The organism is Campylobacter sp. (genome assembly GCF_052170435.1).
In the GTDB taxonomy this organism is placed as follows: domain Bacteria; phylum Campylobacterota; class Campylobacteria; order Campylobacterales; family Campylobacteraceae; genus Campylobacter_A.
This window is the reverse complement of record NZ_JBQNAN010000011.1, coordinates 1-57,671: the sequence shown is the minus strand read 5'-3', so window position 1 is coordinate 57,671 and position 57,671 is coordinate 1. Positions and strand designations below refer to the sequence as shown.

General features: G+C 47.6%; 55 protein-coding genes (1 of these 55 running past the window's edge). 14 read left to right on the top strand and 41 right to left on the bottom strand.

Annotated elements, in window-relative coordinates; genetic code table 11:
- Window positions 1-256: the start of a 3-deoxy-8-phosphooctulonate synthase gene (gene kdsA / locus ACTTJF_RS06065; protein WP_442551198.1), read on the bottom strand. 551 nt of this gene lie to the left of the window's left edge; only the first 256 of its 807 coding nucleotides appear in the window; the start codon lies at window positions 254-256; the stop codon falls past the left edge of the window.
- Window positions 256-1,185 carry a DMT family transporter gene (locus tag ACTTJF_RS06060; protein WP_442551197.1) on the bottom strand — a complete coding sequence of 310 codons (930 nt, stop codon included), beginning with the start codon at window positions 1,183-1,185 and terminating at the stop codon, window positions 256-258. Before ACTTJF_RS06060 ends, kdsA begins: the two co-directional genes overlap by 1 nt.
- Window positions 1,186-1,287: 102 nt before the next feature.
- Here ACTTJF_RS06060 and der point away from each other — a divergent pair, with 102 nt between their 5' ends.
- The 6 genes from der to ACTTJF_RS06030 all read left to right on the top strand — a co-directional run bounded on the left by der (window position 1,288) and on the right by ACTTJF_RS06030 (window position 8,713).
- Complete coding sequence (gene der, locus ACTTJF_RS06055; RefSeq protein WP_442551196.1) at window positions 1,288-2,691, top strand: ribosome biogenesis GTPase Der; 1,404 nt, start codon at window positions 1,288-1,290, stop codon at window positions 2,689-2,691.
- Window positions 2,684-3,199, top strand: a complete 516-nt coding sequence (locus ACTTJF_RS06050) for a shikimate kinase (protein ID WP_442551195.1) — start codon at window positions 2,684-2,686, stop codon at window positions 3,197-3,199. The genes der and ACTTJF_RS06050 overlap by 8 nt, the downstream gene beginning before the upstream one ends.
- A 448-nt stretch (window positions 3,200-3,647) precedes the next feature.
- Window positions 3,648-4,613 (top strand): tryptophan--tRNA ligase, encoded by a 966-nt coding sequence (gene trpS / locus ACTTJF_RS06045; protein ID WP_442551194.1) that lies wholly within the window; start codon window positions 3,648-3,650, stop codon window positions 4,611-4,613.
- A gap of 15 nt (window positions 4,614-4,628) precedes the next feature.
- The gene (locus ACTTJF_RS06040; RefSeq protein ID WP_442551193.1) at window positions 4,629-5,069 is read left to right on the top strand and encodes a copper resistance protein CopD; all 441 of its coding nucleotides are present in this window, start codon (window positions 4,629-4,631) and stop codon (window positions 5,067-5,069) included.
- 9 nt (window positions 5,070-5,078) lie between these two features.
- Complete coding sequence (gene serS / locus ACTTJF_RS06035; RefSeq protein WP_442551192.1) at window positions 5,079-6,323, top strand: serine--tRNA ligase; 1,245 nt, start codon at window positions 5,079-5,081, stop codon at window positions 6,321-6,323.
- Window positions 6,323-8,713, top strand: coding sequence for a tetratricopeptide repeat protein (locus ACTTJF_RS06030; protein ID WP_442551191.1), 2,391 nt, complete (start codon window positions 6,323-6,325; stop codon window positions 8,711-8,713). Before serS ends, ACTTJF_RS06030 begins: the two co-directional genes overlap by 1 nt.
- A gap of 215 nt (window positions 8,714-8,928) precedes the next feature.
- On the opposite strand, the gene ACTTJF_RS06025 is transcribed toward ACTTJF_RS06030, so the two are convergent.
- The 28 genes from ACTTJF_RS06025 to ACTTJF_RS05890 all read right to left on the bottom strand — a co-directional run bounded on the left by ACTTJF_RS06025 (window position 8,929) and on the right by ACTTJF_RS05890 (window position 38,200).
- Window positions 8,929-9,627, bottom strand: coding sequence for a vWA domain-containing protein (locus ACTTJF_RS06025; RefSeq protein WP_122861985.1), 699 nt, complete (start codon window positions 9,625-9,627; stop codon window positions 8,929-8,931).
- Window positions 9,628-9,849: 222 nt separating this feature from the next.
- Window positions 9,850-11,367 (bottom strand): 2-isopropylmalate synthase, encoded by a 1,518-nt coding sequence (locus ACTTJF_RS06020; RefSeq protein ID WP_442551190.1) that lies wholly within the window; start codon window positions 11,365-11,367, stop codon window positions 9,850-9,852.
- Between the two features lie 123 nt (window positions 11,368-11,490).
- The gene (gene pssA / locus ACTTJF_RS06015; protein WP_442551189.1) at window positions 11,491-12,270 is read right to left on the bottom strand and encodes a CDP-diacylglycerol--serine O-phosphatidyltransferase; all 780 of its coding nucleotides are present in this window, start codon (window positions 12,268-12,270) and stop codon (window positions 11,491-11,493) included.
- Entirely contained in the window at window positions 12,251-12,895 is a 645-nt protein-coding gene (locus tag ACTTJF_RS06010; RefSeq protein ID WP_442551188.1) for a phosphatidylserine decarboxylase, read from the bottom strand. The genes pssA and ACTTJF_RS06010 overlap by 20 nt, the downstream gene beginning before the upstream one ends.
- A gap of 4 nt (window positions 12,896-12,899) precedes the next feature.
- Window positions 12,900-14,825 carry an ATP-dependent zinc metalloprotease FtsH gene (gene ftsH, locus ACTTJF_RS06005; protein WP_442551187.1) on the bottom strand — a complete coding sequence of 642 codons (1,926 nt, stop codon included), beginning with the start codon at window positions 14,823-14,825 and terminating at the stop codon, window positions 12,900-12,902.
- 18 nt (window positions 14,826-14,843) lie between these two features.
- Window positions 14,844-15,674 (bottom strand): 50S ribosomal protein L11 methyltransferase, encoded by an 831-nt coding sequence (locus tag ACTTJF_RS06000; protein ID WP_442551186.1) that lies wholly within the window; start codon window positions 15,672-15,674, stop codon window positions 14,844-14,846.
- 13 nt (window positions 15,675-15,687) lie between these two features.
- Window positions 15,688-16,053 (bottom strand): chemotaxis response regulator CheY, encoded by a 366-nt coding sequence (locus ACTTJF_RS05995; RefSeq protein ID WP_039888294.1) that lies wholly within the window; start codon window positions 16,051-16,053, stop codon window positions 15,688-15,690.
- A 66-nt stretch (window positions 16,054-16,119) separates the two neighbouring features.
- Entirely contained in the window at window positions 16,120-16,830 is a 711-nt protein-coding gene (hisA, locus tag ACTTJF_RS05990; protein ID WP_442551200.1) for a 1-(5-phosphoribosyl)-5-[(5-phosphoribosylamino)methylideneamino]imidazole-4-carboxamide isomerase, read from the bottom strand.
- Window positions 16,830-17,441: an imidazole glycerol phosphate synthase subunit HisH gene (gene hisH / locus ACTTJF_RS05985; protein ID WP_442551185.1), complete on the bottom strand. Its 612-nt coding sequence runs from the start codon at window positions 17,439-17,441 to the stop codon at window positions 16,830-16,832. Before hisH ends, hisA begins: the two co-directional genes overlap by 1 nt.
- The gene (locus ACTTJF_RS05980) at window positions 17,438-18,334 is read right to left on the bottom strand and encodes a PDC sensor domain-containing protein (protein ID WP_442551184.1); all 897 of its coding nucleotides are present in this window, start codon (window positions 18,332-18,334) and stop codon (window positions 17,438-17,440) included. The genes hisH and ACTTJF_RS05980 overlap by 4 nt, the downstream gene beginning before the upstream one ends.
- A 2-nt stretch (window positions 18,335-18,336) precedes the next feature.
- Window positions 18,337-20,115, bottom strand: coding sequence for a UDP-N-acetylglucosamine 4,6-dehydratase (configuration-retaining) (gene pglF / locus ACTTJF_RS05975; RefSeq protein ID WP_298055473.1), 1,779 nt, complete (start codon window positions 20,113-20,115; stop codon window positions 18,337-18,339).
- The gene (pglE, locus tag ACTTJF_RS05970; protein ID WP_442551183.1) at window positions 20,116-21,204 is read right to left on the bottom strand and encodes a UDP-N-acetylbacillosamine transaminase; all 1,089 of its coding nucleotides are present in this window, start codon (window positions 21,202-21,204) and stop codon (window positions 20,116-20,118) included.
- Window positions 21,205-21,447: 243 nt separating this feature from the next.
- Window positions 21,448-22,053, bottom strand: coding sequence for a UDP-N-acetylbacillosamine N-acetyltransferase (gene pglD, locus ACTTJF_RS05965; protein ID WP_442551182.1), 606 nt, complete (start codon window positions 22,051-22,053; stop codon window positions 21,448-21,450).
- Window positions 22,040-22,645: an undecaprenyl phosphate N,N'-diacetylbacillosamine 1-phosphate transferase gene (gene pglC, locus ACTTJF_RS05960; protein WP_442551181.1), complete on the bottom strand. Its 606-nt coding sequence runs from the start codon at window positions 22,643-22,645 to the stop codon at window positions 22,040-22,042. The genes pglD and pglC overlap by 14 nt, the downstream gene beginning before the upstream one ends.
- Window positions 22,638-23,765: a N,N'-diacetylbacillosaminyl-diphospho-undecaprenol alpha-1,3-N-acetylgalactosaminyltransferase gene (gene pglA / locus ACTTJF_RS05955; protein ID WP_442551180.1), complete on the bottom strand. Its 1,128-nt coding sequence runs from the start codon at window positions 23,763-23,765 to the stop codon at window positions 22,638-22,640. The genes pglC and pglA overlap by 8 nt, the downstream gene beginning before the upstream one ends.
- A gap of 30 nt (window positions 23,766-23,795) precedes the next feature.
- Window positions 23,796-26,156, bottom strand: coding sequence for an STT3 domain-containing protein (locus ACTTJF_RS05950; RefSeq protein WP_442551179.1), 2,361 nt, complete (start codon window positions 26,154-26,156; stop codon window positions 23,796-23,798).
- A complete protein-coding gene (pglJ, locus tag ACTTJF_RS05945) occupies window positions 26,146-27,273 on the bottom strand; it encodes an N-acetylgalactosamine-N,N'-diacetylbacillosaminyl-diphospho-undecaprenol 4-alpha-N-acetylgalactosaminyltransferase (protein WP_442551178.1) in 1,128 nt (375 codons plus the stop codon). Before pglJ ends, ACTTJF_RS05950 begins: the two co-directional genes overlap by 11 nt.
- Window positions 27,270-28,244, bottom strand: coding sequence for a glycosyltransferase family 2 protein (locus tag ACTTJF_RS05940; protein ID WP_442551177.1), 975 nt, complete (start codon window positions 28,242-28,244; stop codon window positions 27,270-27,272). The genes pglJ and ACTTJF_RS05940 overlap by 4 nt, the downstream gene beginning before the upstream one ends.
- Window position 28,245: 1 nt before the next feature.
- Complete coding sequence (locus tag ACTTJF_RS05935) at window positions 28,246-29,310, bottom strand: glycosyltransferase (RefSeq protein ID WP_376822450.1); 1,065 nt, start codon at window positions 29,308-29,310, stop codon at window positions 28,246-28,248.
- Between the two features lie 93 nt (window positions 29,311-29,403).
- Window positions 29,404-30,159 carry a glycosyltransferase family 25 protein gene (locus ACTTJF_RS05930; protein WP_442551176.1) on the bottom strand — a complete coding sequence of 252 codons (756 nt, stop codon included), beginning with the start codon at window positions 30,157-30,159 and terminating at the stop codon, window positions 29,404-29,406.
- On the bottom strand, window positions 30,156-31,670 hold the full coding sequence (locus tag ACTTJF_RS05925; RefSeq protein WP_442551175.1) for an MATE family efflux transporter: 1,515 nt from the start codon (window positions 31,668-31,670) through the stop codon (window positions 30,156-30,158). Before ACTTJF_RS05925 ends, ACTTJF_RS05930 begins: the two co-directional genes overlap by 4 nt.
- The gene (tviB, locus tag ACTTJF_RS05920; protein ID WP_442551174.1) at window positions 31,670-32,902 is read right to left on the bottom strand and encodes a Vi polysaccharide biosynthesis UDP-N-acetylglucosamine C-6 dehydrogenase TviB; all 1,233 of its coding nucleotides are present in this window, start codon (window positions 32,900-32,902) and stop codon (window positions 31,670-31,672) included. Before tviB ends, ACTTJF_RS05925 begins: the two co-directional genes overlap by 1 nt.
- Window positions 32,903-32,915: 13 nt before the next feature.
- Window positions 32,916-33,344, bottom strand: coding sequence for an ecotin family protein (locus ACTTJF_RS05915; protein ID WP_442551173.1), 429 nt, complete (start codon window positions 33,342-33,344; stop codon window positions 32,916-32,918).
- Entirely contained in the window at window positions 33,341-34,663 is a 1,323-nt protein-coding gene (locus tag ACTTJF_RS05910; protein WP_442551199.1) for a UDP-glucose dehydrogenase family protein, read from the bottom strand. Before ACTTJF_RS05910 ends, ACTTJF_RS05915 begins: the two co-directional genes overlap by 4 nt.
- Window positions 34,660-35,646 carry a UDP-glucose 4-epimerase GalE gene (gene galE / locus ACTTJF_RS05905; RefSeq protein ID WP_442551172.1) on the bottom strand — a complete coding sequence of 329 codons (987 nt, stop codon included), beginning with the start codon at window positions 35,644-35,646 and terminating at the stop codon, window positions 34,660-34,662. Before galE ends, ACTTJF_RS05910 begins: the two co-directional genes overlap by 4 nt.
- Before the next feature lie 48 nt (window positions 35,647-35,694).
- Window positions 35,695-35,922, bottom strand: coding sequence for an excalibur calcium-binding domain-containing protein (locus tag ACTTJF_RS05900; RefSeq protein WP_442551171.1), 228 nt, complete (start codon window positions 35,920-35,922; stop codon window positions 35,695-35,697).
- Between the two features lie 311 nt (window positions 35,923-36,233).
- A complete protein-coding gene (locus ACTTJF_RS05895; RefSeq protein WP_442551170.1) occupies window positions 36,234-37,145 on the bottom strand; it encodes a DNA ligase in 912 nt (303 codons plus the stop codon).
- Window positions 37,142-38,200: an NAD-dependent epimerase gene (locus ACTTJF_RS05890; protein ID WP_442551169.1), complete on the bottom strand. Its 1,059-nt coding sequence runs from the start codon at window positions 38,198-38,200 to the stop codon at window positions 37,142-37,144. The genes ACTTJF_RS05895 and ACTTJF_RS05890 overlap by 4 nt, the downstream gene beginning before the upstream one ends.
- A gap of 220 nt (window positions 38,201-38,420) precedes the next feature.
- Here ACTTJF_RS05890 and ACTTJF_RS05885 point away from each other — a divergent pair, with 220 nt between their 5' ends.
- The gene (locus ACTTJF_RS05885; RefSeq protein WP_442551168.1) at window positions 38,421-39,743 is read left to right on the top strand and encodes a DUF1565 domain-containing protein; all 1,323 of its coding nucleotides are present in this window, start codon (window positions 38,421-38,423) and stop codon (window positions 39,741-39,743) included.
- Window positions 39,744-40,031: 288 nt separating this feature from the next.
- Here ACTTJF_RS05885 and ACTTJF_RS05880 read toward each other — a convergent pair whose 3' ends face one another.
- Window positions 40,032-40,949 (bottom strand): 3'-5' exonuclease, encoded by a 918-nt coding sequence (locus tag ACTTJF_RS05880; RefSeq protein ID WP_442551167.1) that lies wholly within the window; start codon window positions 40,947-40,949, stop codon window positions 40,032-40,034.
- Between the two features lie 63 nt (window positions 40,950-41,012).
- Here ACTTJF_RS05880 and waaC point away from each other — a divergent pair, with 63 nt between their 5' ends.
- Genes waaC through rfaQ form a run of 4 tightly spaced genes read left to right on the top strand, consistent with a single transcriptional unit; the run spans window position 41,013 to window position 44,737 of the window.
- Window positions 41,013-41,999 carry a lipopolysaccharide heptosyltransferase I gene (waaC, locus tag ACTTJF_RS05875; protein ID WP_442551166.1) on the top strand — a complete coding sequence of 329 codons (987 nt, stop codon included), beginning with the start codon at window positions 41,013-41,015 and terminating at the stop codon, window positions 41,997-41,999.
- Entirely contained in the window at window positions 41,992-42,885 is an 894-nt protein-coding gene (locus ACTTJF_RS05870) for a lipid A biosynthesis lauroyl acyltransferase (protein WP_442551165.1), read from the top strand. Before waaC ends, ACTTJF_RS05870 begins: the two co-directional genes overlap by 8 nt.
- Window positions 42,879-43,652, top strand: a complete 774-nt coding sequence (locus tag ACTTJF_RS05865; RefSeq protein WP_442551164.1) for a glycosyltransferase family 2 protein — start codon at window positions 42,879-42,881, stop codon at window positions 43,650-43,652. The genes ACTTJF_RS05870 and ACTTJF_RS05865 overlap by 7 nt, the downstream gene beginning before the upstream one ends.
- Window positions 43,649-44,737: a putative lipopolysaccharide heptosyltransferase III gene (rfaQ, locus tag ACTTJF_RS05860; protein WP_442551163.1), complete on the top strand. Its 1,089-nt coding sequence runs from the start codon at window positions 43,649-43,651 to the stop codon at window positions 44,735-44,737. The genes ACTTJF_RS05865 and rfaQ overlap by 4 nt, the downstream gene beginning before the upstream one ends.
- A gap of 198 nt (window positions 44,738-44,935) precedes the next feature.
- Here rfaQ and ACTTJF_RS05855 read toward each other — a convergent pair whose 3' ends face one another.
- The 4 genes from ACTTJF_RS05855 to ACTTJF_RS05840 form a co-directional block, all read right to left on the bottom strand.
- Window positions 44,936-45,373, bottom strand: a complete 438-nt coding sequence (locus ACTTJF_RS05855) for a hypothetical protein (RefSeq protein WP_442551162.1) — start codon at window positions 45,371-45,373, stop codon at window positions 44,936-44,938.
- Between the two features lie 47 nt (window positions 45,374-45,420).
- Window positions 45,421-46,179 carry a hypothetical protein gene (locus ACTTJF_RS05850; protein ID WP_442551161.1) on the bottom strand — a complete coding sequence of 253 codons (759 nt, stop codon included), beginning with the start codon at window positions 46,177-46,179 and terminating at the stop codon, window positions 45,421-45,423.
- A 149-nt stretch (window positions 46,180-46,328) separates the two neighbouring features.
- Complete coding sequence (locus tag ACTTJF_RS05845) at window positions 46,329-47,087, bottom strand: polysaccharide deacetylase family protein (protein ID WP_442551160.1); 759 nt, start codon at window positions 47,085-47,087, stop codon at window positions 46,329-46,331.
- Window positions 47,077-48,414 carry a hypothetical protein gene (locus ACTTJF_RS05840; protein ID WP_442551158.1) on the bottom strand — a complete coding sequence of 446 codons (1,338 nt, stop codon included), beginning with the start codon at window positions 48,412-48,414 and terminating at the stop codon, window positions 47,077-47,079. The genes ACTTJF_RS05845 and ACTTJF_RS05840 overlap by 11 nt, the downstream gene beginning before the upstream one ends.
- 162 nt (window positions 48,415-48,576) lie before the next feature.
- Between ACTTJF_RS05840 and ACTTJF_RS05835 the strand changes: the two genes are divergently transcribed.
- On the top strand, window positions 48,577-49,863 hold the full coding sequence (locus ACTTJF_RS05835; protein ID WP_442551157.1) for a glycosyltransferase family 9 protein: 1,287 nt from the start codon (window positions 48,577-48,579) through the stop codon (window positions 49,861-49,863).
- Here the strand turns inward: ACTTJF_RS05835 and ACTTJF_RS05830 are convergent.
- Genes ACTTJF_RS05830 through ACTTJF_RS05815 form a run of 4 tightly spaced genes read right to left on the bottom strand, consistent with a single transcriptional unit; the run spans window position 49,811 to window position 54,036 of the window.
- The gene (locus ACTTJF_RS05830; RefSeq protein ID WP_442551156.1) at window positions 49,811-50,998 is read right to left on the bottom strand and encodes a glycosyltransferase family 4 protein; all 1,188 of its coding nucleotides are present in this window, start codon (window positions 50,996-50,998) and stop codon (window positions 49,811-49,813) included. The two genes, ACTTJF_RS05835 and ACTTJF_RS05830, sit on opposite strands and share 53 nt — an antisense overlap.
- Window positions 50,995-52,068 carry a glycosyltransferase family 9 protein gene (locus tag ACTTJF_RS05825; protein WP_442551155.1) on the bottom strand — a complete coding sequence of 358 codons (1,074 nt, stop codon included), beginning with the start codon at window positions 52,066-52,068 and terminating at the stop codon, window positions 50,995-50,997. Before ACTTJF_RS05825 ends, ACTTJF_RS05830 begins: the two co-directional genes overlap by 4 nt.
- Entirely contained in the window at window positions 52,055-53,107 is a 1,053-nt protein-coding gene (locus ACTTJF_RS05820; RefSeq protein ID WP_442551154.1) for a glycosyltransferase family 4 protein, read from the bottom strand. The genes ACTTJF_RS05825 and ACTTJF_RS05820 overlap by 14 nt, the downstream gene beginning before the upstream one ends.
- Complete coding sequence (locus ACTTJF_RS05815) at window positions 53,104-54,036, bottom strand: glycosyltransferase family 9 protein (protein WP_442551153.1); 933 nt, start codon at window positions 54,034-54,036, stop codon at window positions 53,104-53,106. Before ACTTJF_RS05815 ends, ACTTJF_RS05820 begins: the two co-directional genes overlap by 4 nt.
- Window positions 54,037-54,169: 133 nt before the next feature.
- Between ACTTJF_RS05815 and ACTTJF_RS05810 the strand changes: the two genes are divergently transcribed.
- Window positions 54,170-55,201, top strand: a complete 1,032-nt coding sequence (locus ACTTJF_RS05810; RefSeq protein WP_442551152.1) for a glycosyltransferase family 4 protein — start codon at window positions 54,170-54,172, stop codon at window positions 55,199-55,201.
- Window positions 55,185-56,366: a glycosyltransferase family 9 protein gene (locus tag ACTTJF_RS05805; protein WP_442551151.1), complete on the top strand. Its 1,182-nt coding sequence runs from the start codon at window positions 55,185-55,187 to the stop codon at window positions 56,364-56,366. Before ACTTJF_RS05810 ends, ACTTJF_RS05805 begins: the two co-directional genes overlap by 17 nt.
- Before the next feature lie 248 nt (window positions 56,367-56,614).
- Here the strand turns inward: ACTTJF_RS05805 and ACTTJF_RS05800 are convergent, their stop codons facing one another.
- Together ACTTJF_RS05800 and ACTTJF_RS05795 are read right to left on the bottom strand one after the other, a co-directional pair.
- A complete protein-coding gene (locus ACTTJF_RS05800; protein WP_002951954.1) occupies window positions 56,615-56,923 on the bottom strand; it encodes a YolD-like family protein in 309 nt (102 codons plus the stop codon).
- Window positions 56,916-57,671, bottom strand: a 756-nt coding sequence (locus tag ACTTJF_RS05795; protein ID WP_442551150.1) for a DinB/UmuC family translesion DNA polymerase, incomplete at its 5' end; no start/stop codon positions are given. The genes ACTTJF_RS05800 and ACTTJF_RS05795, both read right to left, overlap by 8 nt.

The following is a 57,671-nucleotide window of genomic DNA, read 5'->3' as shown; positions in this document are numbered from 1 at the left end:
GTGCAGCCTGATAACTCTCGTGGATATCGGTTAAAATTTTAAAGCCGAATTCCTTTTTGACCTTGGCTAAAATTTCGCACCCTTTTTTAAGTCCGGGTCCGCGAAACGAGCTTATACTCGTGCGATTTGCCTTGTCAAAGCTTGATTTGAAATAAAAATCTATCCGCTTATCTTCGTTAAATTTAACTAGCCTTTTTGCCACGTCAAAAACGAGTTGTTCGCTCTCGATGACGCAAGGCCCTGCTATTAGTATCATCATCTCTCCCTTGCTACGATTATTCCGCTGATAACGACCAGCATTATACCAAAAAACGCCGCCGCATTAGGTAGCGTATCGCCCATAAAAAAGCCCACTACCAGCGAAAATACGACGTCCATATAGCTTATCGCGGCGACCGAGCCCGCCTTTTTGCTCGCCGCATACGCTTTCGTCATATAAAACTGGAAAAAATAGCCCGCAAGCCCCATTAGTACGATTAGGATTACACCTTTAAAATTCGGCACTACAAAAGGCGAAAGCAAGAAGTCTAAAGGCTCAAATTTGACCCACTCCGCAACGCCCATCAAAAGCATCGGCAAAGCCGTCCCCCACGCCATAAAGCTAAGCACGATGACGCTCGTGTCGTAGCTTTTTCGCAGGGTTCTGACGCTTAGCATCGCAAGCGCAGCCCCAACGCCGCTGCTAAGCCCCAGCCAGTCGGTTTTGTTGATACCTAAATTTGGCTGGATGATAAAAAGTATGCCGATAAAGCCTAGAAATATCGCGCCCCAGCCCTTTTTGCTAAGCGCTTCTTTTAAGAAAATCGCCGCAAAAATCGCCGTGAAAATGGGGCTGGTTTTTTGAAAAGTATAAGCCGCGCCTAAATTTATGTGAGCGATGTTGTAAAAAAGTGCAAAAAGCGCGATCGTACCGATAAATCCGCGAAACATCAGCACAAAAAGCTGCCCGCCTTTTTGATGCGTCGGCGGCCTTTTGTAAATCGCGTAAAGCACGATAGCAAGCCCCACGGCATTTCTAAAAAACACGACCTCGATACTGGGCATCTGCTCGCTCAAAACCTTCGCAAAGCCTCCGACGGCGGCAAAAAACATACACGCGATGATCATATAATAAGCGCCCAAATGGTGCAAAACGTATCTACGAAACAAAATTTTTCCTTTAAATTTAGGCGTATTGTAATGCAAAACGGCTTAAATTTATAAACAATGTAAGCAAAAAATTTGTATAATCGGGATTTTAAGCGGCGAAGTCGGCCGCAAATTTAACGGGATTTTTAAGGGAAAATTTTGCAAAAGATAATTTTAGTCGGCAAGCCAAACGTTGGCAAAAGCTCGCTCTTTAACCGCCTAGCCGGCAGACGTATAGCCATCACCAGCGACGTTAGCGGTACGACGCGAGATACGAACAAAACGATTATAGAAATTTACGACAGAAGCTGCGTTTTGATCGACAGCGGCGGACTAGACGATAGTAGCGAGCTCTTTAAAAACGTCAAGGCAAAAACCCTAGCCGAAGCTAGAAGCTCGGACGCCATCATCTTTATGGTCGACGGCAAAATGATGCCTAGCGACGAGGATAAAGCCCTATACTACGCGCTTTTAAAGCTAAATTTACCGACCGCGCTCGTAATCAACAAAATAGACAGCAAAAAAGACGAGCTGCGAAGCTACGAATTTGCAAATTTCGGCGCAAAAACGAGCTTTGCTATTTCAGTCAGCCACAACGCGGGCATCGACGAACTAGCGGACTGGATCTATAAACAGCTAAAAGACGAGATCCGCCCCGACACGGGCGAGGATCTAGACGAGTTTTTAGAAAATTTCGGCGACGACGGCGAGGTGGTTAGGGAGATATCGGCTCGCGAGGATTATGAACGCAAAAATATCCAAGTAGGCATCATCGGACGCGTAAACGTCGGCAAAAGCTCGCTTCTAAACGCGCTAGTAAAAGAATCTCGCGCGGTCGTGAGCGACATAGCCGGCACGACGATAGATCCGGTAAACGAGACTTTCGTCTATGAGGATAGGGTTTTTGAGTTCGTCGATACGGCGGGTATCAGAAAACGCGGCAAGATAGAAGGCATCGAAAGATACGCGCTAAACCGCACCCAGTCCGCGCTCGAGCTCGCCGACATCGCGCTTTTGGTGCTTGATAGCTCCGAGCCGCTAACCGAGCTTGACGAGCGTATCGCGGGCCTAGCGGCTAAATTTGAGCTTGGCGTCATAATCGTGCTAAACAAATGGGACAAAAGCGAGGAAGATTTTGATAAATTTAGCCGCGAGATCAGGGATAAATTTAAATTTCTAGCCTACGCGCCGATCATCAGCGTTTCGGCTCTGGGCGGCAAAAGAGTGCATAAAATTTACCCGCTTATTTTAGAAGTTTATAAAAACTACACGCAAAAAATCCAAACCGCAAGGCTAAACGAAGCTATCGAAGAGGCGGTAAAAGCGCACCCGATACCGCGCGAAAAGGGCAAAAGCGTGAAAATTTACTACGCGGTGCAGTTTGGTTTCGCACCGCCGAAAATCGCGCTCGTGATGAATCGTCCGCGCGCCCTGCACTTTAGCTACAAACGCTACCTAACGAACAAACTGCGCGAGAAATTCGAGCTATCAGGCACTCCAATCGTGCTGATACCTAAAAATCGTAGCGGCTCGGACGAGGAAAACGAGGGAAAAAGTGAGTAAAAATTTAGTTTTCATCGGCTTTATGGGCGTTGGCAAAGGTACGGTAGCAAGGCATATCGCGAAAAAAACGGGCAAGCTGTTTTTAGACACCGACGAGCTGATCGAAAGCGAGCAAAATTTAAAAGTCCGAGAAATTTTCGAGACTAAGGGCGAGGAGTATTTTAGAAAATGCGAGGCAAAACTCGCTAAAAAGCTAGCCAAAAACGTAAAATCCTCGGTGATAGCCGCGGGCGGGGGCTTTGCAAAGGTTAAAGGCCTTAAAAAAATCGGAAAAATCATCTATCTAAAATCAAGTTTCGAAGCGATTTTAAAGCGAATCGACGAGAGCGGCGAAGCGCAGATGCACTACGCCAAACGCCCGCTTTTAAAGGATTTAAATGCGGCTAAAAAGCTTTTTGACGAGAGAAAAAAGATGTATAAAAGCGTCGCCGATCTCATAATCGACGTCGAAGGCAAAGGGCTAGAGCAAGTCGCGAAAGAGATTTTAGAAAAAATAAAAAAGGATTAAGTAAAATTTGGGTTGAAATTTGAGCGTAAATTTGGGCTTCAAATTTAAAGCGGTAGCGTTCGTCCGCGTCGGCATGAAATAATTTTGACGCAGTTTGTATAGCTGAAATTTAAACGGTAAACGTCGAATTTTTAAGCGAGTTAAAAATTCGAGTCTAAATTTGACGAATTGCAAAATTTAGCGCAAAAAAGACAGATAAAATTTTTAAATTTGCAGATTGTAAAATTTAATAAGCGGCAATATTGTCAAATAGCCGTGCAAATTTTATAAAAACAAAAATAAGGCGCGATATTTTTTCGCTAGACGCGGCAGATTTTGCTTTGCGAATGAGGCGCACTTTTCGTGCGTCGCAGTGAAGCGAAGCAAAATCTAACTTCTGCTTGCAGCTACGGGCGAAGCAGAGTAGAAAGTAAAGCGGAAAAAGATAAGCCGCAAAAAAGGATAAAATTTGAGAGTACTAACAGGTTTGCAACCAAGCGGCAAACTACACCTAGGCAACTACTTCGCCTCGATCAAACAAATGGTTGAGGCGCAGGGGCAAAACGAGATGTTTATGTTTATCGCAAACTACCACGCCATGACCTCGGTCGCCGACGCGGGGAAGCTAAAACAAAACACCTATGAGGCGGCAAGCGCGTTTTTGTCGCTAGGTATCGATCCGCAAAAGAGCGTATTTTGGGTGCAAAGCGACGTCAAAGAGGTTTTAGAACTCTACTGGATACTGAGCCAATACACGCCTATGGGCCTGCTCGAGCGCGCGCACAGCTACAAGGACAAGGTCGCAAAGGGCTTAACCTCGCATCACGGGCTTTTTAGCTATCCGGTTTTGATGGCGGCCGATATCCTGCTATACGGCGCGCAGGTCGTGCCCGTGGGCAAGGATCAGATCCAGCACGTCGAGATCGCGCGCGACATCGCGATCAAATTTAATAACGAGCACGGCGACATCTTCGTCCTGCCGGAATACAAAGTCGATGAAAGCGTCGCTACCGTGCCAGGCACAGACGGCGCAAAAATGAGCAAAAGCTACGGAAACACGATAGATATTTTCGCCGGCGCAAAAGAGCTAAAAAAGCAAATTTCAAGCATCGTGACGACCTCGGAGCCGCTTGAAGCGCCTAAGCAGTGGCAAAACTGCAACGTCTATAATATCGCTAAATTATTCCTGGACGAGGACGGACAAAAATCCCTGCAAGCGCGGTACGAGCGAGGCGGCGAAGGACACGGACACTTTAAGATGTATCTAAACGAGCTAGTTTGGGACTATTTTGCGGACGCGAGAGAGAAATTTGATTATTATCTAAATCACGCGGGCGAAGTGGATGAAATTTTAAACGAAGGCGCGAAAAAAGCGCAAGCCGTAGCAGCGCCGATAATGGAAAAAATACGCGCCGCAACGGGCATATACAAATAAATTTAAAGGAAAAAAGTGCAAGCAATCTACCCTTACGCGCAGCTTATTCACCTGATCTGCGCTATCATTTTCGTCGGATTTTTATTTTTCGACGTGATTATTTTTTCAAGAGCCAAGGCCAAACTGCCCGCAGAAATAGCGCAAAAAGCGCAGCAGGCTATCTCAAGCGTCGCGATAAAGATTATGCCGCTTTGCCTGCTGATTTTGATTTTAACCGGCGGCATGATGATGAGTAGTTGGGTCGGCTCGAAGGCGGGCGGATATTTCGCGTCAAATTTACAAACCGCCTTGATGATAAAGGTTATTTTGGTGATGCTGATATTTGCAGCCGTAGCGACCAATCTCACGTGTAAATTTATACTAAAGCGCCCTAGCCCGCTAGGCAACATTCATCCGTTTGCATTTGCGGCGGCTGCGGTCATCGTAATACTTGCTAAAGTTATGTTTATGGTTTAAGGAGAGGACATGATAAATTTAAAACTACTCGACACTCGCTACGACGAGTTCGTAAAAAAACTACAAGGAAAAAACGTAAAGCCCGAGGTTTTAAACGAGCTTTTGACGACGTTTAACGAGCTAAAAGCAAAGCGTCAAGCGCTAGAAAATTTCCAAGCGATCCAAAACGCTAAGAGCAAGGAGCTAGGCATAAAGGCTAGAAACGGCGAGAACACCGACGAGCTAAAAAACGAGCTAAATTTAAACAAAGCCGCGATGGGCGACGCCGCCGATATCGTGCGCTCATACGAGGAAAAGCTAGAAAACATCGCAAGCTGCGTGCCTAATATCACCGACGACGACGTGCCGTTTGGCGCCGATGAAGAAAGCAACGTCTGCGTAAAAACGGTACTAGAGCCGACCAAATTTGACTTCGCGCCAAAGGAACACTACGAGCTTGGCGAGAGCTTAGGCTGGCTTGATTTCGAGCGCGGAGTTAAGCTTTCAGGCTCGCGTTTTTGCGTGCTAAAGGGCATGGGAGCGCGCCTGTCAAGGGCTCTAGTTAACTATATGATCGACTTTAACAACGCGCGCGGCTTCGAGCTAGTTAACGTACCGTTTTTGGTAAACGCAAATACGCTTTACGGCACCGGACAACTGCCTAAATTTGAAGACGATCTATACAAAGCTCAGGGCGAGGATTTGTATCTGATCCCTACTAGCGAAGTGCCGGTGACGAATCTTTACAACGACGAAATTTTACCCGTAGAGAGCTTACCGATAAAGATGACTTGCTACTCAGCGTGCTTCCGCAAAGAAGCGGGCTCCGCCGGACGCGACACGCGCGGCATGATACGCCAACATCAGTTTGAAAAGGTCGAGCTCGTAGCTATCACGACTCCCGAGCAAAGCGCGCAGATGCTAGACGAGATGGTAGCGTGCGCCAGCGACTTGCTAACGAGCCTTGGGCTGCCGCACCGCCATATGTTGCTTTGTAGCGGAGATCTGGGCTTTAGCGCGGCAAAGACGATAGACCTCGAGGTCTGGCTGCCTGGACAAAACAAATACCGCGAGATAAGCTCGGTATCAAATACCCGCGACTTCCAAGCTCGCAGAGCTAAAATCCGCTACAAAGACGGCAAGAAAAACGCTCTGGTAAACACCCTAAACGGCTCGAGCCTAGCCGTAGGCAGAACGCTCATAGCGATAATGGAAAACTACCAAAAAGCAGACGGCAGCATCGATATCCCGGAAGTTCTTAAAAGGTATATTTAGTGGCGAAAAACGACGACGAAAACGTAGTAATCCTCGAAGAGGCCGATTTTGATCAAGACGAAGAAACGGAATCGCTAGACGAGCAAGAAGACGGCGACGGCGACGGTCTGGTCTCGCTTGACGAGCTAGAGCCCGTAGCCGTCGAACAGCCCGTAGACGAGCAAGAAGAGGCCAAAAAAAGCAAGGAAAAGCTTTTTATCTTCGGCGGAGCGGCGGGTGCGTTCGTCATTATACTGGCCATAGTTTTGTTTTTCGTTTTTAGAGGCGAGAAAAAGCCGCCGATAGACGAAAAACAGATCGTAAAAGATATCGAGGAGCACTACGAGTCGCAAAAATTCGGCAGCTCAAAGATCGACGACATGATCGCTAAGGCAAATTTGCTCTACGAAAAGGGCAATAAATTTGAAGCGCTGAAAATCTACGAAAACATCGCCGTTTACAACCAAAGCCTCTCAAACTACAATCTAGGCGTCTCGCAGATGAGGCAAGGTAAATTTGAAGACGCGTTAGAGAGCTTTAAAAAAGCGATCGCTAACGACGAAAACGTCGCCGTTAGCGCCATAAACGCCGCAGTTAGCTCACTGGAGCTAAAAAACGAGCAAAATTTCGACTACTATATAAATCTCGCAAACTCGTTTTTGTACAAGGAAGCGGGCACTCCGCTATATAACTACTACTACGCGCTCATAAACTACTATAAAGGCCAATACGTCGAAGCTCTAGCGGCTCTCTCGCACGCCGAAAACGGCTACTACAAAGACCGATACGACTACCTCGCGGCTAAAATTTTAAGCTTTATCGGCGACGATACCGAGGCGATAAAAAAGCTCGAAGCGCAAAAAGAGTTTAACGCAGATCTGGCGCTTGGCATGCTTTACGCAAGGCTCGGCCAGTATGAAAGAGCTAGAAATAGGCTAAATTTAGTGCTAAAAAGAGACGGCGACTCAAATAAAATCAACGCAATGATAGCCATCATAAACCTAAAAGACGGCAAATTTGAGGCTGCGACCGACGAACTAAAAGCCGTATTCCACGAGGATCCGTTGTTTTTAAACGCGAATTTCCCGATCAAAACGATACTAAAACCCGAGCTTTTTGACGTAAATTTAGCTCAGGCGCACTTTAGAAACGACCTGTTTTTTGATAAAACCAAACGATATGAGACGCTGTTTTACTTCGCGCCTTATAAGGTTTTTGACCCGAACCAAACGATAAACTACATAAGAAAAGGCGGCGTGAGCCTGTTTTTGGACGACGCAAGCGCGGCTGGCAACTACCTAAACGCTAGCGGCGCGCTCTCAAAGGTAAATTTAGAGCTCTCATCAGCCATCGCAAACGCCCTAAACTACAAGCTAAAGCAGGCCAACGCGCAGTTTGCCTCGCTCATCTCGCTATATCCCGAGCACTCGGTTTTACACTACGACCTAGCTCTTAGCTACGCGCAGCTGGGCAACTTTAGCATGGCAGCAAAGCACTTTATCACGAGCTATCACCTAGACCCGACGAACCACCTAGCAGGCGTGCTGGGCGCTATCGCAAACGATATAAATGCCGTAGATAACACCAAACTACTACAAGAAATTTCAGAAAATCTCGACCACGACTCTAGCTCGAAAGACGCGCCGGTTAGCCAAGCTCTAATGGCCCTCATCGCAAACAATAGCGGCGCTCTCATGCGCTGGCTAGAGCAAGAAAAGGAAGAGACCGCGCTAAATTTGTCCTTTGACGCGATAATCGCAAAGATGACCGACAAGGGCGCAGAGTTTGCTAAAAAGACGCAAATTTTAAAGGCAAAGTTGCCTGATGATATAGTGGCGAACATTCTTGATTTTATCGCAAACTACAAGGATGAAGGCATCAAAAAATACGTCGAGCAGATTCAAATTTACTTCCACGACAAACGGCTAAACGACGCGGCGTTTTATCACGGCGCAAACATCATCAAAGAGCAATACATCAAGCTTTTGCAAATCTCGGGCCTACTAAACTACGAACGCCAGAAGATAAAAGCGCTACTAAAACAAGGCGCTAATAACGCCGACTTGCTCCAGACGCTAGCTTACATCGACATTTTTACGAACGATTTTGAGGAGAGCTATCAGATCTACAACCGCATAATCGACGAATTTAAGATAAACGACGCGGGCACGCTGTTTCTAGCAGCCGTAGCCGCCATCGGCTCAAATCACCCGCAAAACGCAACCGCGCTTTTGGAGCTATCTAAACTCACCGATCCAAACGCGATGGAAAGCCGAGTGGCGCTCGGGCACCTATACCAAGAGATCGACAATATCGAAGCCGCGACGATACAATACGGGCTGATAAAAGATCCGAATTTTAAGAGTAAATTCGTGGATTTTATGATTGATTACGAGAAGTTGAAAAAGTAGTTTTATGCGGGCGATACGGCGATAAATCCGTCGCAAATTCGCCCGAATAATTTTTATAGATTTACAGAAACGGCTTTGTCAAATTTGACGAAAGCAAAAACAACTCGCCTCGTCAAATTTAACGCCCTACTTCGCCCTGCTCTATAACTCACGGCTTAAAAAACAACCGCAAATTTAACCAAAGCACGGCAACAAGCCGCGCTTCAACTCAAATTTTACTTATCCTCAAGCACCTTTTCGCGCCACTTCGAGCTTGATTTTTTATCCATCGCCATATCTTTGGACATCTCGGCAGCAGCCTCAAAGTTTTTCTGTACGCCCTCGCTGCTGTTTTTGTATTTCACCGCGTTCGTGCCCTTTATACCTAGACTCTGCGCCTCGCTAACGGCGTCGATATTCGCTCCCAAAAATATAAACTCCCAGTCGTATTTTTCCTGCTTATCGCTTATCATTTTTTTGATCTGCGCCTTTGAGTACTCTTTGCTCGAGTTTTCTTGCCCATCGGTGATGATCACGAAAAGCACGGCTCTGTTTTTAGCGTAGATGTCCTCGACTTTTGAGATTTTGTTTATCGTATCGCCGACTGCGTCTAGTAGCGCGGTATTGCCGCCCGCGACATAGTCCTTGTTCGTTAGCTTCTCGACCTTTTTGATATCTGTTCTATCGTGCAATGTCCTGAAATTTGTATCAAAGAGTACCGTAGTTACCTTTGCGTCCACGCCCGCTTCTTTTTGCTTGTCGATCATCGAGTTAAAGCCGCCGATAGTATCGCTCTCAAGCCCGCTCATGGAGCCCGATTTATCGAGGATCAGCACCATCTCAAGCTGCTTTGGCGTAGATTTTTGCGGCGCTTCCTCGCTTTTAGCAAACGCAAACGCCCCGATAATCATCAACAAAAACGCGATTTTTTTCATATTTTCTCCTTTGAAAAATTTGGCTTGATTATATCAAATTTTAAAGACGCGGCGGTAAATGCGAGGAGGTTTAAATTTGAGTTTTGTATTTTTGTTTGCCCAAAACCCGGTCAAATTTACTTCAAAAATTACGGCCGAATTTAAAAGGCTAAATTTAGAAATTTAAGGCCCAAATCCGAGCCTTAAATTTGCTAAGCGGCGCGCGGTCAAACCGCTCAAATTTTACTTTGTAGCGGTGATTTTTACATAGCTGTTTAGCGCGCCCACATACGCTCTAGCGCTCGCCGTCATCGTATCGATATCAAGTCCGTGACCGATGATGGTTTTACCGTCAAATTCGACCTTTACAACGACGTTTGCCAGCGCGTCCTTGCCCTGCGAAACGGCGCTAACCTTATAATCCTTGAGCACGCCGTGGATGCCGCTTAGGCGGTCGATGACCTTAAATATCGCATCCACCGTACCGTTACCTAGCGCCGCATCGCTCTTGATCTCGTCGGCGTGACGAAGCGTGATCGCCGCGCTGCTTAGGCCTTTGTTGCAGCTGCTTTGCGTAAGCGTCAAGAACTCGAAAACCTCAGGGATCTTGATGATCTCGCTAGTTACCAGCGCGCGCAAATCGTCGTCAAAGATCTCTTTTTTCTTATCCGCTAGCGCCTTAAATTTCTCAAACGCCTCGTTTAGCGCGCTATCTTCGAGCTCAAAGCCAAGGCTGATTAATTTATCTTTAAAGGCGTGGCGGCCCGAGTGTTTGCCAAGCACTAGCGAGTTTTTATCCAACCCGATGCTTTCGGCGCTGATTATTTCGTAGGTTTCTTTGTGTTTTAGCACGCCGTCTTGGTGGATGCCGCTTTCGTGAGCGAAGGCGTTTTTACCGACGATGGCTTTGTTTGGCTGAGGCTCGATACCGATGATGCCCGCTAGCAGGCGCGAGCTAGGATAAATTTCTTTATAAACTATGTCCGTATAAAGCGGCGCAAATACATCGCTACGCGTCTTTATCGCCATCACGATCTCTTCAAGCGCGGCATTTCCCGCACGCTCGCCGATACCGTTTAGCGTGCACTCGACCTGCCTGGCGCCCGCTTTTATCGCGGCTAGCGAGTTTGCCGTAGCTAGGCCTAGGTCGTTGTGATTATGCACGGAAACGACTGCGCGAGCGTTTATAAATTTAACCATTTCTCCTATACGAGCGGTAATCTCCTCGGGATATAGGTAGCCCACCGTGTCTGGGATGTTGATGGTTTTTGCTCCGGCGTTTATAGCGGCGTCGCAAATTTCTTTTAAAAAGCTCATCTCGCTTCTGCACGCGTCCTCGCAGCTAAACTCAACGTCCTCGCAGAAAGTTTTAGCGTATTCCACAGCTCGCACGGCGCGCCTAATCACTTCGTCGGGAGACATTTTTAGCTTAAACTCCATATGAATCGGGCTTGTGGCGATAAAGGTGTGGATGCGCCTATTTTTTGCCGGAGCTATAGCCTCGCCCGCAGCCTTTATATCGCCGTCCACGGCACGGGCGAGCGAACAGATAGAGGCGTTTGAGGCTTGCTTAGCGATCTGATGTATCGCGTCAAAATCGCCCCTACTAGCCGCAGCAAAACCAACCTCCATGACGTCCACGTTTAGGCGTTCTAACTGGCGTGCGATGCGGATTTTCTCCTCGGTATTCATCGAGGCCCCGGGGCTTTGCTCGCCGTCTCGTAAAGTCGTATCAAATATTATTATTTTATCATTGTTCATTTTTTATCCTTTTTGGGGTTTTTGTTTGTGTAGTTAAATTTTTATTATTAGGGTGTGAGAGAGTCGCTGCTTAGCGCAGCAGCAGAAGTAGAGAGAAAAATGCGTTAAATTTGACGTTGCCGTTCATTCGCTCTCCTTTTGGTTTTTTTTGTTTTTACATCTCATAAAAACGTATCTGATTATACCGTAAGAAACATAAACGCTCATTAAAGCCGTAACCGCCTCGATCGGGTAGATATAAATAACCGAAAACGCGACCGTAAGGCCGACTAATATGCGTAAAAAATGGGCTTTTTTTAGATCGATTTTTTTAAAGCTAGGGTAGCGGATGTTGCTTACCATCAAAACGGAAAGCAAAATTTGCAAAAACAGCAAAAACCACTCGGCGCTTCTAGTAAAATCATACTCCAAGCTCAGCCCGACCCAAAATGCCGACACGATGGCAGCCGTAGGTATAGGAAGGCCAATAAAAACAGACGGCTCGTAGGTGCCGGTCATTACGTTAAACCGAGCAAGTCTAATAGCACCAAAAACTACAAACAGTGCAGCGACTAGCGAACCCAAACGCCCAAAGCTGTGTCCGACCGTAAAGTAAAAAAGCATCGCGGGCGCGACGCCGAAAGCTATAATATCGGCAAGACTGTCAAACTCCACGCCGAATTTTGACGTAGTTTTAGTTAGCCTAGCCACGCGTCCATCAAGTCCGTCCAGAAAAAGAGACAAAACTATGTAAATAATAGCCTTAAAAAAATAGCCGTTAGCCTCCTCGACTAGTCCTGCGCTAGCCGCGATATAGCCGCGCACGGAGACGATGATACTAATGATACCCAAAAACGCCGAAGCCGCCGTGAATAAATTCGGCAAAATGTACATTAACTGAAGTTTATGCTGATTGTCTTGCATCTTTTTCCTCGTAGCTAAAAAACCCTAAAATGCCCGCGCTTGCCACTTTTTCGTCAACGCTAACGCTTATTCTCGTATTTGCGGGCAGTATCAAAACCACCTCGCCGCTACCTAAAAAACCAAATCGCCTGCCCGCTTTTAGTCGGCTAAAATTTTCAAAAGAAATGCCTTTGCTAAGAGGCCCCGCGATGACGCGGATCGCAATTTTATTATTTGAGTTTTTACAGACGAACAAGGCTCGCTCGTTTAAATTTTTAGAAGCTTCCATAGCATTACACAAAAACAAGCCGTGCCTCCGCCTGACTTCCAAAAGCTCCATATCGCAAGGAGCCCTGAGCGCGCCCGCGTCAAATACGCCTTTGCGGATAGTTATGGCTACGCACTGCGTATTGAAATAGTAAATTTTATCTATACTTTCTATCTTGCCGTCGACCGGGCTAAGTACGGCATACGCATCGTCGCTACCTAGCGCTCGCTCTGGGTTTCTAAACCAAAATACGCAAAGCGCAAACAGCGCGAAAAATAAAATTTGACATACGCCCAAAACCAGCGCAAGCAAAAGCAAAAGCCCTAAAACAAAAACGTATTTGTAGCCCTGTTTTGCGATTAGCCCGACGTTTTGCATATCTTTACGCTTGTTCCTCTTTATCTTCTAAATTTACGAGCCTGCTAGGCATCCCGCGCTCTTTTTCGTAGTTTGCGATGATCTCTCTAACCTTCGCACCCTCGATAGTTTCCTCTTCGTAAAGCGCCTCAACCATCTTTTCTATCGCGTCGCCGTAGGTTCTTAGCGTCTCAAGCACGTGTTTATAGCGCTCATCAAGCGTGGTTTTGATAAATTCGTCCACTTTTTCCGCCGTCTTGTCGCTATAGTCCCTATCGGCCTGACCGCCGGCTAGGAAAGTACTACGGCGCTTTTCAAGCACCATAAGTCCCGCAATATCGCTCATGCCGTATATCGAGATCATCGAACGAAGTATATCGGTCGCGCGCTCTAGGTCGTTGCCAGCACCGGTTGAAATCTCTTTTATAAAGACCTCTTCTGCTGCACGTCCGGCTAGAAGCACGTCTACTTCGGCCATCAGCTCGTGGCGCTGCATCATAAATTTATTTTCTTCAGGTGTGTGGAGCGTGTATCCCAGCGCCGCAAGTCCGCGCGGTATGATCGATACCTTGGTGACTCTGTTTGCGCCTTTGGTGGTTTCGGCTATGAGCGCGTGTCCGCTCTCGTGATAGGCCACGATGCGCTTTTCTTTCGGATTTATGCGGCGAGATTTTTTCTCAAGACCAGCGATAGCTCGCTCGACGGCCTCGAGCAAATCAGCCTGCTCGACTTTACCCTTTTCTTTTCTACCAGCTAGTAGCGCGGCTTCGTTTATGATGTTTGCTAGATCCGCTCCCGCAAGACCCGCCGTCATGCGCGCAATATCCTCGATGCTAACGCTATGATCGAGCTTGATGTCTTTTATATGTACGCGTAAAATTTCGATCCTACCTTTAAAATCAGGCTTATCGACGAGCACCTGCCTGTCAAATCTACCCGGCCTTAAAAGCGCGGCGTCAAGCACCTCCGGACGGTTCGTAGCGGCAAGCACGATAACGGGCGACGCATCCGAGCTAAAGCCGTCCATCTCGGCCAAAAGCTGGTTTAGCGTTTGCTCGCGCTCGTCGTTTCCGCCGATCATTCCGCTAGCTGCGCGGCTTTTGCCGATAGCGTCGATCTCGTCTATAAAGACGATCGCCGGTGCTTCTTTTTTTGCATTTTCAAAAAGATCCCTCACGCGGCTAGCGCCTACGCCGACGAACATCTCTATAAAGCTTGATCCTGAAACCGAGAAAAACGGCACGTCCGCTTCGCCTGCGACGGCCTTTGCAAGCAAGGTTTTACCGGTGCCAGGAGGTCCCACTAAAAGCACGCCTTTTGGGATTTTGGCGCCCAAATTTATATACCTATCCGGATGCTTTAGAAAATCCACGATCTCTTTAACTTCTTCTTTTGCTTCTTGCACGCCCGCCACGTCGGCAAATTTAACCTTCGGTTTTTCTGAGTTTACTAGCTTTTTAGAGCTTCCCATCCCAAGGATACCGCCGCCCATATTTCGCTGCATACGGCTAGCCAAAAACATCCAAATTCCAAAGAAAATAAAAATAGGAAGTATCCACGAAAAGAGCATTTCGGTAAACCAGTTCGTCTCGCTATACGCTCCGTAAGGAATCTTTTGTTCCTCCAAAATCGGCACTAGCGTCGGGTCGTTTACTCTTTTAGCAAAGTACGTTCTGCCGCCGTTATCCACGGCTTTTATCGAGGTTTCTGAGATGCCCACCTGCACTACTTGCTTGTTTTTTATCATCTCTTTTATTTCGGAGTACGAGGTGCTTTTTGAGCCGGCCGCGCTCTGTCCTAGTAGCGTGCCGTCCATCTCGCCGCCTCCAAGCCCGCGAAATGCCACCACTATCACGATAGCAAAAATGGCGAAAATCAAAATCGGATTTTTATTAAAAAAATTATTTCCGCCGTTATTTAAATTTTTATCATCGTTTTTTCTGTTGTCCATTATGTTCCTTAAATTATTTTACGCTTTTTGAAATACGAAGCTTTTCCACTCGTTTTTGGTTTGGTTTTCTACCAGTTTGAGCGACGAAAAAGCCTCTAAAATTCGCGTTTCGTATTTATCCAAAACGCCTGCTAAAACGAGATACGAGCCCTCTTTTAGCAAATTTATTAGATCATTTTTTAGCATTAGTATCACGTCGGCGATTATGTTTGCGACGACGACATCGTATTTTTTATCTAAATTCGCCACCGAACCGGTCCAAATTTGATTAAATTTAACCCCGTTTAGCTCGGCGTTTCTCTGCGAGCTTTGCACGGCCTGCACGTCCGTATCGCAGGCATCCGTGACGCAGCCTAGTTTTGCTAGAGCGATGCTTAGTATCCCGCTTCCGCAGCCCACGTCAAGCGCACTCATGCCGTTTGCGGCGTATTTTTGCAGATACTCTATACAAGCGCTCGTGCTCTCATGATGACCAGAGCCAAAGGCGAGCGCAGGGTCGATGATGATATTTTCAAACCCGTCTTTAGACTCTTCCCAGCTTGGGTGGATGTAAAATTTGCCGATCTCTATCGGTCTTACGTTTTTTTTGTATTCGTTTAACCAGTCTTTATTTTCTTTTTGGCTTTTTGTTATCTTAAATTCGATCTCTCGGCCGAGCACATTTTGCAGAGACTTTGCGTACTCTTGCAGGCCAAATTCCACTTCATCTAGCTCGTCTTCGTCCCGCACGATAAACCCGCCGTCAGTCTCCTGCGTGCAAGTAACGCCCAAAGAAAAAACAAGATCTTCGAAAAGCTCGCGAAGCTCCTGCGAACAAAGAACTTCAAGCTCGTAAAATTTATCTTTCAAGATTTACGCTCTTTTAGCCTAAGACGTCTTCAAGTTTTTCTTTTAAAACTTGCGGCGTAAACGGCTTTACGATGTAGTTATTGACGCCTGCTTTTAGCGCGGTGATGACCTCGGCTTTACCGCCCTCGGTCGTTACCATGATGATAGGCATATCGACGTATTTTTGCTCGGCGCGGACCTTTTTTACGAGCTCAAGTCCGTTCATTTCAGGCATGTTCCAGTCGGTGATAAGCACGTTTATGTCGCTGTGCTGACCCAAAATTTGCCACGCTTCGACTCCGTGCTCGGCCTCTAAAATCTCTTGATGTCCGAGCCTTTGTAGGGTGTTTTTTATAATTCTTCTCATAGTAGAGCTGTCGTCGACTACTAGTATTTTCACAATCGCATCCTTTTTTAAAAAATGTCCAATTCTAGCAAATTTTATATTTAAATTTACTTTAAAAATTTATCGGCCCAGTTTAAAGGCCTCTTTTAGATCGAGCGTCCCCTCGTAGTACGCCTTGCCCACGATCGCGCCGTAAACGTCTCCCGCGCGCATTAGCGCCCGGATATCCTCTATATCTTTTACGCCGCCGCTTGCGATCGTATTTATACCGCTTGCTTTTGCGATTTGCGAGGTAAACTCAACGTTCACGCCACTAAGGGTGCCGTCTTTTGAGATGTCGGTGCAGATGATTGCTTCGACTCCGGCTCCGGCAAATTTGCGCGCTAGCTCGGTCGCTCTCATCTGCGACACCTCCGCCCAGCCCTGCACGGCGACGAAGCCGTCTTTGGCGTCTATGCCGACGGCGACGCGGTATTTTTGAGCCATTTCTTTAGTAAAATTCGGATCCTTTAGCGCTACCGAACCCAAGATAACGCGCGTTATGCCGCTATCAAGGTAGCTTTTTATTCGCGCTTCGTCGCGTATCCCGCCGCCGATTTGGATTTGTAAATTTGCGGCTTTTGCGATCTTTTCTACGGTTTTTAGATTTACCGCTTCGCCCGCAAACGCTCCGTCAAGATCTACGACGTGAAGCCACTTTGCGCCCATATCTTCAAATCTTTTAGCTAGCTCCCACGGCGCGTCCGAGTAGATTTTTGCGCTACTCATCTCGCCTTTAAAAAGCCGAACCGCCTTGCCCTCTTTCAAATCTATCGCAGGGAAAATTTCCATCACATCTCTCCGAAATTTCGTAAAATTTTTAGCCCAGTTTCGTGACTCTTTTCAGGGTGCGGCTGAAAACCGAAAATGTTATCTTTGCACACCGCGCTTACGAATTTATAGCCGTATTCGCTAAAGCCCAGCGCCGCATCGTCCTTGCAAACTACGTGATAAGAGTGCACGAAATACAAATACTCGCTAGCCGCCAGATCCTTATTTATCGGTGTTTGCTTGGTAAAATTTATCGTATTCCAGCCGGTGTGCGGCACCTTTAGCGGCGCATCAAATTTAGACGGGTCAAATTTAACAACTCGCCCTTTTACGAGCCCCAGCCCCTCGTTTACGCCAAACTCCTCGCTTTGCTCAAAAAGTAGCTGCATACCCAGGCAAATGCCCAAAAACGGCTTTCCACCGACTACGGCTTCTTTTATCGCAGGGATAAAATCTCTATCTTTTAGCTTATCCATCGCTTCGCCAAAAGCTCCGACTCCTGGCAAGATTATCTTATCAAATTTACCCAGCTCCTCGCCGCGACCGACGAGTTTCGCCTTTAAATTTAAACTCTCAAACGCGTTTAAAACGCTCTTTAAATTTCCCGCTCCGTAGTCGATAATGCCGATCAATGCGGGCTCCTTTGCTTTGTAGCAAAAAGATAAACGCTAAGCGCGATCATAAGCATCGCGACGCCGCCGATGAGATAGATCGCGTTTATGATGTGATCTGGCGCCGTGATGGCAAATTTAAACACGAGCATCAGCGCCTCGATCGCAAGCGCGATGATGATCGAGCCGATAAAACGCACCATCGTTTTATTTTCGCCGTTATCGCCATGCTTGCCTTTTCCGAGCACCTCTTCCTCAAATATCGCTTTAACTAGGTCAAAGATCGCCAGAGCCAGCGTCAGCACGATCGTGGTCTCAAACATCTCCTCGACGTTAATGTTCATAAAATCTTTAGACAAAAATCTCTTTAGCCCGTCTACGAAAAGAAACGCCGCTACCATAAAAAGCGCGACCGAAAATGCGGCATAAACGGTTTTTAAAAATTTGCCGAAGTAGCTTTCTAGTCTGCCGTGAGAGACGATGGCTAGGATATTTTCTAGCGAAACGTCGATACACGCGACGAATTTTAGCTCCCCTTTGTCGTCATATATCGGAGTGGACGCCGTCACGCACAGCTCGCCCGTGAGCGAGGACGGGTACGGGTCGCTTAGCACGCAGCGCTTCTCGCGCACCGCGGTGTAATAATATGACTTATTGCTGCAGTTTTCGCTGCCGCCGGCCTTATATTTTTCGTTTAGGCTCACGGCGTCGCCTATTTGCACGCCGTTTGCGTCAAGCACGTAAAACGCGTCAAAATCCTCTATCTCGTGCGCCATTTTGTTAAAGCCGCTTTTTATCGACTCGGCGTTTACCCCCGGCAGCCTGTTTGGCAAATTTTTACTAAAAAGATAGCATATATAGGCTCTAGCCTTGTATCTTAACTCTGAAAACCTCTGTATATCTTGTAACGTCAAATTTATTCCTTATTTAGCGCGTGATTAAACTCGGGCACGATCTCTTTGAGCGCCGCCGCGACATCGTCCGCGTGCGTTAAATTTTCGATTTGCTCGTTTAGTTTAGCCACGTCGTATTCGCCCGAGTGCGTCACGAAAATAGACTGAAACTCAGTTTTTACGTCGTCTTTGTTTATTAAAAGCTCCTCGTAAAGCTTCTCTCCAGGGCGAAGGCCGACAAATTCGACGCCAAGGTGTTCTTTGTTTGATAAAATTAGCATCTTTTTAGCTAGATCTGCGATCTTTATCGGCTCGCCCATATCAAGCACGAAAAGCTCGCCGCCCTTCGCGATCGAGGCAGCCTGAAGCACGAGCTGACAGGCCTCGGAAACCAGCATGAAATACCTTGTGATGTCAGGGTGCGTGACGGTTAACGGTTTATTATTTTCGATTTGTTCTTTAAATTTCGGTATTACGCTGCCGCTTGAGCCTAGAACGTTACCGAAGCGCACCGCGACGATCTCGGTTTTAGCCGGCAAATTCGAGTTTAGAGCGTAAAGTTCGCACACGCGTTTAGTCGCGCCCATGATATTCGTCGGGCGCACGGCCTTATCGGATGAGATCATCACGACCTTGCTAACGCCGTATTCGATAGATAAATCGATCAAAATTTTAGTGCCGATTATGTTATTTACGACCGCGGCTTTAGGGTTTGCTTCGCAAAGCGGCACGTGCTTATAGGCTGCGGCGTGGATCGCGATCTGCGGTTTAAACTCCTCAAAAACCGCGCGCAAATCCGCTTCGTTTACGATATTTATCATCTTGCTCACGGTTTTGTCGCTGTGAGTTATCTCGCCGATTTTGTAGAGATTAAACTCGCTGTGATCGATCATGATTAGCTTGCTAACGCCAAATTTTAGGCACTGCTTGCAAATTTCGCTACCGATACTGCCGCCGGCTCCCGTAACCAAAACGACCTTACCGCCTAAAAATTTCTCCACCGCGCTGCTATCTAGGTCTTTTGGCTTTCTAGCTAGCAGATCCTCGATCGAGATATCTTTGATCGCGTCCTTGCCGGTACCAAACATTGAGAAGATCTTGATATCGCGGATACCGTAGGCCGTCAGCTCGTCAAAAAGCTCGGCTAGCTCGTCTTGACCCAGAGCTAGCGCGATGATAGCGGTTTTTACGTTGTACTCTTTGATCAAATTTGCGATTTCGCTCTTTGGCTGCACTAAAAATCCGTCGCAGTAAGTGCCGACTAGATCGCTCCTGCCGTCCACGACACCTACCGCATATAGATCGATATAGCCCTGTCTAAGCCCTTTTAAAACGTGAAGCGCCTTTGACGTAGCGCCGATAACAACGCAAGGCTCGCCCGTGTGCGGCTTTTTAGAAAAGTCTAAAAACATACGCTTGGCGATCCTTAAATTTCCGATTAGCAGGCACGAGATGATAAAGTCTATAAAAACCACGCTTCGAGGAAACGGGTTAAAAACCGCGGGCATCGCAAAATAAACGATCCAAAAGCAGACGATCGCGCAAAGATGAACGAGGAAAATTTTCCTCGCTTCGTTTAGTCCGAAAAATCTCCACGGCACCTTGTAAATTTTAAAAAGCCACATGAAAAATAGCTTTAAAACCACCATCGTAGCGCAGCCCGCGACCAGTCCGCCTCTAAAATAATCAGGCAGCACGCCGCTAAATCTAAGCAGATACGCCAGATAAAACGACGCGACAAATATCACGATGTCAAAGGTTAGAAAAAACGCAAGCCGCTTTAGCTTCGTCGCCTTAAACATTTATAAATTTTCCTTTACGATTTTTACTACTCGCGCGAACTCCTCGTCCTGCATCGCCGTGCCGCTAGGCAGGCAGATACCGCGCGCAAACATCTCCTCGCTAGTGCCGTCCGTAAACGCTAGCGCCCCCTCAAACACCGGCTGCATATGCATCGGCTTCCAAAGCGGACGGCTTTCTATATTTTCTTTCGCAAGCGCCTCAATCACGCGTAGATGCGCGCCTTTTTCTTTAAACAGCGCGGTCGTTAGCCAGCGGTTGCCGCGGGAATTTGCGATTTCAGGCATAAACTCAAGCTCTGGAAGCTCTTTTTTATATTGTTCAAAAATTTCGCGTTTTTTTATCACGCGCTGCTCGAGCACCTCCATCTGCGCCGTTCCTATCGCGCCTAGGACGTTGCTTAGGCGGTAGTTGTAGCCGTAGTCTTTATGCTCGTAGTGCAAAAACGGCTCTCTAGCTTGGGTGCTATAAAATCTCGCCTTCTCAACGAGCTCTTTTTCGCCCACCAGCATGCCGCCGCCGCTTGTGGTGATGATTTTGTTACCGTTAAAGCTATATGCGCCAAGCCTCCCGAACGTACCCAGCGCTTTGCCGTTCAAAAAGCCGCCCAGCGCCTCGGCCGCGTCCTCGACGACGGCGATATTTTCCCGCTCGCAGATCTCGCAGATCTCTTTCATCTTTGCCGCCTGACCGTAGAGGTGCGTGACGACAAGCGCTTTTGGCTTTTTAGGCGAGTTTGCGATCGCCTTTTTTAGTAGCTCGGGGCTTAGATTCCAGCTTTCGTCGCTATCGACGAAAACGGGCGTAGCGCCTTGATAAAGTACCGGGCTAACGGACGCCATAAAGGTAAACGTAGAGGCTAGCACCGCGTCACCCGCGCCGATACCTAGCACTCTTAGCGCCAAGTGGATCGCCGATGTGCCGGAATTTAGCGCCAAAGCATCAGGTGCTCCCGCGTAGCTTGAGACGCTCGCTTCAAATTTATTCACGTATTCGCCAAGCGGCGCGATATAGTTGCTCTTAAAAACCTCGTTTATATACTCTTGCTCTTTGCCGCTCATGTGCGGCGGACTTAGGAAAATTCTTTGCATTATTATTCCTTAAAGAAATTTACGCATTGTAGCACTTAAAATCTAAATATTTTTATAAAAACTCGTTTAAAGTCGCTTTTGAGCGTAGAAAATGGGGATTTTGTTAAATTTTGCGTCAAAATTCGTTTTAAACGGCAAATTTGACGCCGCAAAGGACTTGGCCAAATTTTATCTATTTTTAGTTTGCGACGGTTTTTGTCGTTGCGAGCACAAATTTGACGAGCGATATTTTGGCTCTCAAATTTAGCTTACGCTTCGCCTAACTTTAGCGGGATTACCGTAGGCGACGCTGCCGTCTGCGATATCTCGTACTACGACGCTGCCCGCTCCGATGACGCAGTTTGTGCCGATTTTTACGCACTGTATAGCGCAAGATCCTATGCCTACATGCGTGCTTGCGCCCACGATCACGCCTCCTGCTAGCGCCGCATTTGGGCTAACGTGCGCAAAATCGCCGATCTCGCAGTCGTGCTCGATGATCGCGCCAGTGTTTATTATCGCCCCCTCGCCTACCACCGCTCGCGCGTTTATGACGGCATTTGGCATCACGACCGCACCCTCGCCTATTTGCGCGCTCTTGCTTACCGCCGCGCTTGGATGGATTAAGTGCGCAACGCGAAAGCCCGCGTTTTTTACTCTTTCTTGCAGGATGCGTCTGATTTTATTGTCCCCAATAGCCACGATCACGTCCGCCTTTTCCAGACTCGGGTCAAATTTGAACACGTTTTTACTGTCAAATTTGGAGTCGTCTAGAAACACGACCTCGCCGTATCCGCAGGCTCTTGCCACGTCCGCTACTACCGATCCGTGTCCGCTAAAGCCGTAAACGTAAATTTTAGTTGCGGCCATTAAATTTCTCCGTCGTAGCCATGCCTTCTTTGTTCACGCCGCTTCGTTTTAGCACCTTTTGCACGGTTAAAATCGCGATTTTAACGTCGAGTGCAAAGCTAAGCTCGCGAACGTATCTCGCGTCAAATTTAAACTTTTCAGCCCAGCTTATCGCGTTGCGACCGTTTACCTGCGCTAGACCCGTGATACCGGGCCTCACGTCGTGGCGGGTCGCCTGCTCGGCGTCGTAAAGAGGCAGGTACTCGACCAAAAGCGGACGCGGCCCGATAAAGCTCATATCGCCCTTTAGCACGTTAAAAAGCTGCGGCAGCTCATCAAGGCTGAGGCTTCGGATAGTCTTGCCGATGCCGCTTAGACGTAGCTCGTCGGGTAGCAGCTCGCCGTCCACGCCGCGCTCGTCGCTCATCGTTTTAAATTTGTAAATTTTAAAAATTTTAGCGTGCAAGCCCGGGCGCGCCTGCGTAAAAATGACGTCCTTGCTAACCTTAAAATAGATCAAAACCGCGACGACCGCCATAATCGGCAGCGTCAAAACTATGAGAAAAATCGCGCCGCAAATATCCAGTAATCTCTTAAAAAACGCCCTATACATCGATAAATTTCCTATAAATTTCTATATATTTCATAGCGACTGCTCGCTCGTCAAACTCGCGCACCGCAAGCTCCCGCCCGTTTCGCCCCATCTGTGCGGCCAAATTTTCGTCGTTTAGTAAAATTTCTATCTTTGCGGCTAGATCGGCCGAGTTTTTCGCCTCGCAAAGCAGGCCGTTAAAGCCGTTCGTTACGGCCTCGTTGCAGCCGGCCACGTCGCTAGCCACGACCGCCCTGCCCATACTCATCGCCTCTAAAACCGTGCGGGGAAAGCCCTCTTTGTAGCTTGGAAGCGCAAGTAGATAGCTAGCCTTTAAAAGCTCCGGCACGTCGTCTCTAGCGCCCAGATACCACACGGCGCCGCCAGTTAGAAACTTCGCGTCCGCCGTACTTTTGTTTCCTTCAAACCCTTCGCCCGCAAAGACGAACGCGCAGTCCTCGCGCCCACGTAAAAGCTCTGCCGCCTCGTAAAACTCGCGCACGCCCTTGTGCCACATCGCGCGCGCTATCATCAGCACGATCTTTTTACCGCGCAGATCTTCGCTCAAATTTGCGGCCGGTACGCTGCTTTCGTCAAATTTGAGCGTATCCACGCCCACGCTTTTTATCTTAAAAATTTTCTCTTCGGCAATCAGCCCGCGAGCTAGAAAATATGCAGGATCTGCCTCGTTTACGAACACGCAGCCGTCGCTCATTTTTAGCGCTTTTTTATAAAGCGTCTCGATCGCGGCGCGCACCAGACGGGTTTTTAAGTCGTTATCGATATAAAAGCTACCCAGCCCCTCGACTAAATTTATCACGCGCTTTATGCCCGCTTTTTTAGCCGCAAAGGTGCCAAACACGTTTGATTTGTGCGCCGAGGTTTGTAGCAGATCCAAATTTAACCCGCGCAAGATATCGGCGAGCTTTTTTGAGTTTTCAAGCACGGTTAGAGGATTTAGGCTCGCGCGGTCAAGCTCGTACGTCACGCAGTTAAACTCGCTTTTTAGCCTATCCGTGTAGTCGCCCTTTGGCGCGATAGCAAAAACCTCGTGACCGAGCCGCTTTAGCTCGCGCATGATCGGGGCACGGAAGAAGTAAATGCTCATATCGGCGTGAGATAAAAATCCAAATTTTGCCATTTTAAAAAATATCCTTTAAATTCTGCGCCCTCATCTTAGCAACCTATAAATTTTAACCGCGCCGTTTAAAACGACCGGCTCAAATAGCTCTTTGTCGTAGTTTTCGAGTACGAAAAGCTGTATGTAGGCCGAGTTTAGCACCGCTTCGTCAAGCACCAAAAACCGCCTGTAATCCTTCATAAAAATGAGATAAATTTTACCGTCCGCGTTCATCTCGTGTTTTTTGACGACCAGCTTATCCTTTTCGTCGTAGCTTGTTTCAAAGTACGTATTTACGGACATTTCTCGCTCGCCGATATAGACTTTAGACGCGTCGCCCGATACACTAAACCCTCCGCCGATATTTATCGTATCGCCGTCCACCGAGTAAGGCTTGCCCGGATAAAATATCGCTCCGTACTCCTCGCCGCTGTTTAGATCGAGGTTTGAAAAGCGCAAAACGGCGCTAAAGATATCGATCATCGAGTCAGGCAGATAATAATAAATCTCGCGAGTTTTTTGCGGCGGGCGAAAATCCTTGCTATTTAGTGAATACAAAAACGAATTTACGCTAGTGGCGTTGTAGTCTTTCATCATTTGGTTCAAATTTAACCCGAATCTCTCGCTAAAATTTCGCTCGGTGTACTCGACTTCTAGGCGCGCCATATTTGCCGACATGCGCTGGTTGCTAGCTAGCGCAAAGCTCACGGCAAAGTTATCCCTGCCTAGGTGCTTGCCGCCGTCGATGAGAGTCTTGACGTCTGCGTAGTAGCGGATCGGATAGCCGTAGTCCCACCACGCCAGCACGTAGTCCTCGCGCCCCGCGATCTTGTGCAGCTTATCTAGGCTCTCGACCTCGCTTTTGGCAAAGACCGTGCCGACTTTGTAACCGTAAATGTGCTCAAGACACGGCATCAAGGATAGCGCAGCGATACAAAAGACGCAAATTTTTTCCAAAAGCGCATGCTTTTTGAGCGAACTTAGGCCTGAGACCATAAAATAAGCCGCCCCGCAAATAAGCGCCGCCGCCGCAAACGTGGCTAGATATACGCCAAAGCTCGCCTCGCCGTCAAAATTTGGCGCAAAAACAGGAGATTTGCCGTGCAAAAGGCTGTAATATTTATCAAAATACAAAAAGAAAAACGCAAAAAAAGCCGCTAGGCAAACGGTGCAAAATTTGTCTAAAATTTTATCTTTTTTAAAAAAACTCACGCAAAGCGCCGCAAAATATCCAAATCCTATCGCCATCACGGGCACGGAGTAGATCGTAAATCTAAGCCCACCTTTTAGCGCCAAAAATCCAAGTAATAGCATCGGAAGCGCAAGCAAAAAGGAGCGAAATTTAAGACAAAGCGCCGCGACTCCTACGAGCGATAAAGCAAAAGTAACGATATGCCCGCTTATGCGCTTGGCAAAGGCGTTTATCGACTCGAATTCAAACGAATAATCGCTCATTTCCATTATCGTTTTATTTACGTTATAAAAATGAAAAACCGGCTCGCTACTCTCCGAAACCCCGCGAAATATGTAAAATTTAAGCTGAAATAAAATTTGATTTAGCCCGCCGCTATAGCCCAGCAATCCCACGGCCAGAGCTAGACACGCGGCTACTACGCGCTTGTCCCAGATCTGGGGACGAAATCTCATCGCTAGATAAAGAGCGACAGCAAGAGCGCTTTTAGCGTAAAAATCGATATATGTAAGCGCGACTATCATCAAAATAGCGGCTTCGTAATTTAGCGCGTTTTTCCTATCGAAAATCAAAGTATAGAGCAAAAATGCGCCCAGCATCGCAAAATTTAGCGAGTACGAGCTCGGATACCACCAGTCGTTTATCAGGATAAAAATCGGGATAAAAATGAGGTCGTTTACGTTTTTTTTCTGCGCGAGGCGTATCATCGCCCAGACGCTAAACGCAGGCAGCACGATCGTGAGCATATCGGTGTCGTAGTAGCCCGCCATCGTGCGGTTGTAGTAGCTGTTTGCGATGCTAGCTAGCAGCGCCGCCGCAAAGCCCATGCCCGGCATCTCGTACTCTTTGGCTATCAAAATCACGGGAATAACGATAAGCGAGCTAAAAAACACGCTCATATAAAGCAAAATACTCTCGAAGCTAAAAGGCAAAATTTGATACAAAAAATACGTAAGCGTCGGCATCGAACGGCCGTAGTAGCTAAGGTCGTTTGGCTGATGAAAGCCCGCTATCATATCGCGCGCGCCCTCGGCGAAGGCGTAGCCGTCGTTTGTGCTGATCATGAGCTGATCGTTCCAGAAAAAGTGCTGGTATTCGCCCGCCCAGTACACCCAGTACAGCCTGCACACTACGCTAAAAACAAACGCCGCAAGCATTAAAAAGCAAGTTTGCTTTGAAAATTTAAATTTGCCGGGGAATTCTAAAATTTTACTCGCCATTTTCACCCTCTAAATATCCTATGAGCTGCGCCGCGACGGCGTTTTTATCAAATTTTACTACGCGGCCGTAAGCTCTTTTTTCATAATCCCGCCTCAAATTTTCATCCTCAAGCGCTCGCCTCATCGCAGTCTCCATCGCTTTTTCGTCGTCAACGGGCGTTAAAATGCCGTACTCATCTTCGCCAAGAAGCTCTCTAGCGCCGCTTCTATGTTCGGTGGAGATGACAAATCTCTCGCAAGCAAGCGCCTCTAAAAGCACGTTTGAAAAGCCCTCAAACCGCGAAGCGCAGACGAAACACTGCGCGTTTTTGATAAATTTAAACGGATTTTTATCCGTGCCCAGCAGTTTTACGCGCGAGCTTACGCCAAGCTCATCGATCAAATTTTGAAGCTCGCCTTGCAAAGACCCCTTGCCAAGGATCCCAAGCGTCGCGCGCTCGTCGTTTAAATTTGCGATTATTTTTATTAGCATCGCTTGATTTTTACCGCTATCAAGCCGCCCGATGTTTAGAAAAAACGGCTTAAATTTAGCATCTATCGGCTCGTTTGCGAGAGTTTTTATCGCCGCTAAATCGACCGCGTTATATAGCACCTTAGTTTTTGCGGCGTCGCAGCCGAAATTTCGAACGAGATCATCGGCGTTTCCCTGCGCGTTAGCAAGGATGAGATCGGCTTTTGGGTAAAGCGCCTTAACCAAAATTCTATTAGCAAGCCCGCTAAGTCCGCTTTTATAAATGACCGACGGACAACTGCGCTCGCTTATCACCATCCGCCCTTTTACTCCGGCGATCCTTGCTAAAAGCGCGATATAACAAGGCCGGTTCATTAAGACAAAATGCAGGTCGATAGCCAAACCGTCGCAAAGTTTTTTATAGTTTAAGGCTAAAAACGGAAACAAAAGTCCCAAACGAAATAGCTTTTTTGCGCCGCTTTCATAGGGATCCGAGCGCTCTAGGAAGTGAATTTTTACCGCGCTTGGTATCTCGTAGGCTACGACCTCGCTCATCAAAACGAGATGAACTTCGTATTTTTCGCACAGAGCCGGGAGCAAATTTGAAACTACGCGCTCCGCGCCGCCCGGCCCCATCGAGTAGAGAAAAACGGCTAATTTTTTCATTCGCCGTGCGTTTTTTTGTATATCCAAACGCGAATTTTAGTTAAAAACAAAATCATCGACTTTGGAAACGGGCTTAAGATCAGCATCGCCAACGCTTCTTTTGTAAATTTAAATTTGAGGCTTTTAAAAAGATATTCGTACATTTTTTTGTATTCGCCGCCAAATTTTGCATAGTACGCCGCCATTTTATATAGGATCGCGATATGAGCGTCGTTTATGCAAAATTTCGGCTCGGCCGAATTTGCGCTAGCTTGAGCGTTTTTCTCGGCGATCTTTTGCAAAATGAGCTCCGCAGTCATCGCGTAGCCTTTCATTATGCAAAGCGGGCGTTTAAACGAGTTTATCGTGACGCTGTCGCTGCGGTGAAAGCGGTAAATGCGCACGGCGTCGTGCAAATAGTAAGCAGGAAAGTCAAAAAGATAAATCCAAAGCGTATTTTCGCTACCGTAAAGCCCCTTTTCAAAGCGCCTCTGACCGATGGCGTCGCGGCGAAACATTATCAAAAACTCGCCCGTTATCTTGCCGTCGTAGTAGTCCTGCGGCGAAATTTCCCCGCTTTTATTTAGTCCAAATCCTGAAAATTTCGTCGTCGGCTCGCCGTCAAGCTCAAAATAACAGTTCGCCCAGACGCTAGCATACCCCTGTTCCAGCACGGCCGCCATCTTGCTTATGGCACCTTCTATCAGCAAGTCATCGTCGTCTAGTATTACGAAAGCATCGCCGCTAGCGTGATCAAAGCCGTTGTTTTTATTGCCGTTTGGGCCGCGGTCGTAAGTTTGGTTTAAGACGTATTTTACGTTGTCAAATTTAGCGACGTAACTTTGCGCAAGCTCGCGTGTGCCGTCGTTTGAGTTATCGTCGCTGATTATGATTTCTTTATTTTCGTAGTCTTGAGCCAGCGCGCTTTTTAGGGCGGCTTCAAAAAGCTCTTTGCGGTTGTAGGTTGGGATTATTATGCTTACTTTTAGCATTTTAGCTCTTTATATTTTGCGTGATAAAATCCATCCACTTTTGATAAATTTGATCGGTTTTAAAGGCGTTTTTGCGCTCGTTGGCGTTTTTTACCAGCTCTTGCCTAAGCTCCTCGTCGCGCATTAAAAGTTCGATTTTGCTTCCGAGCGCTTTTACGTCGTCTATCGGTACCAAAAATCCGTCCTTGCCGTCCTCGATGAGCTCTTTTGCGCCGCTTGTAGCAGTCGCCACCCTGGCGCAGTTAAAAAATACGCTCTCGATTAAAACGTTTGGCAAGCCTTCGGTTTTGGAGCTTGAGACTAAAATTTTAGACCTTTCGTAAAGCGAAGCGACATCGCTCGTTTGCCCGATAAATTCGGCATCCAGATGCAGCTGCTCGTGTGCGATAAGCTCTAGTCTTTGCCTCTCTTCGCCCGCGCCCGCTATCACTATTTTCCAGTTTTTTAAAAGCTCTTTATCGACTAAACTCATGGCTTTTAAAAATACGTCGCAGCCCTTAAGCGAGATGAGACGACCGACGAAAAGGATGATATTTTCCTTCGGCAAGCCCTGTTTTTTGGCTTCAAACATCGGATTATACATCACGGTTTTATTTTTTACGAAGCTATAGTATTCGTAGTCTTCTTTCGTAAGTACCGTGAGTCCGCTAGCTAGCGGGTAGAGCATGCGGCGCAAAAATAGCCAGCCGCGCCCTTTGAAAAAATCGGCGCTTGAATGCTCGCTGATAAAAAGCGGCTTACCGATAAATAAATTCGACAAAATCACGTTGATATTGGTGCTATCCATCGAGGAGATAACGACGTCAAATCCGCCGTTTTTGATCAAATTTCGCTGATAAAAAAACTTTTTCACGCGCCTTATTAAATTTGCGAAAAAGCCCTTTTTTACCATCGGGAAAGGCAGATCGATCAGCTTTATCCTCTCGTCTAGCTCGTAAAACGGCGGTTTGGTGTCAAATTTTAAAAGCGTTACGTCGTGAAATTTCGCAAAATAGCTCGCTAGCAAGCTCATCACGCGCTCGGCGCCGCCTGCTTGCAGGGTCGAAATTATAAATAAAACCTTCATTCTCTCTCCAAATTTTAATCGGTGCGCGAAAATTTAATAAATCTTCAAAATTATTGATTTTATAAATTTTGAGCTTTATAATCGCTTAGTTTCCTATCTTTTAAATATCCGCTCATAGCCTAAAATTGCCGCTTCAAGGCGCGTTGCGGCGACATATTTTAAGCTATTTAGACGAGCTAGCGGCGAGACTTTTGCCTGCGCTCTTTGCACCCGCTCGGCTTGGATATTTGAGTCCGCTAGATCGGTCGGATGCGCGAAAATATCGCTAAAATACATCTTTAAGCCGTTTTGTAAAAGCAAAATCCGCCAAAAATCAGCCACGCAAAGCGCCTTTTTGTGCGTTTGCAAGATCTTTTCGGCCGCGCGCCTATCAAGCACGTAGGCCGCCGCTCGGTAAATCGTGCCGTAAGAGCGCTTTGAGACCAGCCAAAAATCCTCCTCCAGCTTTTTGCCAAATGCGCTAAATCGTCCATCCAGCCCGTCTTGTGCGCCGCAAATGAGCGCCGAGCCCGCCTCCATCTTAGCAGCCGTTTCAAACGCCTTTTTTACGCCGCTTTCATCGCCGATGACGTCGTCTTCTAAGATGAGCGCAAAGCTGGCCTCGCTTTTTAAAAACTCCTCGTAAGCGCGCACGTGAGAGAGCGAGCAACCGACCTCGGACGGGCTTAATAGTCTGCCGTAAGCCTCAAGGCTAGGCAGCGCGTAACCGTAGTACTCCTTTGCGCTCATCGCCCTGCCGTCGGTCGCTTCGACCGGCTTAAATTCGCCGTAGTTTTTAAACCGCTCTTTTAGCTTTTGCCTGCGCGCCTCGTCGCTTTTTAGCGAAATAACGAATACTAAATTTTTCATCTTTTAAACTTCGATTTGATTTTATTTATCACGATTAATTGTTCTCTTTTATCAAAAATCAAAAACAGGCTCGCGGCGTAACCGAGCGCAAGCAAAACAGCCGAATACGCGGCAAATTCGCCCCAGCTTGAAATTTGCACGAAATTTCGCAGCCAAAAAAACAGTCCGCAAACGGCTGCGAAAACGGCTAAATTTTTAAAATAAACGCCGTAAAAAGTAGTAAGCGGCAGGCTCAAATTTAACGCGGCGTTTATGAGGTCAAATCCCAAAATGCGCACCGAATAAAGCGCGGCGCCGACGGCCGTCATACCGTAAATGCCGTAAGTCGTAAATTTAAGCACGGCAATCTGCGCCAAAATCGTGCCCGCGCCCAAAATCGTGTTTGCTATCGCGGGGCGTTTTAGTTTATTCGTCGCGCCGTCGAGATTAAAAAGCGAAAAAACATAGCTAATAAATATAATCGGCACTAGAGTTATCATCGAAAGATTATAGATTAGACTTATCTCGTCCGCGCTTTTAAACGGCAACCAAAGCGTGTAAAATTCGCGCCCGAAAGCCACAAAAATAGCCGCCGGCACGCTAATGACAAATGCCGTAACTCGCATCGAAAATTTAGCCTCCGCAACAAGCGCGGTCAAATTTGATTTGGAGTAGTGCTCGACGAATTTGGGCGCAAATATCGCGCTAAGCTGCGCCACAAAGCTCTCTAAAATAATCGGAGCCGCCTTTGAAACGGCTAAAATTCCCGTTGCGTTGCCGCTTAAAAATATGTTGCAGATAAACAGATCCATACCGCTCATAAGCACGCGGTTTAGGGCGTTAAAGCTATTATAGACGCCAGATTTCAAAAGCTCTTTTATCCGCGCAAAGTCAAATTCTCGCGGGTTAAATTTAAGCTCGGGCGTGATGCGGCGCGAAACCCAAACGCTCGTAAAAAAAACAAAGAGCGACGCGACTAGAGCGGAGATCGCGATATAGGCGATCATCGGTCTAAAAAAATAAAAAAGCGCCACGATGAGAGCGGCCAAAATAGCGCTAGATGCGGCGTTGCGAACGGAGATGATGTAGAGCTTGTTTTTGATAAACATCGAGACGCTGATGACGCCGTTAAAAAGCCCGACGCAAAAATTTATAAAATAAAACGCGAAAGTAAGCCGCACGTCGCCTAGCAGCGCGTCGCTCACGTTTAGCACGCTTTGTAAATTTAAGATAAAAACGCCCGCACCAAACAAAATAAGAACGCAAAAAAAGATATTTACGACTAGAACCGACGAGTAGTAGGCATTAGCCGCGCGGGTACCCCCTCTATGCCACTCGTACGCGACGAAGCGGCCGCTAACGGAGTTTATCGCCGCGGTTACGACCAAAGCATAGGCCACGATAGCGTTAGACAGCCCGACAAAGCCGTAGGCTTCGTTGCCTAGGCTCTTTAAAATGTAGGGCGTGAGGAAAAAATTTATCCCCATCGAGACGATAAAAACGACGATGGAGCTGATCAAATTTACGAGCATTATAGCCTTGCGTCGGCGTTTTCGTAAACGTTTTTGATATCGTAAACGAGAGCTTTGCTAAATTTTAACCCTTTAAATTTATCGTGAGCGACGGCGATCACGACGCAGTCGTAGTCCGCCTCGTCAAAGCTTTTTAGAGGCGTCAAGCTGTATTCGCGCTTCACCTCGGTTTCGTCCGCCCACGGATCGTAGACATCCACGCGACACCCAAAATCCCTAAGCTCCTCGATCACGTCTATCACGCGCGAGTTGCGGATATCCGGGCAGTTTTCCTTAAACGTAAGCCCAAGCACCAAAACGCGAGCCGAATTTATCAAAACGCCCCTTTTTATCATTAGCTTTACGACCTGATCGGCGGCGTATTTGCCCATATTATCGTTTATACGGCGTCCGGCTAGGATCATCTCGGGATGAAAGCCAAGCTCCTGCGCCTTGTGCGTGAGGTAATAAGGATCCACGCCGATGCAGTGGCCGCCCACTAGTCCCGGACGGAAATTTAAGAAATTCCACTTTGTACCCGCCGCCTGCAAAACAGCGTTCGTGTCGATGTTCATCTTGTTAAATATCATCGCAAGCTCGTTCATAAAGGCGATGTTTATATCGCGCTGCGTGTTTTCGATGACTTTGGCAGCCTCGGCGACCTTGATAGTAGGCGCTTTGTGCGTGCCAGCCGTAATAATCGAGCGGTAGACTTCGTCGACTTTTTCGGCTACCTCGGGTGTCGAGCCGCTTGTGATTTTTTTGATTTTAGTTACCGTGTGCTCTTTGTCGCCCGGATTTATGCGCTCGGGCGAGTATCCGCAGAAAAAGTCCTCGTTAAATTTAAGCCCGCTTTGCTCAAGTAGCGGCACGCAAATCTCCTCCGTGACGCCTGGATACACCGTGCTTTCATACACGACAATATCGCCTTTTTTTAGCACTTTAGCGACGCTTTGCGTGGCTTTTATAACCGGCGTTAGGTCCGGGCGCTTGTTTTTGTCTATCGGCGTCGGAACAGTAACGATAAAGAAGTTACAATCCTTTATATCGTCCAAATTTAGACTAAATTTCATACCGTTCTCTATCGCTTTTTTCATTTGTTCGCCGCTAAGCTCCAGCGTGCGATCATACCCGCTTTTAAGCTCCTCGATGCGGGCGGCATTGACGTCAAAGCCCGCAACTTCGTATTTATCGCTAAACGCCGCCGCCAAAGGCAGCCCGACGTATCCTAGTCCGATAACGGCTATTTTCATTTATTTTTCCTTTTTAATTTTTTTTTGATTCTATCTTTTTTACGCGCTCATACACTCTTATTTCCGCGCCTACGCCTTGCGGAGTTATGATTTTAATAGGGCTAACGCCCGGTAAAATTTGAGTGAGTTCATAATAAACCCGCCTCTTTTTCTTTCCGTCCTTGCAGAGCATCATCGTTTGCGCTAGCTCGTCGCCGCCGCTAAATTCGTAATAAATCCCGCGCGCGTCCTCTTTTTCCTCGATCTTTCCGCCGAGCAAAAAGGCAAAGTTGCAGTCGGTTTTCATTTCTTTAAAAAACGCAACTTCGTATTTAAAATAATCAGGCGGCATCTTTGAGATAGGTAGCTCAAAAATATTTTCCTTGGTTTTTGCCGCGTTTTCGCCCGCCAAAAGCGCAAACGGCAGCACGCAAGCCGCGATAAAAAGTAAAATTTTCCTCATGATTTCACTCCTATTTGGAAATACTTAAAGCCTAAATTTGCCAGATTTTTGGCGTCGTATTGATTGCGCCCGTCAAAGATCACGGCGTTTTTTAGCCGCTGTTTCATCTCCATAAAATCAGGCGACCTAAACTCGCTCCACTCGGTCACGAGCGCGAGCGCGTCGGCTCCGTTTAACGCGTCGTATTTGTTTGGGGCGAATTTTAAATTTGAGTTAGGTAGATATTTTTTGGCTTCGTTTGCGGCTTTTGGATCGTAGGCGACGACGTTTGCGCCCGCGTTTTCTAGCGATTTTATGAGCACTAGCGAGCTAGCCTCGCGCATATCGTCTGTGTTTGGTTTAAACGCTAGCCCCCAAATCGCCACCGTTTTGCCGCTCAAATTTCCGCCGAAAAATGCTGAAATTTTTTCAAAAAGCACCGTTTTTTGCGCCGCGTTTCTAGCCTCTACCGCGCTTAAAACCTGCGGCTCAAAGCCATTTTGTCTAGCGGTGTAGATGAGCGCCTCGACGTCCTTTGGAAAGCAACTGCCGCCGTATCCGCAGCCAGGATAGATGAAGCTATAGCCGATGCGAGAGTCGCTGCCGATGCCTTTTCGCACCAAATTTACGTCCGCTCCCACGCGCTCGCAGATACCCGCGATCTCGTTTATAAAGCTGATTTTAGTCGCTAGCATCGCGTTTGCGGCGTATTTGGTCATCTCGGCCGATTTTACGTCCATAGCGATAAATCTATCGTGATTTTTCATAAACGGCGCGTAAAGCTCGCGCATGACGCTTTGCCCCCACTCACTGCTAGCGCCCACTACTACGCGATCGGGCTTTAAAAAGTCCTCGACCGCCGCGCCCTCTTTTAAAAACTCGGGGTTGGAGACGACCTCAAATTTGACGTCCAGGTTTCTTTTTTTTAGTTCGCTAGCGATCACTTCGCTAACCTTCTCCGCAGTGCCCACGGGGACGGTTGATTTATCCACGACGATTAGCGGCGAGGTCAAATTTTGTCCGATGCTTTTTGCGACCTCTAGCACGTAGCGCAGATCAGCCTGCCCGTCCGCGCCCATAGGCGTGCCCACTGCGATAAATAGCACGCTAGCGTGTGCCAAGGCCTCTTTTATATCGACGCTAAATTTGAGCGCGCCGTTTGCCCTGCACTCCGCCACGATCTCTCCAAGGCCTGGCTCATAAATCGGTATAACGCCGTTATTTAGCGCGTTTATCTTGGCTTCGTCCACGTCCACACATATGACGTCGTTGCCCATTTTGGCTAGGCACGCGCCGCTAACGAGCCCCACGTAGCCAGCGCCTACGACTGCGATCCTCACGACCTTTTCTCCCACTCAAGCGCGGTTTTTATGATGAGCGCTAGATCCTCTCTTTTAGGCCGCCAGTTGGTTAAATTTCTTATCTTTTCTGGCTTTGCGATGAGGCGCGCTGGATCGCCCTGTCTGCGAGGCGCGTTAATAACCTTAAAATCAACCCCGCTTACTTTTTTAGCCGTTTCTATAACCTCTTTTACGCTAAAGCCGCGGCCGTAGCCGACGTTAAAGGTCTCGCTTTTTTCATGCTCGTTTAGATACTCCAGCGCGCTTAGATGCGCGTCGGCTAGGTCGCTCACGTGGATGTAGTCCCTCACGCAGGTGCCGTCTGCGGTCGGATAGTCGCTACCGAAAATTCCCATGCTTTCGCGTTTGCCCAGAGCCGTCTGCGTCGCGACTTTGATTAGGTGCGTGGCGTTTGGATAGTTTTGCCCGATGAGCCCCTCTTCGTCGGCGCCCGCGACGTTAAAGTACCGTAAAATCGCAAATTTGAAATTTTCATTTGAAGCGGCGTAGTCTTTGATGATCCACTCGCTCATTAGCTTGCTTCGGCCGTAGGGATTTATCGGATTTGCCGCGGTTTGCTCATCGACCTCGCCGATCTCGGGCTCGCCGTAAACCGCTGCCGTGGAGCTAAAGATAAATTTATTTACGCCGTACTCTTTGCAATAGGTCAAAATTTTAGCGACATTTGCGGTGTTGTTTAGGTAGTATTTTAGCGGCTCTTGCGTGCTTTCGAAAACCTCGATAAATGCGGCAAAATGGATAATCGCGTCAAATTTGCCCTCCGCAAAAATCCCGCTTAAATCATCTTCCAAATTTGCCTTTACGAACTTAAATTTACCGATTTTCTCAAGCGCGTCAAGCGCCTTTGTAGTGCCTTTGCAGAGATTATCCACGACCGTTATCTCGTGCCCGCCTTGCTTTAAAAGCGCCTTTAGCACGTGAGAGCCGATGTAGCCGGCTCCGCCTGTTATTAAAATTTTCATCGTGATTCCTATATTATGATTTACGAATATATTGCATTACGTGTGATTTTATTGAATTATTATTTTTTTATCACAAAATTGTCTTTCGCATGGTATGCCGTCATTATCGCCGTCTGTTCTTTGAGTGCCGCCGTCCTCGTATCTTCCGCATTTTTTTAGGTACTCTTTTGCTTCTGCGCAACTACTAAAATGACTGCAATGCGTTTTTTTATTGCAATCAATCGCTGTACCAAAAGCAAAACTTGCGACCATTAAACTAAGCAAAACATATTTCATAATTTTCTCCTTAAAAGATGAGCGATTCTAGATAGCTTCGGTATTATATGTAGATTAAACTTATAGAAAACTTTTGCAGCAATGCGTCTGTGAAATTTACCCAAGAGAGCCACAGCTGCGTAAAACGAGCGATTTTTGACGCAACTGTTTCAAATAGTAGAAAAAGAATTAACTCGGCTTGACGGGCAATGTTTTACAAAACACGAGAAAAGCAAGCGTTAAATTTAGCCGCCATACCGCGCGCCGAGCGTAAATTTACGGCACCGACCTCAAAGCGACCAAGCGGGCAAATTTGCCCGAAACGGCCGAATTTAATCCTCTCTAACCCGCAAAAACACGGGAAACCTCGGCAACCCTTTCGCGGTTAAATTTTGATATTTATAGGTTATTATCGAGCCGATTTTAGGCGGGTTTGCGCGCTCTTCGTCGCTAAAGCCCGAGCCAATCTTAAATTTTACTCCGCTAGCAATTTGTTCGTCGGAGTTTGAGCCCGCAGCGCCAAGCGCCTTGCAGGTTACCGAGCCCATAAGCCCGGCGTATTTGCCCGCGCCCGCGTTTACCGCCGTCACCTCGCACTCGGCGTCTTTAAATTTTTTATATTTCAGCGCGTTTTTGCTTCGTTTTCGCTCATAGGGCGCATTTGGTTCTCGCGCGACCGCACCCTCGCCGCCTTTTGCGACGATATGCTTGGCAAACGCCTCAAATTCGGCGTTATCTTTTACTTTTACCTGCTTGATTATCTTTAAATTTTGCCCGGCTTGCGGGTTCTTTGCGATAAATTTTTCTAGCTCGCTAAGCCGCTCTAAAAGTCCGCCTACGGCCTCAGGTACGTCGAAAACGTAAAATTTAACCTCGCTCCACGCCGCGACGCTGGGCATTTTATCCATCACGATCGATTGGATTTTTTCAAATTCGCCCCGCGCCGTGTAAAGCTCGCCGTCGAGCGCAAATGGCGGAAAATGCGCGCTCCAAGCCTCTGGCGCGGCTAAAATTTTACCGTTTCGTGAACGCAAATTTCGCCCGTCCCAGTAGGCACGCACGCCGTCAAGCTTCTCGCTAGCTAGCCAGCCGCCGACGTTTTGGCCTTTGTATTCGCTAAGTTTTAAAAGCTCAAATTTATCTTTTTTAGCGGCATCTGCGCTCGCTGCATTGCTTAGATTTTCGCCCTGCGCCGCCAAAGCAAAATTTAAAAAGACAGCCAGCAAGAGCGCGAAAAATCTCAAATTTTAACCCCGTAAAACTCACAGTACCACTCGATAAACCTAGCCACCCCGTCATTTACGCTAGTTGAGGGCTTATACTCAAAGTCCGCCACCAGATCGCTCACGTCCGCAAAGGTCGCAGGCACGTCGCCGGCTTGCAGCGGGAGGAAGTTTTTTTCTATCTCGCGGCCGATTTTTAGCTCGACGGCCTTGATGTAGTCCATGAGCTCGACGGGGCTATTATTGCCGATATTATAGACCTTAAACGGCGCGCTTGAGGTGGCAGGATCCGGATGCTTCGCGTCCCACGCGGGATTTGGCTTGGCAGGGTTATCGACGCATTTTATAATGCCCTTTACGATGTCGTCCACGTAGGTAAAGTCGCGCTTCATCTTGCCGTAGTTAAAGACGTCGATTTTCTTGCCTTTTAGCGCGGCGTCTACGAACAAAAACAGCGCCATATCAGGGCGTCCCCACGGACCGTAAACGGTGAAAAATCGCAGCCCCGTAGTCGGTACGCCAAATAGATGCGAATACGTATGCGCCATCATTTCGTTGCTTTTTTTAGTCGCGGCGTAGAGGCTGATCGGGTGATTTACCCCTTCGTGCGTAGAAAACGGCATATTTTCGTTTAGACCGTAGACCGAGCTAGAGCTTGCGTAGACTAGATTTTTAGTTTGGTTGTGGCGGCAACATTCAAGGATGTTCATAAAGCCCGTGATGTTGCTGTCGATGTAGGCTTGCGGGTTTATTAGCGAGTAGCGAACGCCCGCCTGCGCGGCCAAATTTACGACGCAGTCGAATTTCTCTTTCTCAAAAAGCTCTTTCATCGTCTTGGTATCGGCTAGATCGGCCTTTATAAATTTTAAATTAGGCTGCGTTTTTGAGCTTATCAGCTTGCCTTGCTCGATCTCGCTTGTCTCAAAGCCCGCCGTTTTTAGGCGCGCGAGCTTTAAATTTACGTCGTAGTAGTCGTTTATCACGTCGTATCCGACGACCTCGTTGCCTCTTTTTGCAAGGGCGTTTGCCAAATGAAATCCGATAAATCCCGCCGTTCCAGTTACTAAAATTTTCATGTTTTTTCCTTTGTGATTTGACGTTATTTTAGCACAATCTCATTTATTTCGCCGTTAGCCTGCGCGCCGGAAAGTAAAATTTGAACAAATTTGCGCGACCTTGGGGTCAAATTTGACGTTTAAACTTGCAAATTTACGTAGCAATTCTTAAATAAACTTTTAATTTTTTTACTATTTTACTGCTATAATCAACTAGTCAAATTTACACGAGGAGACGACGATGCCTAGTATCAAAAAAGCCGCTCTGCCTTGCCTTTTTAGTGCATTTGCCCTGCTCGGACACGCAGCCGAGCTCTACGTCTCAAAAGACCTGGGCGACAACGCAAACGCGGGCACCAAAGAAGCGCCACTAAAAAACATCGAAAAAGCCGCCCAGATAGCCCAAGAAGGAGATAAAATTTACGTCGCCGAGGGCAACTACTACGGGCTAAGAGACAAGGGCTTTATCCTCATAAAAAAGCCCGTCGAGATCTACGGTGGCTACTCCAAGGACTTCGCCGCGCGCGATGTTTTAAAGTATCAAACACGCATCATGCCGCCTGCGTCCGTTAACGGCACGGGCTCGTCAAATCCGCTAGTCGAGCTAGACGTCGTCGCAGCGCCCGGAGAGAGGCTCGTTTTGGACGGCATTATCTTTGACAAGGGCGACTCAAACGCCTATGATCCAAGCAGAGGCAAGCCAAGAGGTGTGGAAACGGGTATGCTAGTCCTCCCGCCCGGAGTCGGTCAAAACGGCAAGACTACAAACGTCATTACGGCCGCCAAGCCGCTTTTGGGCGGTAAATTTTTAGGTGGCGGCGAGCTTGCGATACGAAACAGCGTCTTTAGCAACGGCAACAACTCAGCGGTGAGACTAGGCGCTCACGGCGAGGTAAATATCGCAAACAACGTCTTTGTCGCAAACGCTATCAGCGCCTGCGAAATTTGGGGCGCGAAAAATCAAGCCGATGCCGTCAAAATCGACTTTAACTACAACACCATGCTTTTTACGTGGCCGCGAACGGCCGACTTTGGCGATGGCGGCCAAGGCTTTAAGGTCATGACCAAAGCCGACGTCGTCATCCGCCGCAACATCATCGGTCTCTCGGCCTTTGCGGCGATAGAACGCGCCCGCATCGATAGCTCCTTAGCTATGGAAAAAGGGCGAAAAGTGCGCGTAAACGACAACCGCTTTTTCCTCAACAAAAAAGCCGACGTCATCCTGCCGGGGCTCGGACTCTTCGAGACGATATTCGCCAAGGATTTTGCAGACGTGGAGCTCTTTGACGAGGCGAGCGGCAACGCGGAGCTAATAGACGACAAATCGCTCAGAAAAGCCGTAAATAAGGCGTACTTGGAGGGATTTTTGGACGCTTCGTACAAAGAAAGCGTGGATTACGATCCAAATTTGTTCGAAAACGAGCTAAGAAGGGTATTTGGGATAAATCAGACTGCAAGAGGACAAAGCGAAATCTCTATGTTTGGCAACAAATATCCGCTAAAAGACGCAGTTAAGCTCTTTGGCGCGGTCGAAGGCTACGGCGCGCAGGAGATAAAGTACTAAACTAGCGGGTTTTTGTCGGAAATTTAGCGGCTTGTTTTTACGTCGCCATTGCGTCAAATTTGATTTAATCGCGGCAAATTTTACGGCACCGCATTGCGCGCCTATCGTTAAATTTGACGCCATGCGTTTTTGCAAATTTTAAACCGCTTACAAAATGAAATTCGCCGAGCAAACGCGAGCCTACTCAGCACCAAAGCGCGCCAAATTTGACCGCGCCCGCAAAACAACAGCGCGTATGGTAAATTTGCCGAGCTCTCAGCCGTTTAGCTCGCCGAATTTAAAAATCCATCACTGCTCGTCTAAATTTATCTCGGGCATATTTTCTTCGGTGTAATACTCCTCCACCCCGGCCTGCTCGTCGTCGTCATTGAGCTCGGGCTCATCCTCGTAGTTTTGCGTTTCAAGGCGCACGAGTTCGCGATCGACCGCCTCGCAGAATACCGGCGTATAGCCCATCTGCGCACAGTTTGCCGCGAGCCACTCGCTCATCACCGAGATGTCGTCCGCGTAATCATCAAGCGTCAAATTTCCGCGCAAAAGCTCGTATTTTAGGAAAAGCCAGTAGGTGTTTAGCACGTCGCTTTCGCAGTATTCGTTGATCTTGTCGATTTTGCCGTCAAAAAACAGCTCCATCACCTGATCGCCGTGCACGTCGTATTTGCCGGGCAAATTTAAGCTCGCGCAAAGAGTATCGAGCTTTAGCCCGCGCACGGAGCCAAACTCGCTCACGTGATCGAGCAGATCGAAGTGAAATTTGCCGCTATACCTGTCGCGGTAGTTGCCGTCCCATTTGCCTTTACCAAGCTCCTTGTTTTCGACCTCGTAAAAGCTCGGAAACGAGACGTTGTACCTCATCGCGCGAGTTAAAATCATCGGCAGATCAAAGCCTCGCCCGTTAAAGCTCACCAGGCGCGGGTTGTGCGAGTTTACGAAACCGATAAATTTATTTAGGATTTCGCGCTCGTTTGCGCCCTTCATCGTGCTTACGCGCAAAAATTTACCGTATTCGTCCGCCATCACCGCAGAGATCGCCACGACGCGGTGAAACATCACGGGCAAAAACTCGCTTCCGCTCGCTGCCTTTTGCGCGGCAAACGCCTGCCTCGCCACCTCCGCGTCGCTTCCCTCAAAGCCGTCAATTTTACGCAAAAGCGCGGTATCGGGCACCGTCTCGCAGTCAAAAACACAGATATAATTTTTAGCCATTTCAAACCTTTTTTAGCTATTTTTGCCTAAAATGATAGCTAAAAATCTTTATAAAAGCGATAAATGAATAAAAACCCAGCCCCAAACATCGCCGTTATCAAGCTCTCCGCCTTGGGCGATATCGTCCATGCGGCGACCGTGCTGCAGTTTATCAAAAAGCACTTGCCGCAAGCCAAAATAACGTGGTTTGCCGACGCTAAATTTAGCGAGATTTTGTTTCTTTGCCCGCAAATTTCGCGCGTCGTGTCGCTGCCGCTAAAAAATGGCGAATACAAAAAAAGTTTGGAGCTGATAGCCTCTGCTAAGCAAGAGGGCAAATTTGACTACATCATCGATCTGCAAGGGCTGATCAAATCTGCCGCGGTTGCGAAGCTCCTTGGCAAAAACAGTTACGGATTTGATAAATTTAGCGCCAAAGAACCGCTTGCGGCGCTATTTTACAGACATAAATTTAGCTGCGACTACGGCGAAAATATCATCTTGCGAAATTTAAAACTTACGGCTTTTGCCTTAGGCTTTAGTTTTAGCGAGGATGAAATTTTAGCCAAACAGCCTTGTTTTAACGCTTTGCAAAGTAAATCGCAAAGCCCAAAAAAGAAAATTTTGATAGCGCCCTTTGCTAGCGAGCCGAGTAAAATTTACGATAAATTTGGAGACGTTATCGCTCTGCTAGACGAGCCGCAAAATGAAATTTTCGTCTGCTTTAACGGCGAAAACGAGGAAAAAAAAGCTCTAAATTTGATCAAAAACTCAAACGCAAAACCGCTAAATTTGAGCCTAAAAGAGCTCGTAAATTTTATCTCGTCCTGCGACCTTGTTATCGGCAACGATAGCGGCGTAACGCATATCGCTTGGGCGCAAAATCGCCCCTCTATCACGCTTTTTGGTAACCGCCCCGCAGAGCGAAACGCCTTTGCTAGCCCCGTAAATTTAACGCTAGACGCGGGCAAAAAAATAGACGCGAAAAAGATAGATAAAAGCGACTTTTGCGTGCGAGATATCGCGCCGCAGGCTATCGCAAACGCGGCAAAAAGGCTACTTGATGCGTGATTTATTTTACCTTTGGCTTTATAGATTTTTTAAATTTATCTTTACCGTTACGCCCGCGTTTTTGCTGGATCCTTTTTTAAATTTCATCGCGTTTTTGTTTTATAAATTTGACGCCAAACACACCAAAATCATCAGGGCAAATCTAAATTTCGCTTATGCTGGCGAGCTCACGGCCGCGCAAAAAGAGCAGATCGTAAAAAACACATACCGCAACTACGCCAAATTTGCGGTAAATTTTATAAAAAATCAAAACGCGAGCAAGGAAAAAATCCTAGAAAAAGTCGAATTTAAAAACGAGCAAATCTTTCAAAACGCACTTGCTTCGGGTCGCCCGATCATCGTGCAAACGGCGCACTACGGGCAGTGGGAGCTCTTTTCTCTAGCGATGGCGGCGAAATTCGGCGGCGTTAGCATCGTCGGACGCGCTCTTGATAGCGCGGTCATGCAGCGCATTTTGGCGGCAAACCGCACCCGCTTTGATATCGAGCTAATCGATAAAATGGGCGGCGCCAAGCAAATTTTAAAAGCGGTTAAGGCGCGCCGACTAGTGGGCATCCTAGTCGATCAAAACACCGCCAAAGAGGAAGGCGTAGAGGTAAAGTTTTTCGGACAAAAAGTCCTGCATACGCCTGCAGTTAGCATCTTTGCGCAAAAAACCGACGCGCTCATCGTGCCGGCCTTTATCCGCGAAAAAGGGCGCAACCTCAGCGAAATTTGCTTTTTTCCGCCGATTGATGTTAGGGATTTTGACAAAGACGGCGCCGTGCTAAAGGCAACGCAAGCTCAATCAGACGCTACCGAGGCCGCCGTACGCGAGAAGCCGGACGAGTACTTTTGGTTTCACAAACGATTTAAGCATTTTAACGAGGAAATTTATAAATGCTAAGCGTAGTTATCCTCACGCTTAATAGCGAAAAATACCTCGCCGAGGTGCTAAAAAGCTGCGAATTTGCAGACGAAGTCGTCGTGGTCGATAGCGGCTCTACCGACGCGACGGAGCAAATTTGCTCTGGGTTTAAAAACGTCAAATTTCACAAGCAAAAATGGCTGGGATTTAGCGCGCAAAAGCAGCTGGGCGTGGATCTAGCGCGTAATCGCTGGATTTTCGTGCTAGATAGCGACGAGGTGATTTTAGAGCCGCTGAGAGAGGAAATTTTGCAGGTTTTGCAGCGCCCCGAGTTTTGCGCATACGAGGTGGCGCGCGCAAATATATTTTTCGGCAAAGAAGTGCGCACGATGGGGCTTTACCCGGACTACACGGTTAGGCTGTTTGACAAGATGCAGGCGGAATTTGACGGGCGCGAAATACACGAAAAGGTCGTTTTAAAAAGCGCGGCAAATACAGGCGAACAAATCCAAGCAGACGCCGCAAAAGACGCAAATCTAACCGCCCAAAAAAATGAAATCGGCAGGCTAAAAAACCGCTTCAAACACTACGCCTACGACAGCATCGAGCAGTTTATCGCTAAGCAAAATCGCTATTCGAGCCTTGGCGCAAAGAGCGCAAAATCAAGTAAATTTAAGGCCGTTTTAAATCCCGCATGGACGTTTTTTAAGCTATTTTTCCTAAAAGGCGGCTGGCGCGAGGGCTGGCGCGGCTACGTGATAGCAAGGCTTTATGCGCAATACACATTTTGGAAGTACGTAAAATGAAAGATAAAAAAATCAAAATCCTAGTTATGAAATTTAGAAACATCGGCGACGTGCTACTCACGACTCCGCTCATCGAAAACCTGCGCCGCATCTACCCTGACGCGCAGATAGATTTCGCGCTAAACAAGGGCACCGAGGCGATGATCGAGGGCAACCCGAACGTCCAAAACATCCACATCTACGACCGCGCAAATATAAAAGAGGTCGGCTTTTTTAAACAACTTTGGCGCGAGCTAAAGTTTATCCGCGCGATCAAAAAGCAAAAATACGACATCGCCGTGCAGACCACGACGGGCGACCGCGGCATCATCGTCGCAAAATACGCCAAGATAAAAACCATCGTGGGCTTTGAGGGCAAAAACAAAGCCGTAAATAAAATAATCACGCACAAAGCCCCTAAAATAGGTGGCCTGCGCCACACCGTGGATAGAAACCTAGACGCCCTGGCCGCGCTAGGACTCGAGCCTAGCGGCAAACGAGTGAGCGTGTATTTTGATCCGGACTGCATCAGCCATCTAAATTTACCGCCTAAATTTATCCACGTGCACCTAACTAGCCGCTGGATGTTTAAGTGCGCTGACGACGAAACTATGGCGCATATCATCGACTTTTGCGAAGGACTGGGCGTGCGCGTAGTGCTGACGGCCGATAACAACGACGCCGAGCTAAAAAAGCTAGACGACGTGCTGGCGCTGTGCTCCTCTAGCCCAGTAAATCTAGGCGGCAAACTCACCCTAAAGCAGACCGCCGCTCTATCAAAGCGCTCCGCGATGTTTATCGGCGTGGATACGGCAATCATGCACCTAGCCGCGGCCAACGACGTGCCCGTGATCGCGCTGTTTGGGCCTAGCGGGGCGTTTGAGTGGGGTCCGTGGGATAACGATCTAAACGAAAACGGCTACACGCAGCGCAACGGCAACCAAACTATGGGCAAGCACGCGGTATTTCAAAAGGACTGGGACTTCGTGCCGTGCGACAAAGAGGGGATGATAAAGCACGGCGTGGAGCGAACGCTGATGAGATTTGAGGGCGAGGAGCTAGAGGCGATAAAGAGCAAAATCAGGGAAAATTTGGGCCAAAGCTAAGCAGGCTTTGTAAAATTCGGCCGCTTTGGCTAAATTTTACGGGCAAATTTGAGCCGCGAGAGGTAAGTTTGGCCTCTTCGGTTAAATTTGACGATCAAATTTATCGGCTTGGCTTTTGTAGGGTCAAATTTGGCTTGAACGCTAGCCGTCAAATTTGAACTTCTTGATTTTATAAATTTGGGCGCTTAAATTTGACGCCTAAGCCTTCTTTTCGTTAAACATGTATGAGATCACGAAAATGAGCAAACAAACGGGCGCGAACGCAAATGCAAACGCCACGCTCCAGCCGGCGGCACGCTCTCCCCAAAAATATCCCTCCGCCAAGCACGCCAAAAACCCGCCGTAAAAAGCGCCGAGCGATAAATTTTCTACCGTAAAAAGTAGCAGACTAAGATTTGGATTTTTTATAAACAGCTTGCTTGGCTTAAAATTTTTATACCTTTTGAGCAGATACCAAAGCAGCACGCAAGCCAAAATCGCAAATATTGCTACAAAAACAGCAATCCTTAGCGCGCCCTCAAAAGGCAAAACCGCCAAAATCAAAGCCGCTGCCCACCAAGCGAGCAAGAAAACTATCGGCACCGCCAGCAAGTATCTCGCCGTCCTGTGAAATTTATACCTTTGTTCTGCGTTCATCGGTCTTAAGTCCCTTAAATTTTTTAACAAAATTCATATTAGAGAATTTAGCGCATCTCTATATCTCTACCGCCCAAATAATATTCTTCCAGCGGATAATTTATATTGCCGCAGTTATCAAATTTAAAACCTTTCCCAATACCGACTACGGCATTTTTTCTCTCTTTATAGTATTTCTTCACGATAATAAAATTTTCTCTCGTATCGTACAGATACTCCGAATGGTTAAATTGCATATAATTGCCGTTAAATATAGCGAATTTATCAAGGAGCAAAGTGCCAGTAACATCATTCTCGCTACCATCTATTCCAACTATCGGTCTATCAAATCCAACGCTCGTATCTTTCAAATTTATTTTTAGATATTTCTTTGGATCGGTTTTTTTAGCCTTTAACTCTTTCATCAGTATCTGCTCGGTCGTTTTTCCCTCTTGATAATATTTTTCTAATACTTCAAAACAATTCGATAAGTTTATATTTTCTAGTTCATAGTATGCAACCTCGTATCTACTATGCCAAAAACTACCGTAGGTTTTAAATTTATAATCGTCAATCATCCAATCTAGTTTTATATCATAATCTAAATACGCTCCTGCTACTTTTTTATACAGCTCCTCTTTGGGTAAAATTCTGTCCTCTTTTAGGCAGTATCCTTGCTTGTATTTATTGTAATCAGGGAGAGAAACGACGGCGAAGCCTCGTGAAGTGGAAAAATCGGGAATTATTCGAATAAATGCGGCGCCAAGTATCGCCACTAGAAGTAGCGCCGCGGCTATGATTTTAAATTTAAATTTGAGAAATTTCATAATGGGTCCTTTAAATACCGCCGGCAAAGCAAACGCACACCTCGCCGACGAGCGAAATTACGCCCGCTACTTCGTGCCTTTCAAATTTGGGCCAAATTTTAGCTAGGTACGTCGAAATACCCAAATTTGACTCAAATTTATGGCAAATTTTACTTCTTTATCTTCGAGTATATCCCGCCCAAAATGTCGTTTTGATAGATAAAAAGCGTGCGTTTTAGCCACGTGGCGTCCTTTTTGGCGGCGATACGCTTGATGGCCGACAGGTCGCCGTCGGGCCTGTTTATGCCTCGCTGCGTCGTGAAAAACGCCTCGTAACCCGCCTGCCTAGCTAGACGGATCAAATTTTCGTCGTATTTGCCGCGCGGCCAGCATAAAAGTTTATCTTCTATGCCCAAATTTGCGCGCATAAACTCGCGGCACCGAGCGAAATTTTCCTCAGGCGGGAGCGCGCCGAAATACTCGTCAAAATGCGTATGCGTATGCGAGTGAAAGTCAAAAACGTCCCGCATCGCAGCTATCTCGTCAAGACTCAAAAATACGTCCTGCGGACGCTGGGGTGCTGCTTTTTTGTATTCGGAGTGAGTTAGCTCGATAAACTCGCCCCGCCGCAGGCTCGCGCGCTCGATCCACTGCGTCACTAAAAATATCGTCGCCCGCAGCCCAAACTCGCGCAAGACCGGGTAGGCGTAGACGTAGTTGTCCTTCCAACCGTCGTCAAAGGTGATGAGGACGCTTTTTTTAGGCACGGCTAGCTCGCCCTTTTTATAGGCGATAAATTTGCTCATCGTGAGCGTTTTATAGCCCGCCTCGGCGAGAAATCTCATCTGCGAGGCAAAATCCTCTACGCTAGAGGCGATAAATCCGCCCTTTTTTAAAACATGATGATACATCAAAACGCTAACGCTCAACGCCGCCTCCTTTAGCTCCCGTCCGCGCAACTAGAAAGACGAAAAATCCGAGCATATAAAACATATAAAGTATGCGTAAATTTATCGCCTCAAACAGCCCGCGAACGCCGAAATAACACACTAACGAGATAAAAATCGCCGCAAAAAGCAGCTCGCGCGAGCGCAAAAAATGCCTAAACGCATACGCCAAAAGCGAGATAAAACCGCCCAGTAGCAGCGCCGTGCCGACCGCGCCGTAGTAGTAGTAATGCCCGATAAAAAACGGCTCGTCGTTAAACCAGTACCGCTCGCCGTTTGACCTCGTCTGCATCATCGAGATATGTGCGCCTTTGTCTGCCTCGCCCCGCAAAAATGCGTCGTACTGCTCCTTGCCGTATCCAAGCCCGGTTAGCGCGCGCGGACTAGCAAAAAGTAGCGGCAAGCGCTCCTTTAAAATCAAATCGCGTCCCGAGCTAAAGCTAAGTCCCGCAAGGCGCTCTCTCATGCTCTCGTTTTCGAGATTTGCCTCGCTCACTATCCCGATCTGCAAAAATTTATACATCGCAGTAGGCGAGCTCAAAACCGCCGCCGACGCGCCCGCGACGCAAACGGCAAAAATAACGGCAAAGAGTTTAAATTTACGCTTCACCTCGCCGCCTAAGATATACAAACAAAAACCAAACATAATAAAACAAGCCAGCATCGCTCCCCAGCTACCCCTAACGCCGCTCAAAATATCAAGCCCTACGGCCGCCAGACAAAGCGCGCCGCACGAAACTCGCGCCCAAAGCCGCCTAAAGATAAAAACTCCCGCCAGCGCAAAAGGCAAAAATCTATCCACGTAGTCCGCGTACGCTCGGCGCACGACTCGCGAGTCAAATTCGCCCGCGCTGCCAAGCCTCTCAAACTCGCTAAAAAGCGGCGCGGCGTAATAAACGCTGATAACCGCAAAGGCCGCTATCAGCGCGTAAAAAAATAATTTTGCTTGAGCGGTCTCGCCGTTTGCCACGACGTAGACGATGAGCAAAAAAGCAAATCCGCGCCCAAACTCGCCCGCAGCGTTGCCCAGCGAATCAAACTGCGGCGCGTAGGGAAAGGCCGAGATCAAAAACGCGTAAAAGGTAAATGCGATAAGGCAAAACGCGGGCGAGCGAGAAAAGCTAAAATTTACCCCGACCCTTGCGACAAATCGCGTCCTATCGGTAAAATAAAGCCAGATCGCGCATACGAGCGCAAGGTAAAGCGAGATGTTTTTCGCCGCCGTCATACGCGGAACGTGTTCGCAAGCGATAAAAACGCAAACGAGGTATAAAGCGGCGTTTTGTAGGCGGTTTTGTAGCTTCGTCATTTTCTCCCTTAAATTTAAAATGCCCATTATATCGATAAAATCATTAAAATCCAGTAAGCGGTTTTGGGCCAAATTTTCACTCTCGCTCGCTCAAAAATGTCCGTAAATTTATAAATTTATGCTAAATTTAGGCTAAATTTTTATAGAATAAAGGCCTAAATTTTGATATATTTTCTCATATATTTACTGATTTACCCATATCTTTTTGCGATGAAAAAGCTAAAATTTAAAGGCGAAAAAGGCAGAATTTTACTCATACAAACCGCTAAAATCGGCGACTACGCAAACTCGACCGTGATCTTTGAAAAGCTGAGCAAATTTGATGTGCTAATCGACGAGATAAATCTAGCCTTTGCAAAACACGACCGGCGAATAGAAAAAATATTTACGATAAACGACGTAAAACGCAAAAAAGCCTCCAAACTAGGACTCGCGCTCGAGCTTTTTTCGCGCGGCTACGATAGCGTCTACGTGCTGATGCCAAACAGCCTAAATCTCTTTTTGGCACGCTGCACGCTAGCTAAAAACATCGTCGCCGTGCATCACTACGCAGCCTCCAGCGACTTTGGCTTACTCGCGCTCGGTATGCAAAAAGTGCCACATACCCTAAATGATCTCACGCTACTAACCTACCTAAAAACGCTCGGCATTAGCGAGCTAAAATATGAAAAATGCTTGCAACAACCGCTCTTTATCCCACGTGAAAATATCGTAAAAAGCGGCAAATTTAAGATCGGCGTGAGCCTAAGCGCGGGCAATAAAATGAAAACGCCGCCAAAACATATTTGGGAAAAAATATTTGAAATTTTCGCTAAATTTGACTGCGAGGTTTACATTTTCGGCGTCGGCGAGGAGGCGGCACTGCTAAAAAACCTGCTCGCGGAAAATGCGGACGAAAAGCAGGTAAAGAATCTAAGCGAGAGGCAAATTTGCGCGGATTTGGCTAGCGATACGAGCGAAATTTGCAGCAGTTTTAAAAATGCAAACGAAGAGCATACAAAAGCTCAAATTTGCAGCCAAAACAGCACTAGCGGCGGGTCAAATTTTAGCTCGCAAATTTGCGATACTTACGTGAAAAGATTCGGCGAAAACGAGCTAAAAATCATCTCCTTAGTCGACAAAATCGACCTTGAGGAGTTGCCGTTTTATCTCTCGCAGATGCAGCTTTACGCAAGCTCGGATACCGGCAACTACTACGTCGCAGATAGCGTTTGCACACCCACGATCTGCCTGATGGGGCCTTGTTTTGCCAGCGAGCAAAGAGGCGTCGCCGACTCGCTCGTGATAAACTCGCATTTGCCACCCGTTAGCTCCGTGTTTAAAACCGTGCGGGATATCGACGCGAGCGCATTTTTCGATCTTAGCGAGCAAAATCTCGCAGACATCGAGGCCTTCGTCAAAGTTCGCTATATATCCTTTCTATCCCGCGAAGATAATTTTCTATGCTAAATGCCTTTATAACGGTATCGTCAGGGTTTTTTGAGGCTGGCCTACGCAAGCTCTCAAAGCAGGCTAAAAGCGCATCCGAGCTTCTTTGAACTATAAAAAAATCTTGTTTTTTCGAGGAGATTTCATAAATCTCCCTTATGACGGCGATGTCCGAATACACCACGCCAAGCCCGCAGCCAAGCGCCTCGATGACGACTCTGGGCAGTCCCTCGTCGCTGGAAAATCCAAGCACGTAGTCGCACTCGGCGTAAATCTCGTCCATCTTGGTAACAAAGCCCAGATACTCGGCCTTGTTTGATTTTATCAGCGCGTCAAATTTGGCTTTAGCGCCCGCTTTTAACTCGCCCCCACCGGCAAAATAGACCTTTACATCGCTTCTTTTTAGTCCAGCAAGCGCGTCAAAAACAAGCTCGTGCCCCTTTAGCGTCAAGAAATTTGCCGGCATTACGATATTTATTTTTTCGGCGTCAAATTTGTCTTTTAGAGCGGCGCTTTTATCATCGCCGCTATTTTTTGAATTTGTCTGCGAGAGGCTTAAATTTTCGCTCGTTTCAGGCTTTTCCGGCTTCAAAATAGGCGCCTTGACGGGATTATAAACCACGTTTTTAGGCATTTTTATCTGCGCGGCGTAAAATTCGTAAGTAGCGTTTGAAACGCAAACGGGCGTAAATTTTAGCCGCTTTAAAATTTCAAGCTTAAAGGGCTCGACGGGCGAGTTTTTACGCAGGTGCTGCACTGCCGCGATATTTAGGGCGTTTGCGGCGGCGATGTAGGCGATATTGGTTGAAAAGTGATTATTTAGATGAAGGATATCGGGGCGTACCTGCCGCAGCAAGCAAAGCGCGTAGTCGTAGTCTTTTTTATAGAGGTATTTTGCTAAAATTTGACCGCCTAGCGCGCGCAAAAGCTCTTTTTTTAGCTTTGAGGGTTGCTTTTTGGGCTCAAATTTTATAAATTTAGCCCCGACTTCTTCGATGATTTGCGAGATTTTACGTCCACCCGCCTTGTAATCAGTCTCAAAAAACGCGCAAAGCTCGTATTTTTGCTGCGCGCCAAGCCCACGCAAAAGATACAAAAAACTCTTCGTCCCGCCGCCGTATTCGCGCCCCGTATCGACGAACAAAATCTTTTTCAAATCATTTCCTTTAGCATCCCCCAGACCTCATCCGCGCCTATTTGCAGCATGCACTCCTGAAATTTGCAGTTTTTGCCGACGCAAGGCGAACAGGTGCGCGGCTTTTTGATAAATTTATGGATATTTTCGTCAAAATCCGGATTTGAGTTCACGGGCGAGGCGACGGCAAAAAGCCCGATCGTAGGCGTCTTTAGCGCGGCTGCGACGTGCAGCGGGCCGGTGTCTGGCGTCACTAGCAGATCAAGCCTAGCTATCAGCGCGGCAGCCTCCCTCAGGCTAAGCTTACCCGCCGCATTTATCACGCGCGGGTTCTTTAGCGCGTCTTCTAGTTGCGCGGTCATCGCTCGCTCGGCGGGACTGCCCGTTAGTACGATAACGGCGTCCGTGCGCTCTAAAATCATCTCCGCCAGCTCCCGCCAACGCTGCCAAAACCACTGCCTGGAAACCGTGCTAGCCCCCATCTGAAAGCCGATAAATTTGCGTTTGCCGTCTTTTTTTAGCATTTCATCGACGCGGGTAAAGTCCTCGTCTCGCAAATATAAATTTAACCTCGTGTCGCGACTCTCGATGCCTACGAATTTAAGCTGCTCGAGGCGGTTTAGCACGACGTATCGCTCATCTCCGTAAGGCTCCGGCGCGTTTGAGTGAAAGGGGCTAAATTTACTGCCCGCATTGGGTAGTTTAAAGACGTATTTGGCCCCGCTTAAAACTGCTAGCGGCGTGGCCTCGGGCTCGTTTGAGTGCAGGATAAAGATGGCGTCCGGCTTTAGCTTTTTTAGCTGCGATAAAGCGCGCAAAAAGCCGCCTTTTTTGCCGTCGTAAAGCAAAATTTCATCGATATTCGGATCGGTTTTAAAAAGCGGTGCGGTAGATGTATTTAGTAGTGCGACGGTGCGTACGTGCGGGAAATTTTGCCGAAAAACGCGAAAAACGGGCGTGTTAAAAATCGTATCGCCAAGCGCGGTGTTGCTAAAAAAACAGACCGTTTGTATGGGCTGCGTAACCAGCTGCGTTTTGCGCACGCTTTTAAAGCGCAAAATGAGCCGCGCCACGCTCTCAAAGAGCTTCATACATCGCTTCCGTCTGCGCAACCATCGTCTCTATCGAGAAGTTTCGCACGATAAATTCCCTCGCGTTCGCGCTAAATTTCGCCCGAAGCGCCGCGTCTTCTATCAGCGTTTTTAAGGCCGCTTTGAGCGATTCTTTATCGCCATTTTTAAACAAAAGTCCCGTTTTGCCGCTACTTATCGCCTCGCCGATGCCGCCCGCATCGCTACCGATGCAAGGCACCCCGCACGACTGCGCTTCAAGCAGCGCAGTGCCCAGCGCCTCCATCTTTGAAGGTAGCACAAAAACGTCAAAACTGCCCAAAAACTCGCTCACGTTGGTGCGAGAGCCTAGCATGTAGATATTTGGCGTTTTTATTTTTTTTAGATTTTCCTCCTGCGGACCGTCGCCGACCACGACCAGAGCGGCATTTGGTAGATTTAGATCGCTAAAAGCTTCAAATAATAGCTGATGATTTTTCGCCGCGCGCAAGACCGCCACAATACCCACTACAACGCAGTCTGCGCTCAAATTTAGCTCCGCTTTTATGTTTTTCGTAAAATTTGGATTAAACCGCGCCGTATCCACGCCTGTATAGATAACGTCTATCAAATTTCCACGCACGCCCTGCGAGACGAGCTGGGATTTTACGGCATTTGAGACGGCTACAATTTTATCGTTTACGTTGTAGCTAAACGCCGATCTAATCGGCGTTTGTAGGTGTCTGGTGCGTACTACTTTAGCGCCCGTTAGCTTTGCGACGATCGCGCCGATGTTGCCGTCCTTGCCCGAGTGCGTGGCGATGATAGAGATATTTTTTTCGCGCACGAAACGGCAAATTTTAAAAATTTCAAAAATATTATAAACCTTGCTTAGGTTAAATTCCACAAACTCGCAATCAATAGGCTTTTCAAAGCTTTTTGAGCCGGGATTTAGCGCGTAAAATACCTTAAATTTATCCTTGTTTAGTCCGTTTATGACGCGCTGTGTGCGGTGCTCCTGCCCGCCGAAACCCAGCGAGCTTTCAAGCTCTAGGATGTTGATTTTATCTGTTTTTTTCATATATTTTTGACCGCCTCGTAGATTTCCTCGTCCACGACGTCCTGCGCCCTTTTGCTAGCGCTTTGCAGCACGGTGCACGGCGCGCCGCCGTAAATGGGAGCCCAGCGAGCGGCGTCCGTTTTGCCAAGCACGAGCACCGTTTTTACCCCAAGTGCCGGTGCTAGGTGCGCTACGCCGCCATCAAGCGTGAGGACGAATTTAGCCGCCCAGATGTAGCCTGCAAGTTCATCTAGGCTCGCAGTCGAGGCAAACTCCACGCCCGCCTCTTGCGCTACTTTTTCGCCAAATTTTACGTCCTCTGCGCTAACGGCGACGCGTCCGAAATTTTGCTTTAAAAATCCCAAAATCCGTAAAATTTTAGCCTCGTCCATGCGGTTTTGCTCCACCCTCGAGGATACGTGAAAAAATACAAAATCCTTAAATTTCTCGCTTTTAAAGCTAGGTACGTAAAGCATCTTTTCCCCGTCAAATTTCGCTCCCAGCGGCGCTACTAGCTCGCAGCAAAGTAGCACCTCGTGAGGCGGCGGATTAAAACTTAGTTTATGCGTTATTAATGACCCGCCCTCGTTTTGCTTTGCCGCTCCTACGGTCGTTTTAGCTGCGGCGGCTCTGGCAAATATCGCGGCAGATGGCGAATAGGCGCTTCTAAAAATCACGGTTGCATCGTATCTTTCTCGGCGAATTTGAAGCAAAATTTTACATTTCCCCCAAAACGCCCGCACCTTTGCCGCTGCTCCTTTTACGTGCTTTGGTTTAGTGTAGATATATATTTTGTTTAAAAATGGATTGCCGCGAACGACGCATGCGTTTAGGCTATTTACCGCGATATCGATCTGTGCATGCGGATGAGCCTTTCGCAGCGCTTCTATCGAGGGCGTCGTGCAGATGAGATCGCCGATGTTATCGTTTCTAACGAGCAAAATTTTCACGATTTTCCTTTTTTTGCGCGATTATACCTATTTTACGCTTATACTTATTTACGCCCTCATCCATAGCCCGCTGGGCATAACCTAAAATTCATCAAAAAACTTATAAAATACCGCTAAATTTTAAAAGGCGAACATGAAAAAAATAGTATTTTTAAGGCTCGATTTGGATGCTATCGGCGGGGCGCAGAGATATCTCTCGCGGCTCGTTAAAGCTCTAAAAGATTCGGGCGTTGCGTGCGAGACGCGCAGATTTAACGGTAGCAAAAAGCTAAGCTCGTGGATCAAAGCCCTGCTTTTTAACTCGCAAGCAAAGCGGCAAAAGAGCGCGGACGAGATTTATTTTAGCTTAGAGCGCGTCACCTGCGCCGACATCTACCGCGCGGGTGACGGCGTGCACAAAGTCTATATGAAAACCAAACCGTTTTGGTTCACAAACCCCCTAAATTTCGTCATTCCCTACCTTGAAAAGCGAACTTTTAAAAATGCAAAAAAAATCATCGCCAACTCAAATTTCATAAAGCGTCAAATTTGCGAGACCTACGGCATCGTCCCTGAAAAGATCGCAGTCGTCTATAACGGCGTAAATTTGCCTACGCGCGTGCAAAAAGGCTCGGCAAAGCTCGCTCTTTGCGAGGAGTTCGGGCTTGATTTTCACCTGCCGACGCTGCTATTTGTAGGAAGCGGCTTTAAACGCAAGGGCGCGGAGGAGTTTTTACGCATCGCGGCTCGCCTAAAAACCCGCGTAAACTGCCTGATCGTCGGCCGCGACAAAAACGCCGCCCGCTACAAAAATCTAGCCAAGGAACTTGGCCTAAACGCCGTATTTACGGGCGCACAAAAAAGCGCGGCGAGATTTTACGAAGGCAGCGAGCTGTTTTTGTTTCCGACGGCGTACGAGCCGTTTTCAAACGTCGTTTTAGAGGCGCTTAGCTACGGCTGCGTCGCTATCACGACCGCTCAAAACGGCGCGGCGGAGATACTACCGGGGGAATTTGTGATGAGCTCGCCGCAAGACTACGACATCTGCGCTCTGATCGACGAGATCCTAAACGACGACGAGCGGCTAGCAATGCTACAAGAGCGAAATTTGGCGCTTGCTAGCGAGTTTAGCATCGAAAAAAACGCGAACGCTACGCTGGAGATCATACGTGCGAATCTTGATTGAGCTGCCGACCTGGCTGGGCGACGCCGTGATGGCAAGCGCCGCGGTGGAGGCCATCGCAAAGCACGCGGCGTTTGGCGCGGGAAATTTGACGGGCAAATTTGAGGACCTGGGCGAGCGAGACTTTAGCTTTTTATCGCAAAATTTCGGCTCGGTAACGCAAGAAATTCAAATTTTTAAAAACGATACGCCAAATTTGGACGGTAAATTTGAAGCTGACCGCGGCGCAAATTTGACGGCAAACGCGCAAGAAAATCAAAATCCGCAAAATTTAAAAAAAGAGGCACGAGAGCCCGTCAAAATCGTATTTTTCGGCTCGTTTGCGGCGTGCGAGCTTTTTAAGGCTCACCCAAACTGCGAGCGCGTCATCGTTGATGGCAGCAAAAAGGCTAAATTTAGGCTCTGGCGGCTATTTTGGCAGGCTAGAAATCTCGGCAAATTTGACGCGGCGTTTAGCTTTAGAAGCTCGTTTGCGAGTAAAATTTTGCTTTTAGGAGCGCGGGCGGGGCGAAAATTTATTTTCCAAAAGAACAACGATAGCGCGCATCAGGTGCAAAAATACCTAAAATTCGTCAAATCGGCGCTAAATTTAAAACGGGCGGACGACGAGCTGAAGCTTTACTTTGAGCCGCGTAAATTTGACGCGCCCGTACTCGGGCTAAATCCCGGCGCTAGCTACGGAAGCGCCAAACGCTGGTATCCGGCCTACTTCGCGCAGGTAGCGCTGCACTTTAAAGATAAATTTAAGATTATGATTTTTGGCGGCGCGGGCGAGCGGGATATATGCGAGCAGATCGAGCGAATTTTACGCGAAAATGGCGCGGAGTGCGAAAATCTAGTGGGCAAAACGAGCGTGCGCGAGCTTTGCGAAAATATCGGCGGCATAGGGCAAAGCGGCGGGATATTCGTCACGAACGACAGCGGCCCGATGCATATCGCCGCGGCCTACAAGACGCCTACGATCGCGCTTTTTGGGCCGACGAGATTTACGCAGACCTGTCCGTGGCGCAACGAAAACGCCCGTATCCTGCGCCTAAATTTAGCGTGCATGCCGTGCATGAAGCGCGTCTGTCCGCTAAAAACCCACGCCTGCATGAAAGATCTCTCGCCGCAAGCGGTTATAGAAACGATAGAGCGAGAATTTATCTCCAAAACGGTAAAAAACTAGAAATTTTAGCGCGTAGCTTTTCTAAAGCAACCACAGACAAACAAAAGCCACGCCGCGCATAATGGCTTTTACAAACGGCACGCGATCAAATTTAACGCACACAAAGCTAGCATTTTAGATAGCGCAAGGCCGCCTAAGCAAGGCAAATTTTACTAAACCGATTTTTAGCCGTCAAGAAAAGCGCGGGCAAAGTAAAATTTGTGCCGTCCACAGCGTCTCGCGCACCGCAAAACGACCAAAATCCCGACTCACAAAACAACCTCAACCGCGTAAATATCGTCAAATTTAACTCTCGTTTTTACCACAGTTAGGCTTTTATCCATCAAATTTACGTTTGAGACCAGTCCCTCTATGCTCACGTAGCCTTGCCCGTCGTGATACGTGATTTTTACCTTGTCGGCGGGCTTTAGTTTGCTTATTTTATTTAGGATTTCTTCTATCTTTGACTCGTCTAGGTCTAGCTTTTCGCTCTTTTCTCGCTCCTGCGCTTTTAGGGCTTTTTCTAGAGTAGAGAGGGGATTAAACGAGCTAAAGATTTTGGCTCTGTCCTTATTCACCGCTTTTGTGCCCTCCTATCTTTTTATTTCTATCTCGTCCGGTAGCTTCGGGTAGCAGGTCGATAGCCCTTAGGATGGAGTTTTTGCCGTATTTTTCTTTTATCTTATTTAGTGTTTTTAGCACCGTTTTTTCTTTTGTATTCTCTTCTTCAAAGAGGCTTCTTTCGGTTTTGCTTTCCTTTACGACGTCGTTTGCCGATATGCCGATTTGCCTGATGAGGCCTGCGTTTTTTATCTTTTTTAGATATAGCTCCTGCGCTGCGTCCATGAGTACGCTAGCGATATTGCTAGGGGTTTTAAACCTTACCGTGGCTCTTTGCGTAGGTTCGTTTTTATCGGTGAATTTGATATTTATCGTGAGCCCGCTGGCTCGCACTTCCTCGTTTATCATCTTTAGGGCTAGCCTATCGGTCATCTCTTTTAGCACGATTAGAGCCTCCAGTCTCTCGTAGTCTCTGGGTAAAATTTCAGAGCTAAAGTATGATTTGGTTGATGGCTTATAGGCCTTGATATCAGCTATGGTGGTGGGCTCGATGCCGTTTGCGTGATCTAGCGCGATATAGGCGTCGATGCCAAACACTCTTTCTAGCAGACTAAATGGCGCGTTTGCCATATCCTTCATACAAAATATCCCGTATCTTTCAAGCTTTGCTCTAGTTTGCTTGCCTATACGCCAAAAATCATTTAGCGGCTGATGCGTCCAGAGCTTTTCTTTATAGAGCGCTTCGTCTAAAAAGGCGATATTATC

Coding starts and splice junctions, on each gene's coding strand:
- serS (WP_442551192.1), top strand. CDS start 5,079: ATGATAAATTTAAAACTACTCGACACTCGCTACGACGAGTTCGTAAAA.
- ACTTJF_RS06025 (WP_122861985.1), bottom strand. CDS start 9,627: ATGAAAAAAATCGCGTTTTTGTTGATGATTATCGGGGCGTTTGCGTTT.
- ACTTJF_RS06020 (WP_442551190.1), bottom strand. CDS start 11,367: ATGAACAATGATAAAATAATAATATTTGATACGACTTTACGAGACGGC.
- pssA (WP_442551189.1), bottom strand. CDS start 12,270: ATGCAAGACAATCAGCATAAACTTCAGTTAATGTACATTTTGCCGAAT.
- ACTTJF_RS06010 (WP_442551188.1), bottom strand. CDS start 12,895: ATGCAAAACGTCGGGCTAATCGCAAAACAGGGCTACAAATACGTTTTT.
- ftsH (WP_442551187.1), bottom strand. CDS start 14,825: ATGGACAACAGAAAAAACGATGATAAAAATTTAAATAACGGCGGAAAT.
- hisA (WP_442551200.1), bottom strand. CDS start 16,830: ATGGAAATTTTCCCTGCGATAGATTTGAAAGAGGGCAAGGCGGTTCGG.
- pglF (WP_298055473.1), bottom strand. CDS start 20,115: ATGTTTAAGGCGACGAAGCTAAAGCGGCTTGCGTTTTTTCTAACCTTT.
- pglE (WP_442551183.1), bottom strand. CDS start 21,204: ATGCAAAGAATTTTCCTAAGTCCGCCGCACATGAGCGGCAAAGAGCAA.
- pglD (WP_442551182.1), bottom strand. CDS start 22,053: ATGGCCGCAACTAAAATTTACGTTTACGGCTTTAGCGGACACGGATCG.
- pglC (WP_442551181.1), bottom strand. CDS start 22,645: ATGTATAGGGCGTTTTTTAAGAGATTACTGGATATTTGCGGCGCGATT.
- pglA (WP_442551180.1), bottom strand. CDS start 23,765: ATGGCAAAATTTGGATTTTTATCTCACGCCGATATGAGCATTTACTTC.
- ACTTJF_RS05950 (WP_442551179.1), bottom strand. CDS start 26,156: ATGGCGAGTAAAATTTTAGAATTCCCCGGCAAATTTAAATTTTCAAAG.
- pglJ (WP_442551178.1), bottom strand. CDS start 27,273: ATGAAAAAATTAGCCGTTTTTCTCTACTCGATGGGGCCGGGCGGCGCG.
- ACTTJF_RS05940 (WP_442551177.1), bottom strand. CDS start 28,244: ATGCTAAAAGTAAGCATAATAATCCCAACCTACAACCGCAAAGAGCTT.
- ACTTJF_RS05935 (WP_376822450.1), bottom strand. CDS start 29,310: ATGAAGGTTTTATTTATAATTTCGACCCTGCAAGCAGGCGGCGCCGAG.
- ACTTJF_RS05930 (WP_442551176.1), bottom strand. CDS start 30,159: ATGAAAAATTTAGTATTCGTTATTTCGCTAAAAAGCGACGAGGCGCGC.
- ACTTJF_RS05925 (WP_442551175.1), bottom strand. CDS start 31,670: ATGCTCGTAAATTTGATCAGCTCCATCGTCGTTTTTATCGTCTCGATG.
- tviB (WP_442551174.1), bottom strand. CDS start 32,902: ATGAAAATAGCCGTTATCGGACTAGGATACGTCGGGCTGCCTTTGGCG.
- ACTTJF_RS05915 (WP_442551173.1), bottom strand. CDS start 33,344: ATGAGGAAAATTTTACTTTTTATCGCGGCTTGCGTGCTGCCGTTTGCG.
- galE (WP_442551172.1), bottom strand. CDS start 35,646: ATGAAAATTTTAATAACAGGCGGAGCCGGCTACATCGGCTCTCACGTG.
- ACTTJF_RS05900 (WP_442551171.1), bottom strand. CDS start 35,922: ATGAAATATGTTTTGCTTAGTTTAATGGTCGCAAGTTTTGCTTTTGGT.
- ACTTJF_RS05890 (WP_442551169.1), bottom strand. CDS start 38,200: ATGAAAATTTTAGTAACTGGAACGGCGGGATTTATCGGATTTCATTTG.
- ACTTJF_RS05885 (WP_442551168.1), top strand. CDS start 38,421: ATGCCTAGTATCAAAAAAGCCGCTCTGCCTTGCCTTTTTAGTGCATTT.
- ACTTJF_RS05880 (WP_442551167.1), bottom strand. CDS start 40,949: ATGGCTAAAAATTATATCTGTGTTTTTGACTGCGAGACGGTGCCCGAT.
- waaC (WP_442551166.1), top strand. CDS start 41,013: ATGAATAAAAACCCAGCCCCAAACATCGCCGTTATCAAGCTCTCCGCC.
- ACTTJF_RS05870 (WP_442551165.1), top strand. CDS start 41,992: ATGCGTGATTTATTTTACCTTTGGCTTTATAGATTTTTTAAATTTATC.
- ACTTJF_RS05865 (WP_442551164.1), top strand. CDS start 42,879: ATGCTAAGCGTAGTTATCCTCACGCTTAATAGCGAAAAATACCTCGCC.
- rfaQ (WP_442551163.1), top strand. CDS start 43,649: ATGAAAGATAAAAAAATCAAAATCCTAGTTATGAAATTTAGAAACATC.
- ACTTJF_RS05855 (WP_442551162.1), bottom strand. CDS start 45,373: ATGAACGCAGAACAAAGGTATAAATTTCACAGGACGGCGAGATACTTG.
- ACTTJF_RS05850 (WP_442551161.1), bottom strand. CDS start 46,179: ATGAAATTTCTCAAATTTAAATTTAAAATCATAGCCGCGGCGCTACTT.
- ACTTJF_RS05840 (WP_442551158.1), bottom strand. CDS start 48,414: ATGACGAAGCTACAAAACCGCCTACAAAACGCCGCTTTATACCTCGTT.
- ACTTJF_RS05825 (WP_442551155.1), bottom strand. CDS start 52,068: ATGAAGCTCTTTGAGAGCGTGGCGCGGCTCATTTTGCGCTTTAAAAGC.
- ACTTJF_RS05820 (WP_442551154.1), bottom strand. CDS start 53,107: ATGAAAAAAACAGATAAAATCAACATCCTAGAGCTTGAAAGCTCGCTG.
- ACTTJF_RS05810 (WP_442551152.1), top strand. CDS start 54,170: ATGAAAAAAATAGTATTTTTAAGGCTCGATTTGGATGCTATCGGCGGG.